Source organism: Brasilonema octagenarum UFV-OR1 (genome assembly GCF_963888615.1).
GTDB lineage: Bacteria > Cyanobacteriota > Cyanobacteriia > Cyanobacteriales > Nostocaceae > Brasilonema > Brasilonema sennae.
Genome location: NZ_CAWPKW010000218.1, coordinates 1 through 57,671, shown reverse-complemented (window position 1 = coordinate 57,671; position 57,671 = coordinate 1). Strand labels below are relative to the sequence as shown.

Here is a 57,671-nt window from a genome sequence, read left to right as displayed (position 1 = left end):
AGTGTTAATTTAATAGCGCAAAACTAGAGATTTTGCAATTGGTAAATAGGACTTAGCAAGTAACTTATGCAGATTCGTCGCAATATTTACAGGATATTAGAGAGTGGTGGCTCAGAAATTGCCGCATATCGTAGGGGTGTGGAGGTGATGAAAGCCCGTTCCAATGTCAATCCAAACGATACAACTGGATGGATATTCCAGGCAAACATTCACGGCACTTCACTGAGGAATCCTACCTTTAATCAATTTTGGAATCAATGTCAGCACCGAAGCTTCTTCTTCTTGTCTTGGCATCGGATGTATATTTACTTTTTCGAGCGAATTGTGCGATCTGCTTCAGGAGATGCTAAGTTTTCACTTCCCTACTGGAATTATTCTGAGCGAAATCAGAGTGTTTTACCAGAGCCGTTTCGCATTCCTGCAAATAGTTCAAATACGTTGTATGTGAGTCAGCGGAGAAACCAAATCAATCAAGGGCAAGCACTACCAGCAAACTCGGTTGACTATAGACGTGCATTAAGCTTTGTAAATTTCTTCTCCGATATAGGTTCTTTGGCTCCTTCCTTTGGTGGAGGCGTAGTGTCTGGACCAATACAGTTTGCTAATCCTAATGTTACAGGACAAATGGAAAACCAGCCTCACAATGTCATTCATGGGGATATAGGAGGAGGAGGTTGGATGAGCGATCCTTTGTTAGCCGCTCGTGATCCAATTTTCTGGCTACATCACTCCAACATTGATCGATTATGGGAGCAGTGGTTGAACCAAGGTCAGGGTCGTTCTAATCCAGTCAATAATTCAACATGGATGAATAGTAGGTTTATCTTCTTTAATGAAAATGGTCAAAGACAGGAAATGTCAGGTAAAGATATCTTAGATACAGCTTCACAGTTGGATTATGTTTACGACGATAAGCCGATGACTCCACCTCCTCCACCACCTACCGTGTCATTTATTGCACCACGCCCAAGTCAGCCTCAATTCCTTGGATCTACACCTGAAGGAAAAGTTATTCAGTTAACAGCAAATGCAGCTGAGTTTTCAATTTCTCCCATCCCACAAAGAGCAGCATTCACTGCCTTACCAGTGGAAAAGCAGAGAGTTATGCTTGTCTTTGAAGGTATTGAATATGACAAGCCCCCTGGCGTGAATTATGAGGTATACCTCAATCTGCCGGATGATAACTCAGCACCATTACAAGAGAATTATGTTGGAACCATAGGGTTGTTCGCAATGGAACCTCATAATCACTCACATGCTGAAGAACACTCTGAACACCAACACATGGCTCACGAACATGGTAACCATGACACTGGTGAGAAGCATCCAAAACCGACAGTTGTCTTGGAAGCAACTAACGTTGTGGAGGCGCTACAGCAACAAGGTAAATGGTCTAATCAATTCCGGATTACGTTAGTGACGACTTATCAAGACAAGCCACTTTCCGAAGTGCGCTTCCAGAAAATTTCTGTTTATACTTTCTAACTTGAGGAGTAAAGGTGAAGACAGTTTTTGTCTTCACCTTTCTTTTTAGGTGATATTTTGCACCATTACAAGTAAATTACTCAAAAGTTAGTTCCAGTGTCAAGAACTAGGGGTGTAAGGGTGTAGGGGATGTAGTTAGTGGGCAAAAGATGTGGGACTTGTACAAGCAAAATAAGCAACTTTATCAGTTCAAATATTAATTTTTGTAAAAAAACACATAATTACTGGCGCTATACGTGGAGTTACAATCACAGGATTATGATTCGAGCTTACAACGTACCTTGGTTCACCAAACCCGATAAAGGACTGGGGACAAGGAAAGTGTGTAAGACACAAGACGCACGCAGCAAAGACAGTGAAGGTTTAACGAACCCATTCTCTAACTTACTTTTCACGGTTCATCTTAAAAGCGGCTTTAGGATCAAGGGGTAAAGGCTGCCCTTTTCTCTTTAACCTTTGTCGTTTAACTATATGACGTGAAAAGTCAGATTATCTGAGCATGGGGTTGTTGAAGCAACGTTTTCTAACCTCTAAACCGCAGCAACCTCTAGTTAAAGAGTTGCAACGAGAGTGCTACTTTCAAGACTATGGATAAACGACTCGAACAACTAGTAACAGAGGTGCAACAGCACGCTCCTCACACTGAGGGGCGACAGTTAGTCTTGACACAGTTGGTTGATGAAATCCTGCGATCGCGCAAAATTTGCCGTCCACTAGGAAATCAACCTCTATTTGGCGTTTATCAAAAAATTTACGAACAAGTCCGACAGCAGCTGTTGTGTAACATTGATGAACAAATCAACCAGTACAATCTGAAACAGACAAATGTGAGGATATGGACTAATAACCTACGGAATCAAGCTTTTAGAGAAATCCTGGATGATGTTCAACTGAAACATTTAGCACTCTTCGCTCAACGTCACCCACCTCATACTGAGTTGCGTCAGTATGCTCTAGGAGAACTAGTTGAGGCAATTCGGCTTTATGGTAGGCTTTGCCATCCTCATAGAGAAAGATTTTCTCCTCAGTTTTATGAACTACTTTATGACGAAGCAGTTAATAAAACTTTGACCTATGTCTGTCAAAAAATTGACTATTATGATCCAGAAAGAGGTGAGAAAAAATTTATGAATTGGGTGAATTTTAGATTAGATAAAATTCTATTAAAAACCTCTCAGCCATTTGACCCAAAAAATATCATTACATTGCCTTCCTTTCTTGATTTAGAAGCCTTTGCTCAGCCAGAAGAAACAACGCATTTTCTGTATGAAAATCTTCGCGAGTACTTAGAAAAAGACTATGAAAATATTTTTAAAAAGGCACATATAAAAAATAGACCAGATGCAAACTTTTCTACAATAGCATTGGCAAGATTATCCGGAGATAATTGGCAAGATATTTCCAGAAAATTGGGAATTCCACTGCCAACTTTGAGTAGTTTCTTTCAACGTTGCTGCAAAAACTTTCGTCCAAACTTCAAACAATATATATAGAACAGGTAAGAAGGAGAGGCTGATGGGAAGAAAGGAAAAAAGGAGTGTGGGAGTGTGGGAGTGTGGGAAAAGAGTTATTGAGTATTAACTTTTCTCTCCCTCTCTCCCTCCCTCTCTCCCTCTCTCCCTCTCTCCCTCTCTCCCTCTCTCCCTCCCTTCCTCAAGAGTGTTTCTTCAGAGTTAAGCGTTCCCTGTTAAGCGTTCCCTGTATTTCTTGAAAGTTCAATCCATTAGAGACAATTAGTATGAACGTTCCTCAATCAACCATGAACCCTAAAATTGAGTCCTGGACTTTCGCTGTTCCGCTTGCTTTATCAGCTCATTCACGAGCAGAACAGTTTCGACGTTACCAAGTCAATCCTCAAAAAGCCAAACAAGTTTATCTGAATACTCTGGCAGTGTATGCAGTGAATTTTTATCTACAGTGCCGAGGATTTGAAACGGACTGGGAGACAAGCGACAGTTGCAACCCTGGAATGCAGATGCTGATGGATGTTGCCGATTTAGTGGTGAAAAATCGTGGTAAATTGGAGTGTAGACCAGTGTTACCTAATACAGAAGTTGTCTGTATTCCCGCAGAAGTCTGGTCAGAACGGATTGGCTACGTTGCAGTGCAGCTTTCTGAATCATTGCGAGAAGCAACATTGCTGGGATTTGTGGAAAAGGTGACATCCTTTGAGTTACCTTTGAGCCAGTTGCGATCGCTCGAAGAATTGCCCAGACACTTGAATCAAATTAGACCCGCAATCAACCTAAGCAAATGGTTTGAGAATATTTTTGAAGTTAGTTGGCAAGCCTTAGATGCCATTTTAGATCCAAAAGCAACTCAGCTCTCCTTCAGCTTTAGAAAAGCTGTGGAAGTTAAGCGGTGCAAGCTGATTTCATTGGGAACGCCGAATCAAGCAGTCGCTATGATTGTAGCAATTAGCCAAGCATCTGAGGTGGAAATAGACATCAGCGTGGAAGTGCAACCCCCACAAGGTTATACATATCTACCCTCGAATTTGCAACTCATAGTGCTTGATGAAAATGGAGAAGCAGTCATCAATACCCATGCAGGAAGTGACAATCAAAGTATTCAATTAGAGTTTAGTGGGGAGCCAGGAGACAGTTTTAGTGTTAAAGTTGCTCTTGGTGATGTCAGCGTCACAGAAAATTTTGTCATTTAGTTGTGCTTTGTCTTTTGTAAAAAACGACTAATGACCAATGACTAAATTAATTGTCCTCAAATTAGATGGTGATTTCCAACAGGGCTTTCGAGTCACGCTAGAAATTGGCGCGGAAGGTGAACGTCCTGAAACAGAAATTACTGGGAAGTTGCCAAGCGCACCCGAACTTGTCAAACAGTATAGTGGTTGGCAAGCAACTTATCGCAGCTTGGGAAAGGTGACTCGTGAGCTAAAAACTAAACGAGTCAGAATTGATGGTTCTTTAAGAAAGCTTAGGGATGAGTGTCGCACTCAAGCCAAAGAGTTAAGCGATCGCCTCAATAGTTGGCTCAAAACAGAGTCCTTTTTCTCCATTCGCGAGAAGTGGCTAGAAAGAGTCAGCACATCCGAACCTGTACGGGTGCTAATTTGTACCGAACACCAGCAGGTATGGCAGTTACCTTGGCATCATTGGGATTTGTTAGAGCGCTATAAATTTGCGGAAATTGGACTCGCTACTCTGGAGTACGCACCACAGGAGCAGAAGTCTATCCATGAAAATAAAGTGAGAATTCTAGGGATTCTGGGCAATAGCGAAGGCATTAAAGTTGAGGAAGACAAACAACAACTAGAGAATTTACCTGGTGCACAAACCACCTTTTTGGTGGAACCACAACGTCAAGAGTTAAACGATCAGCTTTGGGAGCAACACTGGGATATATTATTTTTCGCAGGGCATAGTCAGACTGAGGGTGAAAGGGGGCGGATTTATCTCAACCAAAGTGATAGCTTTTCCCTTGACGAACTCAGATATGCCTTACAAACAGCAGTGAGAGGTGGGTTGCAGTTCGCAATTTTCAACTCTTGTGATGGTTTGGGATTAGCCTGGGAGTTACTACATCTGCACATCCCACAAATGATAGTCATGCGGGAGCCAGTACCAGACAAGGTAGCACAAACATTTTTGAAGTATTTTCTGCAAGCATTTGCCAGTGGGAAGCCTGTGTACGAGGCGGTACAAGAAGCGCGACAACGACTGCAAGGTTTAGAAGATGAATTTCCCTGTGCTAGTTGGTTACCAGTGATTTGCCAACATCGGTCAGCTGTACCTTTCACATGGGAAGAGTTACGCGCATCTAAAACACCAGTTCCCCTGACACAACTTTCTCGCCCAAGAGTGTCCTTGTGGCGTCGTGCTCAAACAATTTTGGCAGCAAGTTTAGTTGTCACCAGCTTAGTTATAGGAGCGCGATTGCAGGGGATACTGCAAAATTCGGAGTTAAAGGCTTATGACACAGTTATGCGACTGCAACCACATCCAGGAATACAGGACAAGCGCATTCTTGTTGTTACCGTTAATGATGACGACGTGAAACAATTTGGCAAGCCACTGAGTGACCGAACGGTAGAGCAGCTGTTGACGAAACTAGAGAAATATCAACCAAAAGTCATCGGTCTGGATATTTATCGAGATACTCCTCAGAAAGAAGGTTGGGATAAGTTAATTGAACGTTTACGAAAGAGCGATCGCACTCTTGCAATATGTCAAGTTGGTGAGTCCAACGGTGCGCCTGCAATTGACCCTCCTCCTCAAGTTCCCCCAGAACGTTTGGGCTTCAGTGATGGTTTTATACACGATCCACCAAATGACACTATACGTCGCTATACTTTGGTTATGGATCGATCAGCGGAATCACCTTGCACAACACCCTACGCTTTCAGCTTTCAGCTCATACGCCATTACCTTCCCGCCACTACGCGCTATGAGTTTAACCCAGGTAAAAACCTATCCATTAATTCTATTGTCTTTGATGTATTGAAACCTTATTCTGGGGGATACCAACTACCCCACACTGATATGCTAGGTTATCAATTACTAATCGATTACCGTTCGCCTGATCGATTTTCCCAAGTCTCGCTGACACAAGTTCTGAACGAGCAAGATTCTGATTTGCTCAAATTGATTAAGGATCGCATTGTCCTAATTGGTTATGTCGGTGCAAGTACTAAAGACAAGCACCTGACACCTTTAGGGAAAATGCCAGGAGTGATTGTTCACACTCAAATGGTCAGTCAAATTCTCAATGTTGTCTTGGATCGTAGACCTTTGTTGTCGCCTTGGTCATCATTAAGCAACACAGTATGGGTTTGGGGCTGGTCGATGGTTGGAGGTATTCTAACTCTTACATTCTGTTCACCACGAAATCAGGGAATCTCAATTGGAGTAGCACTTTTGGCTAATGGTTGCATTTGCTTTGGCTTTTTTACCCAAGCTGTTTGGGTTCCTTTGATTCCATCCGCACTAGCTTTGGTAATGACAGGTGGCTCGGTGGCTTATATTGTCAGGACTTATGCACGAGCAACGTAAATAAGTCCGCAGCCTACCATTGGGAAGCGATCACTGTTTTTAATAGCGTGTGTATCAGTCCTAATTGTGTCAAAAAATCAGAAAAACTATTAAAATTTGCGACTTTATACTATGTTTCAACGCACATTTATTTGTTTAACTTGGATACTGATAACTTTTGCAACTGGCTTTTTACCAATCCAAGCTCAAACTCAAAGAAACTCCGATCCGCCCAGAAGCGGCAGACCACCAAATCGTATAGATGGAGGCGATCGCGGTAGGTGTTCAGCAACAAAAACATCTGCAAACAAAAATTTAATCGCTTTAGTACCTGCTACTGGCGAAGCCTTGAGTACTGCTGAATCTCCGACAATCTTGTTTTATGTACCCTATGCATCTAATTCATCCCTCGCTGCGAGATTGTCGTTACAGGACGAAAACGGCTATGGCGTCATTAAGCCAGTTCAGATAACACTGTCAGAAATTCCGGGGATTGTCAGCTTGCGCTTGCCAAAACAATTGGAGAAAAACAAGTTGTATCACTGGTTTTTTACAATTATTTGTGACACAAAAAACGGAACTAATAATGCTGGTGTTGACGGATGGATACGACGAATAGAACCAAGTCCTACTCTTGTACGTCAATTAGAGAAAAAATCACAACAGGAACGTGCAGAGTTATATATCAAAGAAGGGTTTTGGGTTGATGCTTTGGCGCTGCAGTTGGAGATGCGCCATACCAATTTGCAAGCTGATACTGGCTGGACTAATTTGTTACAAAATCTTGACTTGAGAGCGATCGCTCCTGAGAAAATTGTTCCATGCTGCACTCTCAAACAATAAACTTGATGTTTTAGTTGGCAATTGGCTGTGAAGTTTTGTTACTCAATGCATAAAAGTGTAGAACCTGCGATGAGTGATTGATGCAAGTTGCTAAATAGACCAAAACTAAAACTCTTGTTGAGGCGAAAAGTAGTGAAAATAACACATCCAAAGTATCAAAAAAATCAGTTTCAAAAATATCTTGTAACTACAGCATCCTGTTTATTAATAGTTCTTAGTACTTCTGTCAATTTAGTTAAAGCTCAATCGACAGATCGAGATAAGCCAACGCCACTAACCTCAAATGAAGTCACAGGTCCTATAAATAAGGATAGTTTAAACGAACACTTCTACACTTTCATGGCAGGAGCGGGAGAAGTTGTAGTTACTGTAGATGCTTTTTGCCAAGAAGGAGGAGTGGTAGAAGCCTATGTTGACTTATTTGACACTAATGCTCAAGAAATTGCAAGCCTAAGCCCTAGTGGTAGTTGTGTTATTGGTTCGCCACAGAGTGAGCGAAAAGTTAAACGTCTGCAATTCAGACGCCAAATACCTGTAATAATGCGAATCAAACCGCAAATAGTTAGTGTTAGTAGACAGGAAATAGGTTCTTACAAAGTACAAGTTCGTGGTGCTGTTAATTTATCAGGCGCTCAATCATCTCCTGCTGGAAGCAGTGCTTCTGTGCTGACAGTACCAAAGAAAGGAACACTTCGCATAGAAATGAATGATGGCACTGTCCAACAAGTTGACTTAGGACGGGTAAGAAGAGTACAAGTGCAAGAATGATAGAGGTATTTGGCGTTGGGCAATGTCTACTAAATCTAAGTTAGATCTGGGTTTTGGTGAGCATTACCCACCCTACAGATACTTTCATTCACTTGGTAGATTATCAGGGTCAATACCAAGCGATCGCAAATACTGCGCCAATTGTTCTGCTCGTTGTTGTTCCTGTTCTGCCCGTTGACGTTCTGTCTGTGCGATTTCTTCTGCTGTTAAGTAGCGGTTTCCTTGTTCGTCATACCAAGACAGTAGCTCCTGTTGAATCCCTCCAACTACAGCTTGGTATCTTCCAATACCTAAGCCGACTTCTGCCATCCAATAGGGTTCGCGGATTTGCAATTGATAGTTTTGATCTACCAACTTATAAACTTCAAATGGTTGATGTTGGTCGCGTCGCCAATACTCAGGATTGTAAATGACATAGTACAGCACACCGAGTTTGGCGTAAATATCTAGTTTCTCGTCGTATTCTCCTCCTGGGCTATGGGAAACCATTTCTAATGTCATGATGGGAACGACTTCGTTTTCTTCCCAAACAGCATAGCTCTTACGAGATTTTCCACCTTTTTTCCGTTCTACTCCCAAACTTAAAAAGCCATCCGGTACTATGGGTACTCTCGGATTCACTCCTGTGGTGTGATACACTGCCATATCTACCCCAAAGAACCAATCCATCCGCGCAGCCCAAATTGTGTTCAACAAGAATAGTAAAAAGTTGGGCACAAAGTTCTGGTCTTCGTTATCCACAGGTATATCGTCTGAACAAGGTAGTTCGTCGGTAGTTGGTAACGCGATTTTGAGATGGTCTGTTGGCATAGCCGTTATCTCGGTGGCGTTTGGTTTTTCAATTATAGGTGGGAAATTGCGTTTAAACATCAAAGCCAATCACCCACCAGCACAAAAGGTGACCAATAAAATGGATGTCTATACTCACCTTGTCTATTCTGCAATAAGTCAAGTTGAGTGTGCCTGAGTGCTGCGGCTTTTGTCATCTGTTGTTTTACAAGATGCTGGTAGAATTGACCCATAAACAAAGCAGTGGACTTATCGTTAACTGACCACAGTGATGCGAGTGTACTGAGTGCGCCTGCTTTTACTGCTACACCAGCCAGCCCCAAAGCAGCGCGTTTATCTCCTGTGGCTGTCTGACAAGCACTCAGGACAAGTAATTGAATCGCGTCAGGTCTACTTTGTTTCCTAGTTTGAAGTAATTCTTGTAACTTATTTAAATTGATAGGAACATTTGGCGCACTTAGAATAAATGTCTCTTGTGGATTAGAACTGAAATGACCATGAGTTGCAAAGTGAACTATGGGGTAAGAAGATGAATAAAGCTTACTTTGTAAATTCTTGGTTTGAAACTGCTCGTCGAGCATTTCTTCAGAGGTAGGCAAAATTTGTTTTATTGTCTCTACTTCATTTTTGACATTTGATAGTGGCTGAAAATTAAAGATGCTTCCCTCAATAGAAAATGTGCTACCTTTGGTCAAACCTGCAATGAGAGCTTTGAACTGTTTTTTTTCTGAAGGCTTGGGACTTAACAGTTGCAGTGCTGGAGCGATCGCGACAGCGTACTTCTGCACAAGATACTGTTTACCATCCCACAAAGCAACCATCGGAATATCTCGTAAGGAACCATCCAATATAAACACTAAGGTTTTAATTTGGTTTGAGTTCAAGTATTTCTCAGCTGGTCGAATCAGCCAATCATAGAGTTGACGAGATAAAGGCTCATATTCATCGCGACCAGAATCATTTCGTGTCAGATATCCCCGCAATTCATTGAGCTTAGATTCTAACGTATTCCTGCTTATAGAAGTTGTGTATTTAATCCACTTTTGCTTGGGTAACGAGAGTATGATTTCTAATCTATCTTCTAGAATGATTGGATAAATAAATGCTGTATTCGGATCTAACTTGTCCAATTTTGCTTTCAAATCTAACTTGTCATCATCCAGGTTCAGCCGCACTATTTGGCTCAGGTTACAATTGAGGAAATTTTCCAGTTCAGCTAATTGGAGAGAGTCGATCGCATAAATGGCATCTTTGAAAATTTCTTGGTTTAGTTTTGGGTTTAGTTGAGAGTTATCCTCAGTCTGTAATAGCAAATCAACTAGCTGGCGGTGAATAGGTTCGACATTTTCCCGAAAAGAGAACTGTACATCAGTATCGATGGTGAGTAAATCATTGCGAACGAACTTGAGGGAGTTAAACGCATTTTTATAAAAAGCGATCGCTCTTTGTCTATTCCCTTGTTTTTCCCATAAACGTCCCAACTGCCATTCCCAACGGTAGCGAACATCAGGTGCTTGAATCTCCTCCGCTAACAAAAGAGCTTGCTGAGTCAAATCTTGAGCTTTTGAAAACTTTCCAGTTAACTCGTAAAGTTCACCCAATTGTCCTAAAGCATAGGATTCAGCTTTGCGATCTTTCAAACTACGACTCACATGAATCCCAGTGGTTATCATCTGTTCGATTTCCTGCGATGAGGGAGGAGATGTGATTTCTTCGCTTGGCTTTGAGGGCTGTTCTCTGAGCTGCTTTAAGCTAGTGCAGCTTAACCATAAAACTGATTTTTTGTCAATACTTGGTAGAAAACAAGTCAGATTCCGGGCAAAGTTGAGTCTGGCGTAGACATTTGTTGTACTGGCAGGTAAGCTAGCTAACGACTGCTGAATTTGAGGTTGCAGTTTGGCAGCTTCCAACCATTCCCCAGTTTCCACCCAGAGGCTAAATAGATTTAGTTGAGCCTGGAGTCGGAAACTAGGAGATGCAGCAGCCTGTTGATAATTATTGATAGCATCACGAATATTATTTTTAGCGTTTTCTTGGTTATTAATGACTATAGCTCTGTTAGCTAAAGCGCGTTTGGTATTACCCAACTCCAACCGTGCAGAGTTAGCAGCTTTATTCAGTTGAAATTCTTGAGCCACTTGCAAACTCTTCTGTAAGGACTTCTCAGACATTGAAAGATTGCCAATACGTCTGAGAACTTCACCAAGACTCTGCCATTGGGAGGCTTTGAGGTTGGGATCTGATTCCTGTTGTATAATTTGCTCTATCCGCTTTATCACTTGCTCAACGTCTGGAAAGTCCACTAATGGCTGATGGCTCAATCCTGCAAGTGCTTGACGGCTTAAACCTAACCATTGTAATGCTGTTATTTCGTTAATTAAGCTACCAACGACACCCGCACGATTACCAGCTTGTTGGTAGCTAGCTTCTGCTTGCTTCCAGCTTTCTAGAGCAACAGACCAATGTCCCCTTGCCCATTGCAGACGACCTTGAGTGTTCCAAATTTTCGCCAGAACGTCTAAGTAAGCCTGGGTGTTAGTTGTGTTTTTCTGATTTTCCAGCAACTGACGACTTTGCAAGATTGCCTTTTCTGCTTCCTCCCACAGCCCCAAGTGTTGATAAGCTAAGGAAAGATAACGCAGTACCAGCGCTTGATTGAGGTTATCTTTTTGGCTGTTGGCAAATGCCTGCTGAAAGACTCCTATTGCTTCGGAAAATCGTTCTGTATTGTAAAGTTCTATACCTTGTTGTAGTAATGTTTGGGTGTTGGAAGTTGGGGCGATCGCTTGCATATGAGCGATAAGCCGGGGGCTTGACGCTACGCGTATCGCATAATTATTTCCTGCAACCCCTTGAGCTAGCAGAAGTGGGACAGATAAAGTTGTAATTAATCCCAAAATTGTTAAAAAGATGAATCTCAGTATTCGGCGGTACACCTCAAGTAGATGATGCTGTGGGAGCATGTCACCGCAGACTACAGCGACTATCTTCAGCCACGAGAAAAACTTCCCCTTTTTCATTTATCACCCACCCTTGCGCCTCTACAATTTTGTCCGGCACAGTTGCTACGCTTTCCCTTTGTCTACTTGTCCCCGTCTGTGTTGACACTGGTACATCTTCCCAAATATTACTGCTACTCAGCGGTTCGTAAGGGTTAATAGCTAATCCCCCTTTGCCAGTGGAAGCCAACGATGATTGTTTTCCAGCCGTTTGTGTTCCAGTTGTTTGGCAACCCTGTGCCACTTGCACGTTGACTGGTTCTACGGGCAACTGGACTAACCCCCGAGTGGGGTCAATATCTGGTGTGTTTATGAAAACACTACCATCTAAGCCAAATTCTGAACTAGCATCGATGTCATTGGTGCTATTCTGTGGGTTTGAGTTTCTTTCCTCTAGTCCAAAGATTGCCTGAGTAGTGATTTTAATATTGCCGCCGTCTCCTCTTTCTGCCTTGGCAATAATATCGTTATTTTGATTGGGAAATGCAATAACAAACCCAGCATCAATGTTGATATTGCCACCATTGGCATTATTACTAGCTTGAGCAGATATTAAACTATTGTCCTGCATGAGTAGTATATTTTTGACTTGCAGGTTGATATTGCCGCCTTCACCATTGGCAGTGGCTGCATTGATAGTTCCGTGATTGAGGCGAACAGAATTTGCCTCTACTTGCAAATTACCTGCTTCTCCTAAACCTGTAGCACTGAGGTTAATTTCAGCACCATCTTTCACTGTGAAATTAGGAGTGAAAATATTTAAGTCGCCAGCATTTCCCGTTCCTTCAGCTTGAGTCAACAAGCTACTGGGAACCTGTTGTGAGCTAGAACCAATTGTGCCAGTACCAACAACCTTTACAGATTCGGAAGCATTTACAGTTAAAGTTCCTCCTGATCCTCTTTGATTATTAACAGCATCTTTTTCTAAAAGAGAACCTGCTCCTATCTGTCCCCCAGCCTGAATAATTAACCGATTAACATTCAAAGTAACATTAGCCCCTTTACCTATGCCAAAATTATCAGCAGAGATAATGGCTCCCTTCTCGACAGTCAATTCTCCTGTAGTAATCTTCAAATCTCCTGCATTAGCAGTAGTAATGATCGAGTTTCCTAATTCATCTTTCAATGCTGGTTCAGCTGAAACAAAAATGCCACTTCTACCCTTACCTCTGAATTCTGCTAATGGTGAATTTCCACTTAAGAGAATAAAGTCTGAGGCTTTGATAGTCAAAATTCCTCCTTGACCTTGATTCTGAGCAGTAGTTGCTATCTGTGCCCCATCCTTGATAATTAGCTGTCCAGTGTTAATAGTTAAATTTCCGCCATTGCCTGTAGCTGTCGCTTTATCCTTAACACCAGCAAACAAAGCACTAGGATCATTAATTCCTGGTATTGTCCCTATCAGTTCTATTGACTCGGAGGCATTAACTTCTAAATTTCCACTATGACCCGATCCAAGAGTTTCAGTTGATACCTGCGCCCCATTTTTTACTGTTAGCTTTTTAGTTTCAATTGTTAGTGTTCCACCATTGCCTGTAGCATTCTCTTGAACTCTAGCAAACAGACCACTAGGAATCTTCTTATCTGCATCAATGAACGCACCCTCTAGTTGTACTTCCGAAGCACTTATCTTCAAATTCACTCCTCTACCTGCGCCATAATTGCCAGCTGATATTTGTGCCCCATTCTTGACAATTAATCGTTCAGTTTCAAGTGTTAGTTTGCTTTGTTCCCCTGTAGCTTTCCCATAAACGTCATTGAACAGAAGAGTCGGAACGCTAAAGTCAAATCCCGCATCTACTGAGTTACCTTCCAGTTTTAATAATTCAGAACCTTTTACTGTCAAATTTCCTGCTTGACCTTCAGTTCGAGCAATAACAGCAACCTGACTACCTTCCGTAAGTGTGACACGCCTTCCCTGAATCTGGATATCACCACTACTATCACCGTCACTAACGACAAAAGCTGCCTGAGATAAGTTAATGTCTTGGAAGTTTTGGATTCCTTCATAGCCTAATACCCAGCCTTGGTCTATGGGAGTCAGGCTGACTACATTATTACCTGCAACACTTCCTAACTCAATTCGTCCTCCTTTTGTGGACAGATACCCCCCTTCTATTAGTACATCACCACCGACAAGCGCTAGGGTTTGATTGGGTGCCACTCTGAGTCCGATTAAATCGTCATCACTGTTGACAATTGAACGATTAACAATGCTTTTTGGCATTTCTCCAAAACCCAGACCTATAGGAGCACTGATAGTTAATAAAGGCTTAGTCTGAGTAGCTGAGGTGTTGAACTTAAAGCCATCAGCGAAGATAATGCTACTTGCTGTACTGGCTAGAAAAGAGCCACCAATATCTAATTGGGCATTAGAACCAAAGATAATGCCATTGGGGTTGATTAGAAATAGATTAGCAGCGTTATTCGCTTTAATAATGCCATTTATCTCAGAAATGGAGTTACCGGTGATACGGGAGAGGATGTTACGGATTTCTTTGATATTGTTAAAAAAAGCGGTATCTCCAGTAGGGACAGAAAACTTTTCAAAGCTATGGAAGAGATTATTTCCTACCCTGGTTCCTCCATCAATCTGAATGGTCTTGTCCTGAATTGTGACAACAGAATTTTCAGGCAGAGTTGTATCTGGAACAATTTGTGCTTGAGTGGAATGGGAAGCTAACAAATTGATAAAGATACTTCCATTGATTAACAAAATAATAGGAAATAGTTTCATGGGTGACTCCTGTTGAGTTTATTTCGTTTTGTACTTAGGAAAAAGCCCATACCTAAAGCGCCTAAAGCTAATAAACTATTGGTAGCACTAGATTCAGGGACTTGAACTATTCTGTCATTTGTTTTTTCAACTTTTATTACACCAGATCTTAAAATATTTTGATTTATAAGCTCTGTAGATGAAACTGTTTTAGAACTAACACGAATTTCATTGATTTTACCTAATAATTGGTTATTGATTATATACTCTAGAGAATTAACAGCCTGTATAGGATCATCTATGTCTTCAAAGTCGTATATTCCACTATAATTGTCAATGTCATTTAAACTACGTATTATTAAAGCTAATTCTGTTATTCCTCTGCTATCTAGAGCTTCACCGCTCAAAATATATTCAATTCTCCTATCATCAGGAATTAAAATCGCCTTCAAATTTAATGTGGAAGGTTCTGTTATCTTCTCTTCTACAAATTCTGGAAAGTATCCTCCCGGCTTCACATCTTCATTTGCATCAGCTATTCTACCTGTGAAATTCTCAATAGCACCAGGAAAGAGACCTAGGTTGTTAGTTAAATTATCATCTTGATCTCTTCTAGGATTACCTGCTAAATCTATTGTATAAATTTGAAATTTATACCTTACCTCTGCAATGTTTATCTTACTCCCTGAAGGTTCATTTCCAGTACCTCTAGAACTTGCTGCTTCCACTGATTCTATACAAGTTCCAACAATGGTAGTTGTAGCAAAGGCTGTAGCCATCAATAATTTCATTGTCTTCATCATTTCAAAACCTCTCGTCATAAAAGTTATTCAAATATCTTGAAAATTTGGTTAACCAAAAGATGCTTCGCTCAACTTCGTTACGCGCTTTGCAGAGCGAGGAGCTGCGCTAACATAATGACAGGGGTATTTTGGCAAAGTTGGGATGCTTCCCATAATGCTGTACCTTCAATCTCCCTCAACACACTGTTTAGGAGAAAATATTTCTTAACATATCCCTGCTTGTCCAGTAGGTAGAGGAGTTATTGCCAACGGAAGCACTCATAGCCAAACCGGATTGTCGGCGTAACTTATTCCCGACCTTAATTTTCTGGTGTATTTGGGAATAATACATATCATCCAAACACGAATAGCTGTAATTTCACTGTTGTCTGGATTGTTTTCATGAAAACAATAATATTTTCTCACAAAAGCTTTACATATTTTCCGTACTCCTGGTGTAAAAACGCAGAGCAACTTAACCAAAGGCTATGTTGAATGCTAAGAAGGTGCCAAGCCATAATACTCGCTCTTGAAGTCTCAGTTTTATTAAACAGATAGTTCATTTGCACTATTCTCGAAACTGAGAGCGAAATTTATTACAACAACGCTGATAAAAAACACTTAGAGTTGATATTGAAATTTGAAATTCTGCTGAAATCTCGTCCCAGCTTTTTCCAGAAAATCTCGCCAAAGCTATAGCTTTAAAATTAGCATCTGGTCGATTTTTGATATGAGCTTGCTTAAAAAGATTTTCACTATCTTCTTCTATTTTTTCACGAATTATCTCAAATAATGAAGGTGGTTCTTCTTGCTGTGGTATCATCTCTAAATCAGAGAGTGAAGGTAATTCTCGGAGCCTGGGATCTCTGAGTTCATGATAGGACTCTATAATAGAGCGATCCAATCGAAAATTTACCCAGTTCATGAACTTTCTGTTACCTCTATCAGGGTCATAAGTATTAATTTTTCGGCAAATATAAGCTAGTGTTTTGTTAACAGCTTCTTCGTAAATTAGGTCATAAAACTGAGGCGAGAATCTTTGTCGATGCGGGTGAGCAAGCTTGCCCGATAGACGAATTGCCTCAACCAGTTCCCCTAAAGCATACTGCCGTAACTCAGTTAGTGGTGGGTGTTGTTGGGCTTCTAGTGCCAGTTTTTTGAGTTGTTCATCGTTCAGGACTTCTTGATAAGTCCGATTCCGCAAATCGTTTATCCATGCCCTCACAGGAAGAAATCTTGGGTTGTAATTATTAAGTTTCTCATCAATGTTATGAAAAAGTTTTTTTCGTAATTGTTCGTAAATTTCCTTAGAAATACTAAATAGAGGTTGAGCGATAGGTGGACGATCAACTTTGCGCGATGCTCCCTCTGGGAGCCGCCCCTTAGGCGATCGCAATATTTCATCAACGAGCCGAGTTAACGCCAACTCTCGTTCTTCAGACTCAGGAGCATATCGTTGCGCCTGTTGGACAAGTTGTTTGAGTCGCTCATCCATAGTCATGAAAGTGCTACTGGGAGTGCAACTCTTTACTAAAGTGTTCATGATTGTTTTTCATTCTCTAAACAACCAGGTGGAGCATCAGATTAGGTGCTCCAATATGATGAACCGATGGTGTTGCGCTGAGTGAGTGTTCACTGCGCTTTGCATTAGTCATATCTCAATTGTTACTTTGGCTAAACAGCCAGAAATTATTGCTTTTGTTACAGAAATTAATATTTGAGATTTTGCAGAAAATGATCGCTTTTTCGTTGAGTTATAGACAGAAGGAGGGAAAGGAAACTTAACTGTAGCGACCAAAATAAGTACACTAAGTAAGGAAAGACGATAATGAGTAGTATCTACGCCACCAGAAAAGCTTGGATGAAAAAAATCACCCGTCTAGTACCACTTTTCTTAGGGCTGAGTGTAATAAATGTAGCAAGTCTTTGTTTATCAACCACTCAAAAAGCGGAAGCACTAACAGCCTCAGATTGGGTAGGAACATGGATCTGTAATAACGACGGTCAACCTCCAGTACAGGTAAGGTTCTGGCTGCATTATGATTCGGTCATAGGGCAAATAGGTGATAATTCTTGGGCTGTTATACAAAGACCTTACGATCCTTCAATCGATCCTCCTACTGATCGCAAAGATCATGTACTGCCTCTATCTGTTCAGAGCAATCAAACGCAGTGGTTTTTAGCAATACATACATGGGATCAGCGCTATGCTAGTGGCTTTTCAAAATGGAATGGTAGTGTTTATGGGATGTCCTGCACTCGTCAATAGAAATTAGTCAACCTGGTCAACTTTTGCCTCCCACCCGGTTAGGGGAATGGGTAGTTATTGTGCGACTAGAAAAACTGATCCCAGTTCAACTCAACCAAGCCATGCGCCAGCAACTGCTCAATGAACTTTTTAAAAGCTGGCTGCTCTCGCAGCTCGCTAAATTGGTTAGTGATGGGTTGATCTCGTTGAATTGAGCAATAAGGAGCAAGAACTATCTGTACCAGAATTTACTACTTTTCTACATAAATTAATATTTGGAATTTTGCAGAAAACTATCGCTTTTTCAGTTGAGTTATAGACAGAAGGGAGGAAAAGGTTTAACCCTCTGTTCAAATACTAACCTACAACAGCTGTTTTGAAATTACGCAATCGAGGCACGTCACAACTACAGATGAATAGGGTTTTGACTGAACTGCTCATTCACTACTAGCTGTGATGTATCAGTAATTGAGTTGCGTCAGTGCTGAATTAAACCAGTTAATTGATACCTAAACATTTTCAGGAAGGAATGAAATGGCAATCCAAAATATTAACCTTGGTACACTTAGTGAAACACCAACACCTGTCGAGCATCACTCCGTCAACAGCAGTGAACCCTACGACACCTACCGTTTTAGGCTGGATAGTCCCGGTAACATCAACCTGTCTCTTACTGGGACGAGCGCTGATGCTGATGTTGTACTATATCGGGACGTTAACAACAATGGTGTGATTGATGACGGGGTAGACACGTGGATTCAAAATTCAACTTTTGGGTATAATGAGGCTCATGATGAAGCGATTAATGTCGTAGCGGAAGCAGGTAACTACATTGCTAAAGTCTATTCATTTAATGACAATAGTACCGATTACGATCTGAGACTATCGACCACTCGCTCTTACTCAACTACACCTAGTAACCTTCTCTCTAAGGAATTTACAGCAGGTGACTGGACTGGAATATTTCAGGATCAGACCTTTAATGGATCTTTAGGTGATAGCAACACTAGTGATCTTTATTACTTCCATCTCCTTCGCATTGGTGGTTCTGTTGGTTCTGATACAATTAGTAGTATTACTCTCTCTGGATTAAGCAACGATGCTGACATCCGACTCATTAGAGACTCCAATAACAATCGCATCGTTGACGCAGGTGAGGAAATTGATAAGTCGCAGAATCTTGGTACTGCAAATGACACTATTTTCAACATCAATCAAGGAGGTTCTTACTACCTGCAGGTCTATCAATACAGTGGCAGTACCGACTATACGCTTAACTTTGACTACACCTATGTTCCTCCAGCTTGAACATTGGTTGAGACCTTCAGGGGTAAGAAGGCTAACAAATAACTAAGGCATCTGGTAGCATTGTCAGACAATACTGTCAAACCAGATCGACAGGGTAATTGATGCTAAACGGTGCTGGCGCATGATGTATCGCCAGCACAGCACATATCTATCTGTCTTCCCCTTGCTTACAGAATCTTGCTTACGAAATTGAGAAGCTAAGCAGATATGACAACAGTTTTACAACTTGGAAAACGAACAATTACGGCTGAGGAAGTCATTCCACTACTGAGTAGTTACCAAATGCTGCCCCAATTGTTGCGTGAGAGTATTATTGACCAAGCGATCGCATCTATCGAATGCACCTCTGAGGAAACTGCTTTTGCTTACCAGCAGTTTTATCAACAAAACCAGCTAACCTCAGACATTCAACAACAAGCTTGGTTAGAGCGTTATTGCAACAGCCAAAATGACTTAGGAGAAGCCTTGATTGTGCGGATGCTGAAAATTGAAAAATTTAAGCGTGCAACTTGGGGTAACAAACTAGAGTCTTACTTTTTAAAACGCAAAAGCCAGCTCGATCAAGTCATCTATTCTTTGATTCGGACTAAAGATAAAGGTATTGCTGAAGAACTTTACTTTCGCCTTCAAGAACGAGAGCAGACGTTTGCCGAACTGGCTTACGAATACTCACAAGGTTCAGAAGCTCAAACTGGTGGAATTATTGGTCCAGTTGAACTAGGCACTATTCACCCAAAACTGGCTCAATTGCTTTCAATTAGTCAACCTGGTCAACTTTGGTCTCCCATGCCCTTGGAAGAATGGCTGTTGATTGTACGCCTCGAAAAATTGATTCCAGCACAGTTGAATGATTCTATGCGTCGAAGATTACTTCGTGAACTTTTTGAGGGCTGGTTACAACAGCAGTTGAGTTAATGTCGTAAATAAAACAATAGAAATACTCATACTCATGACAGTGCGATCGCTATACGTGCTCACATTTTTTTTACATAAATTAATATTTAGAATTTTGTTTGAAAATTGCAGAAAACTATAGCTTTTTCAGTTGAGTTATAGACAGAAGGAGGGGAAGAAAACTTCACCTTCTGTTCAAATACCAACTTAAAAAAATAAGGAGAAACTAAAATGCCTGCTATTTACGGCACCATCTACAATGACAACGATACCTACGGTCCAGATGGTAACTTCCACTCATCAATAAATGGCACTGACCAAGCCGACATTTCCATCTTTGGCAAAGAAGGCGACGACATAATCTACGGTCGAGGAGGTGGCGACATAATCGATGCCGGATCTGGCAACGACACTGTGTATGGCGGTGACGGTAATGACACGATCTTGGGTCGTACAGGTAATGACGTTCTATACGGTGATAATGGCGACGATGTTCTGTTTGGAGAGGCAGACAACGATAAACTATATGGCGGGGCTGGCAACGACATCCTGTGGGGCGGAGATGGAGATGATCGTCTTGATGGTTATGCAACCACCGGCACGGAATATGACACCTTAAAAGGTGAAGCAGGGTCTGACGTTTTCGTTCTTGGTGGCTGGTGGGGAGTCTCCTACCAAGGATATGGCTACGCTACCATTACGGACTTCAATGGCGCATATGATTGGATAGAAGTCCCTGGCAATGCTAATACACAATCATACAATGGTATCTCCTACTCACTTGGCACGGGCAACTGGGAAGGTAGTTCCGCTACAGATACCCTTATTTACTATGGGGCTCAGACGCCTGAAAATGTGATTGCTGTTGTGCAAGACACGACCGACGTGAACTTTTCACGGGACTTCAGATTCGTCTAGACAGAACTGTTGTGGAGGATTGAATTTGTATGCATCTTACGAGTTCTAGCTGCAACTAAGGATGACTCTGTAGATGTAGATTGGGGCTTCCCAATCTACATCTATGAAATCTACATCTTTGACCCACCATGCAAAATAATTACTGTACAACTGCTCTTAAACTGAGTTGCATAAGTGCTGAATTAAACCAGTCACCTCCTTCGCTTAATTCATAAGGTACGGCATTCGCACAGTGAGAAATTAAGAACCCCACGTATAAATCCGGGGGCTTAAATCCGGATCTTGCTTACAAAATTGAGAAGCTAAGCAGATATGACAACAGTTTTACAACTTGGGAAACGAACAATTACAGCTGAGGAAGTCATTCCACTGCTAACCAGCTACCAAATGCTGCCCCAATTGTTGCGTGAGAGTATTATTGACCAAGCCATTGCTCGTATCGAATGCACTCCTGAAGAAACGGCTGTTGGTTACCACCAATTTTATCAGCAAAATCAACTAACCTCAGACATTCAACAACAAGCTTGGTTAGAGCGTTATTGCAACAGCCAAAATGACTTAGGAGAAGCCTTGATTGTGCGGATGCTGAAAATTGAAAAATTTAAGCGTGCAACTTGGGGTAACAAACTAGAGTCTTACTTTTTAAAACGCAAAAGCCAGCTCGATCAAGTCATCTATTCTTTGATTCGGACTAAAGATAAAGGTATTGCTGAAGAACTTTACTTTCGCCTTCAAGAACGAGAGCAGACGTTTGCCGAACTGGCTTACGAATACTCACAAGGTTCAGAAGCTCAAACTGGTGGAATTATTGGTCCAGTTGAACTAGGCACTATTCACCCAAAACTGGCTCAATTGCTTTCAATTAGTCAACCTGGTCAACTTTGGTCTCCCATGCCCTTGGAAGAATGGCTGTTGATTGTACGCCTCGAAAAATTGATTCCAGCACAGTTGAATGATTCTATGCGTCGAAGATTACTTCGTGAACTTTTTGAGGGCTGGTTACAACAGCAGTTATGAAGCAGCTATTTGATGTTTGAGTTGAGTGAAATATAAAGTATTGCGCAGCGCGAATATTCACTGCGCTTTGCATTAGTAATCTCTCAATTATTACTTTGAGTAAACAACCAGAATTGACAGCTTTTTTTACAAAAATTTATTCCTGTAATTTGATTGAAATTTTGCAGAAAACCATAGCTTTTTCAGATGAGTTATAGACAGAAGCAGGGAAAAAACTTCACTCTCTGTTCAAATACCAACCAGAATCATCACTTTAATAAATAAGGAGAAACTAAAATGGCAGACATCAATGGCACTAATGGTTCTGAAACTCTATATGGCAGTGGGCATTCTGACCGTATTCTCGCCTACGACGGTAACGATACTGTTTTCGCTGACTGGGGTAACGACTATGTGGATGGCGGCGACGGCAACGACTACTTATACGGAGAGGGCGGTAACGATACCTTGTATGGCGGCTATGGAACTGACACGCTGCGTGGCGGAGATGGTGACGATTATCTTGATGGCGGCACCCCGTCTGCATATGACACCAGTAATGATTACCTCTATGGCGACAAAGGCAATGACTACTTGCTAGGAGGTTACGGTAATGACAGCCTCCACGGTGGAGATGATAACGATACTCTGGTGGGCTACGATGGAAACGATTTTTTGTATGGAGATACAGGTAACGACACCTTATATGGTGGAAATGGAGATGATTATATTAGGGGTACCAGTGGATTTGCAAGTAGTCCTGAATATGACACTTTAACAGGTGGAGCTGGATCTGATACTTTCAGTCTTGCTAATGCATTTCGCGATGTATTGTACCAAGATGATGGCTATGCCACCATTACAGACTGGGAGTCGCAATACGATTACATCGAAGCTGGTGGCACTTCTAGCCAGTACTCACTCCGACAAGAAAACTTAGCTGGCGGTTCCGCCCTAGATACTGGGATTTACTACAACAATAACTTACTTGCTATCGTGCAAGACTCAACCGACGTGTACATTGGAAGGGATTTCAGATTTGTCTAGATGGCGCTGTTTTGCTCGATTGCATTTGCAAATTCGTATGAATCATAGCCGTAACTTAAGATGATTTTATTGATGTAGGTTGGGAGTTCCCAATCTACATCAATAGTTGTGTGGGGAGTTTCAGCAGTGTAATTACTCCCACTCAATGACAAGACAAACACATTTCAAAATATTGAAGAAGAAGTCAGAATTCAGAATCCAGGAGTCAGAATCACCTTCGTTGGGGATTCAAACCCCAACCAACTGCAGACAACGCCAGATAGCTACGGAGGGAAACCCTCCTGCAGTACTGGCTCCCGTGTAGACGGTGGGGATTTAGATCACATCACGAATCCGCCAGTCGTACAGGAGCCATTCTGACTCCTGACTCCTGACTCCTGAGTTCTTTTGTTAAAAATGTGTTTCTCTTGATCAACGCGCTCCCCAGTTGTCAATCCTAGGAAAATCATCTTATAGACTTCATATTATCAACTTCCTTCGCAAACAAATCCGTAAAAATGCTAATAACAGTGCGATTCCTTACTTTAATATTCGCACTAACTGACATTCCTGATTGCAGAGGTAATTCCCGATTCTTCATCATCAAAGATTGACGCTCTAAGCGAATTTTAGCAGGAAAAGTGTAAACTTTACGGATTTCATCTGGTGGTAGTGCATCAGAACCAATCGAAACTAATTCACCTTTGATATCACCAAATTCACTAAAAGGAAAAGAGTCAATTCTCACATCCACTTTCATTCCCTCTTTCACAAAACCGATATCTTTATTAGTAATAAAGACCTTTGCCATCAAACCATCGTTAGGCACAATTTTGAGAACTGGTTGAGTAGAATTAGCTACAAAACCCGGAAAACGAGCTTGTAAATCAAAAACAATTCCATCGGCAGAAGAGCGGATTTCTTGATATTGTAAAGTGACTTGTGATTGACTGATTTGACTGTCGATTTCAGCAATCTTCTTTTCATTTTCGAGAATTGCCTTATTCAACTCGCTATCTATTTGAGCAATTTGTTTTTCATTGTCAGCAATTTTAGTTAACAAATCCTTTTTAGCAGCGACAATTGTATTTTGCAGCTTTTCTTTTGATTGAGCGATCGCAAACCGTAAACGCGCTTGTTCTTCCATCAGCCGTTCCACATCTGCTTGATGTGTACGTACTTCCTGTTGTTGCTTAAGCAGTTGCACACGAGCAATTGCCCCTTCTTTGACAACAGATTCAAGATTATTAAGAATAGTTTGATTCACAGATCGAATATCTTGAGCAGAAGATAGCTGAGCTTGATTTTCGCCGAGTTGTTTTTCTGATTGTTCAATTGCTAACTTGTCAGCTGCAATCCGAGATTTTAGTTCCGCTTGACTAAATTGCAAGCGAGCTTGTTCCTCCGGCGTGAGGTTTATGCTTTGAGATATCCCACTCAGTTGAAGTCGGTAAAGTCGATTTTCTGCACTAAGTGCGGCTCGGCTTTTGGCGAGAGATTCTAATCCTGGAGGTAGTTTGAGTTGAGTGATTGATTGCTCGTTGACAGATGGAGCATTCTGCCCATTGATTTGGGTACGGTAAAATTGATTTTCCTGGATCAATGTAGTCCGAATTTTTTTGAAAGATTTCAGTTGAGCTTGCGCCGCTGTTGAATCTAGCCTCAAAAGCAAATCGCCACGGCTGACTTTTTGCCCATCCTTAACATAGACTGTTTTAACTACCCCATTTACAGGAGCTTGTACTTCCTTAACAGTTTCTTGTGGTTCCAGTTTGCCTTGGGTAGGAATTGCTTCCTCTATTTTCGCGACATTTGCCCAAATGACAGCAGAGGTTGTCACCGCCATCAATCCCCAGACGACAGCTCGTGACCAAAAAGGTGATTGTTGTAAGACAACAGATGGAGTAAACTTGCTACTATCAACAGGGAATTTTATCGGTACTTTCACTTCATTTGGAAGTGCTCTCGGTGTAGAGATAGTTGCTTGTTGAAGATTGCGCCCATTGTATTCACTCATGGCTATCCTCTTGTTTGAATTTTGTTAGTGCAGCGTGCCCGGAGGGCATATTTTGAATTTTGAATTGGGATTTCGTGGGGGACTTAAACCAGTGAACAGTGAACAGTGAACAGTGAAACTGATAACTGATAACTGTTAAAGTTGTGTTTCTTGCTGCTGATAAAGGCAGTAATAACGACCTCTTTGAGCCATCAGTTGTGCGTGAGTTCCTTGTTCCACAGCTGCTCCTTTATCGAGCAGCAAAATGACATCAGCATGTTTGACAGTGCTTAAACGATGGGTAATGAAAAAGACCGTACGCCCCTGGAACGCTTTTGCTAAATTGAGGCATACCTGCCGTTCAGAATGGTAATCTAGGGCACTGGTGGCTTCGTCGAGAACGAGTAAATGGGGGTTTTGTAAAACTGTACGAGCGATCGCAATTCGCTGTCGTTGTCCTCCAGATAAAGCTGAACCTCTCTCCCCGACTCTGGTGTTATAGCCATTCGGCAAAGACATAATAAAATCATGGGCAGCAGCAATTTTAGCAGCCTCAATAATTTCTTCTGTTGTGGCATCTGGATTTGTCAGGGCAATATTTTCCTGTACAGTACCATCAAACAAGAGTGAGTCCTGAAGCACCATCCCTATCTGACGGCGCAGGGAATAAAGTTCTACCTTGGCAATGTCATAGTCATCAATGAGAATTCTGCCGGACTCAATGTCATAAAGTCGAGGTAAAAGCTTCATCAAGGTGCTTTTACCAGAACCACTCTGTCCGACAATGCCAACAAACTGTCCAGGTGTAAAATCGAGGTTAATATTCACAAGCTGAAGGGGACCACTGGGGTTAAAGCGAAACGAGACATTTTCATACGTGACAGCGCCTTTGATGGCAGGCATAGGAATGTTATTGCGATCTGTTTCGTCAGCTTCAATGGGAGTATCCACAATATCGGCGAGGCGTTCTAGAGAGAGAGCCGTTTCTTGGAAGTTTTGCCACAGTTGGGTTAATCGTAGTAAAGGAGCAGTGACATAGCTGGCAATGATGCGGAAGGCGATGAGTTGTCCTAGGCTTAGTTGTCCCTGAAGTACTAAGTAAGATCCCATCCACAGGATTAATAAACCAGAAACTTGGTTGAGAAAATGGCTAGTGGCACTGGCAGTCGTGGAAGTGATCACAGTTTGAAAACCAGCAGTCACATACTGACTGTAGTGTTCTTGCCATTGCCAGCGCGATCGCAACTCAATATTTTGTGCTTTCACGGTTTGGATACCTGACAGCACCTCCACCAAATAGGACTGAGTTTGGGCATTACGCACAGCTTTCTCTCGCAGTTGTCGTCGCACAATCGGGGAAACCAACGCCGTGAGCAGTGCAAACAAGGGAACAGTTGCCAAAGCCACAAGAGTCATCAGCCAACTGTAAACCATCATCACCAAAATGTAGATGAGGGAAAAAACCGCATCTAACACCACAGTTAAAGCAGTTCCTGTTAGGAATGAACGAATATTTTCGAGTTCATTCGCTCTTGTTGCGAGTTCTCCTACAGGTCGTCTTTCAAAATAGCGCAAGGGTAGACGCAACAGATGGTCAATAATTTCTGATCCTAAAGTCAGGTCAATCCGGTTAGTCGTATCGACAAATAAATAAGTACGGAGACTCGTTAAAAGCCCTTCAAAAACAGCTAGAATTAACAGCAAAATTCCCATAACATGCAAAGTATCAAAGCTGTTTTGAATAATGACTTTATCAATAATCACCTGGATAATTAAAGGATTCGCTAAAGTAAAGATTTGGACAAAAAATGAAGCAAGCAGGACTTCAAAAAGAACTTTGCGGTATTTAAAAAGAGAAGGGATAAACCAACGTAAACTAAACCGCTGCTTAGGAGTAGATTTGGTAGGTTTAAGCAGCAATACTTGACCTTCATCACCCCAGTTTTCGATAAACTTGGCTGGCTTTTGCTGCACAATGCCACTTTCCGGTATTGCAAGTATCAGCTTTTGTTCGCTGATTTCGTAAAGGATTGCGAAACTATCCTGCCAGCGAATGATGGCTGGAGCTTGCAATCTTGTCACAGCTGATGCTGGAATATGGATTAATTGAGCATTTAACCCCATTAATTCAGCCACAGCACCGCATAGTTGTAACGAAAGGCTTTGAGTGCGCTGAATCTGATTGTTGACGACTTTGCGAATCACATCTTGGCGAAAGGGAATGTGCCAATATTGACTCAGCATCTGGAAGCAAGCTAAAGTTGCCTCTACTGAACCTCTGCCGTGGATATAAGGATATTTGTGCGATGGCGATCGCCGAAGGCGGCGGCTTCCGCATCGCTCATCATCAGAATCTATTTTTGCTACCAGCTTAGGAGGACGCTTCGGTCCTAATGGTATATCTTCCAGCGATAAATTTTTTTCTAAATTTCTCTGTGTTGATTCTTCTGTGCTTCTAGAAGCTTTTGGAGAAAGAGTTGCTTTTGGGATACCCACCAAGCGAACCGCACTCTTCTTATCAGAGACGTTTAATTGGGTTGGTCCATCCTTTAGTTGTAAGCGACTTCCCACAGGAAGATTCTTCAGCTTTCCACCACTGACAAACCAGACTAGATTGGAGTCTAGTTGTTTTAGAAGAGTTTTGCCCTGTGGAAGGGTGAAAACAACTGCTTCCTTTAAGACTTTGAAAGTCAGTTCTTTAATATCGGATGCACCAGAGGAAAGCAGTATAACTTTGCTATCAGCTTGCTGCGCCAGTTCAGCACCCAATAGCTCAAAAACTTCGCTCACACTACAGCGATTCTCAAAGCCTTTTGCAAAAGTAGGGTTATGTTTTAGCAGGTCTAAAAACTCTGTCGCTTCTAAAGTTAAACAGATTGTTTCAGTAGAGGCAATGACCGTCTCACAAGGAATCCCTCGTAGCAAGCTAGTCCAACCTAGGATGTCTCCTTTTTTAAGTAATTGTAGTGTCACAGGCGTCTGGGTGTGAGGAGCGTAACTTAATAGGCGTGCTTGTCCTTCGTAGAGAATGGATATTTGAGCTGGTATGTGTTCGGGCAGGAGAATTGTCTGACCCATGCTGTAGCGCAAAAGCTGTACTTTTTCGCCTAATTTTGTTAGGGTTGCTGTTGGCAATTGATCGAATGGGAATAATTCAGCCAAAAAATCGTGAATAGTAGTTTTGGTGTAAGTCATAAATGCTGAAGTTAGAGCAAGCTGATAAAAGACGATGCACTTCTGTTACTAACAGATAGCAAATCTTCTATAACTCACTTCTCAGCTACAGATTTTATGCAGAACCACGCTTTTTATTACAAATATTTACAGTTATTCTGCTCAAGCTAGAAGACAGATTCTTCGTTTCTCCAAGTGTGTAACAGGTGTCTTACTTGAGCTAAATCCAATCCGCTACTACGCTCAAGAAGATGATAAATCTTTATAATCTGCAAGACTTATCCCTTGCTTTTACCCTGAACTTAAAGTCGAGAAATCATGCAAAATGACAAAACTTGACACAAAACAGGTGTATTGAGAGATGGTGCGCTGACAGTGTATAAAACTTATCTGCAATTTGTGAGTGAATGAACTGTAGCAATTTTACACAAAAGTAATAAGCTCATTGCTTATGGTTTTAGAAACCACAGATGTATGACTCTTAAAATTTACCATTTTAATCAAGAAGGAATACAATAGAAAGAACAGATTGCATTCAGCATACCGTTGCCTATTGCTGAACATACAGCACATTGCAAGTAATTGAAATACAATACTGAGGTCTAAAAGCCAGACTATAAGCCTTTTTTACTTCTGACTTTCGACTTCTGATTTCTGTTCGCATAGCGTGTCCGCAAGACATATTCTGCTGTAGTTCGTCGGACATATAGCATGTGAAAGCATTCAGGAACTATTTTATAATATTTGCGTCATATATATCTTTCGTTACTTTTCATTAAAGCAGATAAACGATATAAGAATTAAAGAGGAACAATTGCACCTTCTTACCGTCGTACAAGTCACTTTCCACTCGGAATATGCCTACTGATAGGTTTAAAAAGAGCTAGAAACAATCTCAGTAACAGCACGTCTCATACATTAAGAACTCATACATTAAGAAAAAGAACAAAAGGACTTTACAATGAGTCAATTTCATCGTTGGAAAACAGGAAGCGCTGCACTCATGGCAATGGCAATAACAACAGGCTCCATTGCACCCATGTTTATGTTTGCTCCTGCTTCTGCACAAGTAATCTTTAATGGTCAAAGAACACAAACACCATCAGGAAGAGTTTCAATTCCTGCTGGATTTACAGTGCCAATGACATATGACAAAGATAAAATTGTTGTCACTCCTGATGAAACGACACGTATAAAACTGAAAGTCGCAAGAAACCTTGTAGACAGTTCACGAAATGTGTTAATTCCTGAAGGAAGTGAAATTGAAGGACAATTGCAACCAGTCACCAGAAATGGTCAAAAAGGTACTTATTTTGTCGCTCAAGAGTTAATACTTCCTAATGGTGAACGACAGTCTATTAATGCAACTTCTCGGGCTATTACCAGAAAGGAAGAAATTAGTAAAGGAGGTAGAACAGATAAAATCATCCAAGATGCTGCTATTGGTGCAGGTGCGGCTAGTGTGATTTCACTGATAACAGGTGACCGCAAAATTCAACCGCTCGAACCTATACTTGGTGCTGGTGCAGGTGCTGCAGCAAGTGTTCTACTCAGACGCAAAAAGACTGAAGTTATCGTTATTGAACCCCAAAGAGGAGATTTAGATCTGACTCTGCGCTCTAGTTTGTTTGTACCCCGTGGTTACTACTAGGCTTATCCTAATTTAGGTCGTGAGTTCTATCTGTTTGCAATACAACTGCTCCAAAGGGGCAGGGTGCTTTACCCAATTGCCCTCACACTACCAAGGGGCTGCCACAAGAGCAACCCCTCCTCTTCTTGGAAACGAAGACGAAGTAAGTCAGCAATTTTAAAGTTGAATCCGGAAGAAAACAACCTGTTAGTAAATGGTCTGGCTTCTAGCTGTATATAATTTAAATGCGTCACAGATGAGGATATTGCGCGTGATTGGGCAAAGCCGCGATATCGCTTATTCTAATTTATGTAAAATTTATCATTTTTCTGCAACTATTTTATTGATCGCACGTCTTACGATTACATAGAAATCAGGAGCATCCCAATTTTCCAAAAGTCTTCGTCCGCCACGTTCAAAGCAGGGTGTCCAGAGGGCATAAGTAACGTAGTGAGTGTAAGCCTCAGGAGAGATTTTCCTCCTGGTGGTGAAGAGCGTGAGTGCAAAGTGCAGGCTAAGGAAATACCCTAAGGGGGAACCCAAAGGGTAGAACAAAGCAATCATCCTTTCTGTGAATTTACACATTTGGGATGCTTCGGATAAATCGTTTTTCTTGGCGAAACATTTAGGAAAATAAATAAGCTAATGCGCATCTACCGTTGCGTATTTATTTGTTAAGGCAGTCATGAGTCATTTGTTATTACAAATGACATAGACGGGGCTGGTTATGAACTGAATAAAATTCCAAGGGTGAAAGAAGAAAGAAGTTATTTACACTTCATTCCTTATCCTTTCATGACTCTTTTAGCTGAACAAAAGTATTAACCGAAACACTTTTTTTGGGAATAATTTCAGCCAAAAGTAGTCCATTTTACTAACAGAAAATAGCAGGTTGTGTGGGGAGTAAAAATATAATGTTTGGTCGCTTTCGTTGGCAATCTGGATGTGCTGCATTCATGATTTTGGGCATAACAACAGGAACTATCGCACCTCTAGTGATACCCACAGCATCTTTTGCCCAAACAAGTTTTACTGACGTTCAATCTAACTATTGGGCAGCAGAATTTATTGGACAACTGGCACAGCGAGGTATTATTGCTGGCTTTCCAGATGGCAGTTTCCGCCCAGAGGAAGCAGTCACACGTGCTCAATTTGCTGCGATGATTGGCAAAGCTTTCCGAAAAGCACCAGAACGGCAGGCAGTCGGATTTTACGATGTGCCAAGCAATTATTGGGCATCGAGTGCGATTGCGAATGCATACACCACTGGTTTTTTATCTGGATATCCTGGCAATCGTTTCGAGCCTAACCAAAATATTCTCCGCGAACAGGTTTTAGTTTCTCTCTCTAACGGTTTAAATTACAACGTTAGCGGTAACACCGACAGCATCTTACAAAATTACAACGACGCTTCTAACATTTCTGGCTATGCCCGTACCCCTATTGCTGCAGCTACAGAGAAGCAAATTGTTGTCAACTATCCTAATGCTAAATTCCTAAGTCCCAATACAACTGCAACTCGGGCACAAGTAGCAGCTTTTCTCTACCAAGCACTCGTGAGTTTCAATAAAGCCGCAACAATCAACTCAGCCTACATTGTGACTTTTGCCGAACCGACTCTATCAAAACCACTAGGCGAGCCGACTCCATCAAAACCAGTAGGCGAACCGACTCCATCAAAACCAGTCACGGTGACAATTCCTGAAGGAACTGTTATTCCTATAAGGTATGAAAAAGCAGAAAAGATTCTTGTGACTAAGGATGAAACAGCTCCTTTAACTCTGACTGTGGCGCAAAACGTTGTCACTGATAAAGGAAACTTGCTCATTCCAGCAGGTAGTCAAGTGGTTGGTGAGCTTCGTCCCGTCAAAAACAAGGGTGGTTCTCAATTCGTTGCCCAAAAACTCGTTTTAACCAACAATGGTCAAGAGTATCCAATCAATGCGACTTCTGAAGTGATTACCAAGACCCAAACTATCAAAAAAGGCACCAATACACAAACAATTCTTAGGAATAGTGCACTTGGCGCAGGCGCAGCGGCGGCGGTTTCGCTTGTAATTGGCGATAAGGCTATTAGTGCTGGAGAAGTTCTGGGGGGGGCTGCTATCGGTGGATTAGTTGGTCTGTTCTTTGGTAAAAAGAGTGTTGAGTTAATCGCCATTGATCCAAACACTGACCTACAAATGACTATTGGTGAAAACTTTCAGATTTCGTTGAAATAGTAAGTAATCAGGACTTACTATTAGCAACAGGTAACCAAATAATAAAAGTCGTTCCTGGTGCATCAGGTGATGAGCTAAGCGAAGTTAAAGCAGGGCTAAAAACTTGTATTTCGCCCTGCATTTGTTGTATGAGCTGTTTGGCAATTGATAATCCTAATCCCGTGCCAGGAATTTCGGTTTGAGCTTGAACACCTCGGTAATGACGCTCTCCAAGATGCTGTAAATCTTGTGGTGGAATACCAGGACCAGTGTCACTAATGGCGATTCCCTGAAAATGAAGTTTTTCTTGCCTAGTCTGGATCAAAATTTTGCCGCCAGTGGGAGTGTATTTTAAAGCATTGTCAATGATATTGCTGAGTACTTCTCGTAATGCTTTGGTGTTAGCGCGTACCAGAGGTAAGTTACGGGGAATTTCGGATATGAGTTGCAAATTTCTTTCTTGAGCAATAGCTCTGGCTGATACTAACAATGGTTCCAAGATATTTACTACAGAACAATTAACTTCTTTCTCTCCTGCACCGGGCAACAAGAGTGGTGCTGTGAAATCTTTTTGTACGTTTGCTTCCACAAGCACTTCTTTTTGCGGTAACCTTAATGGGTCTAAATCTTCTGCACTCAAGTCAATAACTTCATCCAACTGTTGCAACAATTCTTTGAGGCGATCGCTTTCCCGCACAATACTAGTTGCTACCTCGCGGTTAGCATCGCCTGGTCGCAGTCGCTTTAGCAACAGTTTGCCAAAGGTACGCAATGCTGTTAATGGGTTACGAAGCTGATGCAATAAATTATCTAGTAAATCTTGCTGTTTTTCTTGAAAAATTTGTTGTTGTTGCAATTGCTGGTGCAACCATGCTCGACGCTGATCCAAAATACAGGCAAGGCATAGTGTTTGGGCAACTCGTTCTATTTGACTCCTTTCTTGTTCATTCCATACTCGGTCTTCTCTGACTGTGACGAGCAAACCCATCATCACATCTTCATGAACAAGAGGTAAAACAATTTGGTCGCCTTTGAATAAATATTCTTCTCCCTCTGTTGAATGCGGTGGTGCTGTATCTCCTGTGGCACTTTCTTGCGATCGGGCGGGAAAATCCTCTGCTGCTTTCAATAACCGAAGGTTATTGCGGTTGTGTTTCTGGTTGAACACATCACCCGTACGAGAATACAGTGTTTTATCCAACGTGACAGAGGCGGAACGATACGAAGCCCAATTAGGATTTGAAATAGGTATTGAGGTGGGCAATACCAAAGCACTAGCTAAGTGCTGTTCCACTGCTGTTTCTGGATAAACTACCACAGGAATCAGCTTCGCTTCACTTGTCGAAGCCTCTATGAATTCTTGCGTTAAATAAACAACGCTCAAAGATGCTTCCAGCCCTTGAGCTAACAGTGCCAATTGCTCTCGGCATAGAGCAACAAACTCAGAACTGGTAGACATTAACATTTCTCAGTCCTTGTTTTAAATGACAGACTATACGGACGAAAAGAAACAAAAGTTGGCTTTTCCTATTTAACAAAGCTTAACTGAATCTTGCAACTAACAGTTCGTTCCAAGGAATTATATTGTTCAACGCTTTTGGTTTTTATACAAAAAAATAAATTAATCGGATTGTATCAAAAGGTTAAAAACTATTGAATTTTTGAACTAGAACTTTTATAATTACGACGGATTTTGTAGCTATCACTACAATCTATCGCTTGTTAGAGGAGGTAAGGAAGGTTGGCAAGAAGACGCAAGAGAAAGAGTCGTCGTCGCCAAGAAGGGCGGCGAATTTTAGAGCATGTGCCTCAATTTAGCATTGAAAGCGGTGAAGATAAGCCTGTGACAGCAGCTAGAAAATTCATTCAAGCTGAGGGAATCTTGCCACCCGCTTTGCTACTTGTAAAGCGAAACGAACACACAACAGACCGTTATTTCTGGGCTGAAAAGGGGCTGTTTGGAGCTCAATATGTTGAAGAAAATCACTTTTTATTTCCTAGCCTGAGGGTACTCGAAGCCCCTCCAGGTCAGGAGTCACTGGCTGTTGCTAGTCGTTAAACTAACATATGGTGATCATAGAGTTTGAATTTAGCTCCTGACAACCATTAACAACCGAAATTGCTAGTTTTTTTTTAAGTTTCATTTTTTTTTAAGAATGTAGCTGACTTGCCAGTGTTAAGCTAGCAATTTTGTCTTTAAGACTATCAACTTTAATCAAACTTTGTGTTTGTATAAGTTGAGTATTAGGTGTGAAAACGTACGTGGGAGTGAGGATACAGCGAACCTGTTCTGATCAAAGCTTTGGCACGCAGCTTCAAGCGATATAGCTTTTTTCAACAACTTGTGGAGAAAAGCTACAGATCTAGAATCGTTTTACCTCCTCTCTCTATTCCATTTCTTATTGTTAAAAGTTTTGACACTCCCTGGGCTATCCAAATTTCGCTGTCGCTCATTTGGATTCAGCCTTGGGATTCTAGGCTAAACCTCGTAGCTTGCTCATGCAGCGATCAAGGGCGGCATGAGTCGAAGTCACCAATCCTTACGCGCGTGACTTTGGGACTGCTTGTCCCTAGCTTGTTTTACAAGATTTGAGATGTTAATAGCTTCAAAGATTAAACCACTTTCTAGAGCCAGAGTGCTTCTGTTGGCAAGATTTTACAGTTTTCTGTAGCCTTATATTGAGTTTTGGACTTACGCAAAAATCGCTCAATCAGCTAAATTTCTCGTATCTCCTGCACGCCTACGCTCTTGCAACGCGTAGTGTGCGCATGCGGCACACACCGCCAAGACAAAGACGCCTTAGACGCGTTCCCGTAGCGTGTCCCCTTAGGACTCAGCGGCGTGCCGATAGCCCTCCGGGTTCGCCAGTCACCTGCTGAGGGAGACCCTCCCGCAGCGCTGGACTCACCGTAAGGCGTGGCGTCAGCCATAGGCTAGAACGCCAAGAATTGGTAGAGTATCCGTAAGTCCTAGAATTGGTATTAAAGCCAATAGTTTATCTGACGCTATACAAATAATCGTAAGACAAGAGTCTAGCATCAGGGTAGTTGCTGAGGGGGTGGCTTTCATCTGTCCCTTACTTGGGAAGAGTTTTTAGCCAGCCGTCCTCATAGCAGCTATTGCGAACTTTTTAATCCCAATGTCCTTTGTAACTCGATGATTTCATCTCGATGGGCTGTTAGTGTTATTTGAGTTGGAGAGTGTTGGTCGCTTTCGTCGGCTGTTTCTACCTTCAGCGACACCTTTTCAAGTTTGGCGGCTTTGCGCCAATAAAAAACACCACTCAAAGGTGATATCAGCACCATCCCAAGAAAAACTGTACTGAGGTTGGGAAAAACTAGAGACAAAACCAGTGATAGACACACAAGACCAATAGCTGCTAAAACTGTTAAAAACACAGCTAAAAACCAGCTTGGTCTAACAGTGCCTTCAAAAGTTACCTGGTTTTGTTTCGGATCGACCGCTGCTACTCGGTAAGACCGTGTTTGAAAATACTCCTTTAATTGAGGCATTAAAGTAGCTTCGTCTTGCTCGCAAACCAGTTGTGTGGTTTTTGTACGATCTTTGGTAGAGGCACGAATAAAGAAAAATAGCCCAACCGATAATAAAAAAGTGAGCAGCAACGTGGATGCTAGAGTAGCAGTATCCATAAACTAAATTATGAGTGTTTCACAGGTGGTGATTTATTCATTATGAATTATTCGTTAACTTGTTCTCCCGCTGATGTACTGTTGCCATAAGCGAGCTAAATCCTGTGCTTTAAATTGCCATTCTGGAGAGACTTGGTACATTCGCCTAGGACGTCCCCGTCCTTCTAGCTTTTTCCAGTACCCAGTAATTGCTTTCTGGTCTTCGAGAAATTTAATTGCACTGTAAAGCACAGTATCTGAAAGCCGATAGGTTGGATATTCAGTTTCCAGTCGTTGAATCAACTCCGTTCCATAGGATTCGCTTTGTGACAAAAGATACACTATATAACAAACAGCGAGTTCCTGACAAAGGTAAGTTGGCGGAGGATTTTCAAAGAAGTGATATATATCCTCAAGTTTCATGGTTAATCAATGATTAAAAATGCCTAAGGGTCGAGCTGACAATCAGAAAAAAACAGTATATAATACTACACTACTGAAAGGAGTACATAGCACTGCTTAGGCCGGATCACCAAAGGGTAAAAATAACATGAGACAGATTTCACACTTTATTAAAGTGGAACCGATGCACCAATTATAGGGATACAAATTTTTGTATCTCTACCCAAGCTTCTGACATTGTATTGAGGAGCGATTTTACAACGGCTATGCTGCAATCGAAGAGTGTTAAGTAATGCCAAGGGCATAAGGATTGCTTAAGCATAAAATACCGTCTAAGCAATTTTAAAGGGAAAATGCGGTATTTATGTAAAACTTAATCAAAACTTTGCTAGACAGTAATTTTCCTATAGTTTTTGCTTAAAGATTAAGCAAACTATCATATTTTTTTTCAAGCATTGTGAATAGTGGACACACTCAAAAAAGTTTAAAGTACGGAATTTGTTTACTAGAAATACTTTTATCACACTTACTAAGTATGATAGTAAATTTATCAAGCCCTCAGCACAAATGGTGATCAGTATGTCAGATTTGTCTACACTCCGGGCAATTGCCCAAGTATTTCGCCTTACAGGATGGATTAGCTTCTGGATTCAATTAGTGCTAGGTGTTGTTTCCGGGGTTATTTTGCTGTTCGCAGTCTTTAGTCAGAGAGGTGCCAATAGTAGTAGTAACCCTGGAACTGGGTTTGGCGCTATTTTTGCCGTTGCTGGGCTTGTTGCCTTAGCAATAGGTATCTATATAGCTTTCCGTTACACCAGACTTGGGCTACGCCTAGAATCCTCAAATTCTAATAACCGCCCGCGCAAAGTTGAAACTGTTCAAGTTGTACGCTTTGCAATTGTGGTGCATTTAGTAGGAATGCTGGTGACTCTGTTGGGAGCGCAAATCATTGTTGGGACTCTAGTCACAAAGTCATTGACTTTACCGCAATTGGGTGCTGGAGTAATCACCCAGATCGACCCTAGCCGGAGTATCCAACCCTTAGACATGTTTGTTGTCCAAGCAAACACGAATACGGTTACAGCCCATTTTGGGGGGCTTGTCGCGTCAATTTGGATACTCTACCGCATCTCCAAACCTCAGTCTGAGCGTAGTTCCTAGTTGATCATTCGTTGTTCACTTTGGATTGCTGGAATGACCAACTACTAATTATTTGAAGAATTTTGCAAAAATTTTATCAGAGTTTTGCGAAAGTGCAAGTGCTTAAGTTGAATCTTACTACAGAGTGACTTAGATAACCATCTTGCTTTTTAGTGATATCAAAGTACACAAAAAAACTAAATTAAAGTTTTTCTATACAAATCTTATGAAAAATCATCAAACATGGACATTTGCCGTACAAGTTTTCTTTAGTACTGTAGTGCTTGGGTTGTGTACTTTCAAACTGATTGCTAATAAACCTCAGGACAACCAAGCGCTTTACTGGGGTGGCTTAACAGGCATACTTGGCTATTGGCTACCAGCACCGACAAATTCTAAAAATGAGGAGCAATTTTCGCCGGGGAGTCCGTACAATACCAACAAGACAACCAAGAGTGTTGTAGTTGAGCACTCACAAATAAGTCAAGAGGCTGTTGCTGTAACTAAGACAGATGAATAATTCACCAGAATGAACTCAACCTCTGACGCTTCGCTTTGAAAATCGCTAGCAACGTATGAAAGAAACACCATTCACCCTGTTAAGCGCGATGCACTGAGCTTGCGTTGCCCTGAGCTTTGTCGTTTGCGTAGCGCCCCCTCTGGGGCTAGGATCGAAGTGTTAAGCGTTCCCTGTTCCCTGTTCCCTGTTCCCTGTTGCCTATTCCCTGTTCCTTGTGTTCTTTCAAGAAAGTATGAAGTAGAGAGGTATTGCTAAGTTCACTTTATCTTTACAGATCATTGACTTTTCCCGCTATTTAGTTTTTGCAGTTGTCACCAGTCGGAAGTACTATATTTTGAAGTGTTAACTCTAAAGAAAATACTAGGCTAAAAACTAGGATAGATCTGTGCTGGACATTAAATTAATAAGGGACAATCCACAATTGGTTCAGGAACGGTTGAAGACTCGTGGTGGTGACTACGATATTCAGCCGCTTTTGGAGTTGGATAAACAACAACGCGAATTGGAAGCGAAGCGAAATCAACTGCAAGCACGTAGTAACGAAATTGCGAAATTAATTCCGGAAAAGATAAAAGGTGGTTGCAACCCCAAAGGACCAGAAATTCAAGAGTTGCGTGAGAATGGTAGTTCTGTCAAAGCTGAGATTGGCACACTGGAACCTCAAGAAAAAGAGCTATCAGCCAAAATCGAAGAACTTTTACTCACACTTCCTAACTTACCAAGCGACTCTACACCTGTTGGTAAGAGTGAGGAAGATAACCCAGAAGTGCGTCGTTGGGGTGATGAGTATCTTCCCCAAAACCCAAACATTCTTCCTCACTGGGAACTTGGTGAGAAGTTGGGTATTCTTAATGTTGAGCGAGCGGTAAAAGTCGCACAAAGTCGCTTTATCACCCTGATAGGTGCTGGTGCCAAACTGGAGAGAGCATTAATCCAATTTATGCTTGATCGCCAGATAGCTGCAGGGTATGTGGAAGTTATTCCCCCATTTTTGATTAATACCGAGTCTATGACAGCTACGGGTCAATTGCCCAAGTTCGCTGAAGAAAGCTTTAAATGTGCGGCGGATGATTTGTGGCTTACGCCGACGGCGGAGGTTCCTGTAACCAACCTCTATCGTGGTGAAACTCTCAATTCTGAAGATTTGCCTATTTACCACTGTGCTTATACTCCCTGTTTTCGCCGGGAGGCTGGGAGTTATGGACGGGATATGCGGGGACTGATTCGACTGCATCAATTCAACAAAGTTGAACTCGTGAAGTTTGTACATCCCAGCACTTCTAGTGAGGAACTCGAAAAATTGCTAGGCAATGCAGAATCAATTTTACAGGCGTTGCAACTGCCTTACCGAGTCATAGAATTATGTACTGGGGATATAGGATTTCACTCGGCGAAAACTTACGATATAGAGGTTTGGCTTCCTTCTTCTGGAAAGTACCGAGAAATTTCTAGTTGTTCCAATTTTTTGGACTATCAAGCGCGACGCGGGCAAATTCGCTTCAAAGAAAGTGGAAAGAAAGGAACCCAACTGGTGCACACTCTCAATGGTTCAGGACAGGCTGTGGGACGTACAATGGCAGCGATTTTAGAAAACTATCAACAAGAGGATAGAACGGTAAGGATACCAGAAGCGCTGCAACCTTACATGGGACGCGAAGTACTTTAAGAAGAACACAGAATATCCCACGGATGGAATCCGGGGGATTTAACAAAATACGAAAGTGTCGATTGACTCGTAATTCGTAATCACTAGAGATTACGAATTATTTATTAATTTCACTATTCTTCAATTTGACCAACACGACGAATGTTGATAATATCGCTTAGTTTTTTGATTTGAGTAAAGATCTGTTCGAGTTGTGGTCGATCGCGTATCTCAATTCCCAAGTCAATCAATGCTGGTTGACTAGTAGCTGTTTTTACCTGAGCATGACGTACGTTGATCCCGTGGTCACTTAAGCGTGAAAGAATATCTTTTAGGATTCCTACGCGATCAAGAGCCTCAATCTGAATATTCACAGGATAAGTCGTAGGACGAGAGTAGATTTCGCCTGGTGAGTTCCAATGGACTGGTACGAGGCGATCGCACTCTACACTCTCTAGATTCTGACATCCCTGGCGATGAATCGAAATGCCTCTACCTCGTGTGACAACACCAATAATCGGTTCTCCAGGAAGAGGAGTACAACACTTAGCTAGATAATGAACTAATCCTTCTACCCCAACTATTGGTGAGTCAGTTGTGCGTGAGGTTCCTGGAGTTGTGTCTCGTAAACCTTTGGTTGTTGAGGCTGATTCTTTCGTAGGAACTGGAGGTGCATCTGTCGCAGGTTGTTGCGCCTTGACAATTTCTCGCCAACGGTTGAGGACTAAATTTAGCGTCACCTCACCATAACCCAAAGCCGCGAGTAAATCTTCCATAGAATGATAGTTACATCGCTCTGCTACTATCTGCATGGGTTGCGACTTAATCAGGTTTTCAACACCTGATCTCCCCAATTCTTTTTCCAACAATTCCCGTCCACGGGCAATATTTTCTTCCCGGCGTGATCGCTTGTACCACTGCCTAATCCGATTTTTCGCCGCCGAAGTTCTGACAAAATTTAACCAATCCAAACTGGGATGACCGTTCTTTTGCGTCAGAATCTCTACAATATCACCATTTTGCAGTCGCGTTGAAAGTGGCACCATCCGCCCATTTACCTTTGCACCAGCACAGTGGTTCCCAACTTCTGTGTGAATGCGATAGGCAAAATCTACGGTTGTGGAACCAGGATTTAAAGCAACCAAATCTCCCTTAGGTGTGAAAACATAAACATCATCTTCAAATAAGTTATCCTTGATGCTTTCCAAATATTCTTGAGCATCCTTGAGGTCATTCTGCCATTCCAGCAGCTGCCGCAACCAGGTAAACTTCTCATCTGATGGAGTCCAGTGGATAATGTTGGACCCTCCTGTTTCTTTATACTTCCAGTGAGCTGCAATTCCATACTCGGCGACGTGGTGCATTTCTATTGTCCTGATTTGCACTTCCAGAGGACGACCCCACGGACCTATAACCCCAGTATGCAATGATTGGTAGCGGTTAGGTTTAGGTAAGCCTATGTAATCCTTGAATCTACCAGGAATTGGACGGCAAACATCATGAACAATCGCTAAAGCACGGTAACATTCCTCATTGCTCTTGACAATGATCCGTAGTGCTGCTAAGTCATAAATTTCGTGAAACTCTTTGTTTTGCCTGTGCATCTTCAGGTAGATGCTGTAGAGGTGCTTCGGACGTCCACTCATGTCGAGACACTTGATCCCCGCTTCCTCTACCCGAGTCCGTAAAGTTTCGGCAATGTTTGTCAATCTCTCTTGCCGCGCCGTTCGTTTTTCAGCGACATACTCCTGAATTTGCCGGTAAGCTTCTGGTTCTAAGTACTTAAAAGCCAGATCTTCGAGTTCCCATTTTATGTGCCAGATCCCCAAGCGATTAGCCAGGGGAGCAAAAATTTCTCGTGTTTCCAAAGCAATTGCGCGGCGTTTTTCATCACGAAGGAATTCCAAAGTCCGCATATTGTGGAGACGATCTGCTAACTTCACCACAATCACTCGGATATCTTGCGCCATAGCCAGAAACATTCTGCGAAAGTTCTCTGCTTGGCTTTCGGTCTTACTTTTAAAATTAATTTTAGAAAGCTTTGTCACACCTTCTACTAAGAGCTGCACTTCTTTTCCAAAGCGCTGTCCAATCTCTTCAATTGTGACATCGGTATCTTCCACTATATCATGGAGAAAGCCTGCTGCTATCATGTCAGCACTGCCGCCTAAGTCTCTCAAAATTCCAGCAACAGCTACAGGATGACAAATGTATGGTTCTCCTGACTTACGGTACTGACCTTCATGTAACTGATAAGCAAATTCAAATGCTTGACGAATTAAAGCCATGTCGCTTTGCCTTCGGCCATCTTCAGTTTCTGTGCCTACTACTGTATATGACCCATTTAGGCAACTTTGTAACCATTCTGGAAGCGTAACATCAATTTTGGAACTAAGTACAGTGCTGCTCATAGAATAAGGGGTGGCTAGGTGATTGATAGTAAAGTCAGAAATTGGATGAACAAACTCTTACTGAGACTTGCACTTTCGTCCTTGTGTGCCGAATACATTCCCCAAGGCTAAGAGTGCAAATTATCCAGTACGAGTGTCTCAAAATCATAAAATCGATAAAATGCCAAATCCAGCCCCAATTTTCATATGAGACAACAGATTCGGTAATAAAATTTAACAAATTTTGGTCTATTTGAAAAGTTTCTTGACATTACCTTGACTTTAATAGTATCTCAAGAAGAACTTAGATGTCTCTAACTCGCGATAAATATCACGCATTGAAGGTTTTGCTGAAACAATTGCATTCGGATGTCATGACTACCAAAGTAGATACATCCGAAATAGCGCAGCGTGTGAAATCCTTGCAACAATTTTTTCAGCAACAGATTGTCCCTTTAGTTAATCTGGACACAAACAGTAACGATGAGGGTCAGTTACAGTCAAATCAGACAGAAATGAGTAAGCAGCTGCGGCTGTTGGAAATAGATGTCATGTTTTTCCAAGGAGCGCGGCAAGCTTCCACTGCCAAAAGTAGGCTTGATGCCATAGGCGATCGCCTGACTACTCTCATCAAATACTGTAATGCCATATTGCAATAAATAGTACCAGAAGTACGAGCCGTAACCTATGAAAAAATGACAAATTAAAATTAAAAATTGAAACTTAAAAATATTGAACTTTTTTTAAACTCTTCTCATGGAAATTTATTGAGATTTTGTAGTCCATTTTACATATTTACTTGGCACAACTTGTTGTAAATTGCGTCATAAGTCAAGAATCCTTGAAATTGGAACTTTTGACTGGTAAAAAACTTCCCACTCACCTAAGCAAAAATAAGTATAAAATATTTATCTAAAAACACAAAAGAAAAGTGAGAAGTGATTTCTCCGTATACTGATTGGAATTCTTGGTGCGTTCTCAGTTATATTGTTGTTCTTAAAAGATACTCTGGTAATAATCCTGACATATGTCATGTCATAACAAAAGCTAATAGCTGATATCTGATAGCGTAATTATGAGTGAAGCCTTATTTTGTATTGAAAATTTGCGAGTCGCTTACCCTCATCGCAGCGACGAAAAAACCCAATGGGCAGTAGATGATGTGTCTTTCATCCTGCAACCAGGGGAAAGAATGGGATTGGTTGGAGAATCAGGCTGCGGTAAGTCAACTCTAGGACGCGCAGCAATGCGGTTACTACCAGCCTCAAGCCAAATTGAGGGACGAGTGACATTTCAAGGGCGTTCCGTGTTTGAGATGACGCCAGAACAGTTGCGTCAATTCCGAGGAGAAGCAGTCGCGCTGATATTTCAAGATCCGATGACGCGCCTTGATCCATTAATGACGATTGGCAATCACTGTTTAGAGACATTAAAAGCTCACTCACCGCAATTGTCCAGCAAACAAGCCAAAGAAAAAGCAATTGCGACTTTAGAAAAGGTTAAAATTCCCGCCAGTCGTTGGAGTCAGTATCCTCACGAGTTTAGCGGTGGAATGCGACAAAGGGTGGCGATCGCCCTAGCCTTGCTTCTCTCCCCCAAGTTAATTGTCGCCGATGAACCCACTACAAGTTTAGATGTCACAGTCTCGGCGCAAATTTTGCAGGAACTCACACGGCTGTGCGGGGAAGAAAACATGGCACTGCTGTTAATTTCTCACGATTTGGCTCTTGTTGCTGAGTATTGCGATCGCATTGGCGTCATGTACAACGGCAAAATGGTTGAAACGGGTTCTTCCCAAACTGTCTTCCAGAATCCCCAACACGAATATACACAGTCTCTCCTCAAAGCAGCTTTGCATATTCAGACAGTTGATGAGAATGAAGTATGGGAGGAGGGAGCAGGGAGCAGAGAGCAGGGAACAAGATTTTCCTCGTCACAAGCTCAATCACCGATTTTGCGCGTCCTAGAATTACAACAACATTACACCTTAGAACCCAACTTTGTAGAGCGATTATTAAAACGGCAAAATCAGACGATTAAAGCGGTGGATGGAATCAACCTAGAACTCTATCCAGGAGAAATTCTGGGATTAGTTGGGGAATCAGGTTGCGGAAAAAGCACACTATCACGAACAATATTGCAACTTATTCGTCCTACAGCAGGTAAAGTCGAGTTTTTGGGACAGGATTTAACAAATTTATCGCGCCAACAAGTTCGTGCGTCTAGGCGGCAAATGCAAATGGTCTTTCAAGATCCCCATGCTTGCTTAAATCCAGCGATGACCGTAGGACAAAGTATAGCTGACCCCTTGCTAATTCACAAGCTAGCCGATGCAGCGAACGCAAAACAACAGGTGCTGTCGATGCTGGAAAAAGTAGGGTTAAAACCACCAGGAGTTTATTATGAACGTTATCCGTCGGATTTATCTGGTGGACAGCAGCAAAGAGTGGCGATCGCGCGTGCTTTAATTACTCGTCCTAAACTGCTCATTTGTGATGAACCAGTGAGTATGTTAGATGCTAGCGTGCAGTCGCAAGTTTTAGATTTGATGCTGGAGTTGAAAGAAGAATTTGAGTTAACGTATTTATTTATCACTCATGACTTGTGGTTAGCGCGTTTTTTGTGCGATCGGATTGCAGTCATGAATAGTGGAAAAATAGTAGAAATTGGTCCCACGAAACAGATTTTTGCCAATCCCCAACATCCTTACACAAAAACACTGCTTGCTGCAGCTCCTCTGTTAGGGCGAGCATAATCCACTACTGATTTATAAGTAACGACTGCTGAGTGTGAATGACTCAGCAGTCAAGAACACCAAAATTTCAATTTTGGTGGTTTCTATCAGGTTCGGTTAATTAGTTATAATTTTCGCTCTAGGAAGAACCCCACACGCCAGTCGCCTCAACGGGGGGGAACCCCCGCACGGCGCTGGCTCCCCTTAATCCCCTCCCCGCGAGTTCGGGGAGGGGAGATTTTGGCGTCAGACAAAACCGGGGTGGGGTTCTTCACTATTTATAAGCAATTAAGCGAACTTGATATTACATCACGCCTTTGAATCCCCCACTAATTGTCCAAGCTGTATTCTGAGTTTTTCAATTTGGGCATTTCTACACTCGAACCATGTAGCTCAGCAAATCTATTAAAAAGCCACATTGTTTCGTGATTAGACTGCCTATGTTTGTTGATTAAACTGCCTATGTTTCTCTGAGCTAATTTTTGTAAATAAGGCAAATCTTCAATCAATGTCAAACAAGAAGCAATATGCAATATAATCTGCAATATGGGTTTTGGCCACTCTAAATCGCTGTAGATATCAATCAAGAAATGATGAGCATTCTCTGTTGATGGGTAGGCATAAAACATAACAGTTATTCTTTTGTTTCTGTAAACTGGAATACTCAGTTCTACAGTATATGGAGTGTGCAGTATTAAATCCACCTCAACGATTGGCTGTCTCCAAATTCTTAAAAGATTAACTGGAGACTCTAAGAGAGTTTGAAATGTGATAATTCCACCAAGAGATGTGGATTGGATATTGCTAACTTGAAGGATTCTCAAGTTATTCAGACTGAATTTATGAATAGTTTCCAAATGTTTTAAATTTAACAGATGGTAAATTTGGCAGACATAGGGAAACGGTAAAATATATTCCTGGCTAATGATATGTCGCTTTCTTAAGTCAAAATTGTTGACTCTCGTCGGACGTAGATAAAATTGCTCTAAATAATTTTGAACACTATCTACATCATTAAGATCAAAGCTCTGCTCTGGTTTTAAAAACAGCCAACTCAAGAAAAAGAATGAAGCTGTGAATATTTGTATGATTTCTACTACAGACAAATATCCATCAGCCAAGGCAGTGATACTTCTATCACTAATCCCAAAAAGAAAAGAAGGTATCCCAAAGAACCAGATTCCATTTTTTAGCCTTAATATAAAGAAGGCAACATCTATTTGTATGGAATGATGGTTTTGATTGGTATTACTACCGTTATCTTGAACAAGATTAACAGACATAGGATTTCTAAAACTGACGATTCACTATATAGGGAGAGATAATACCAGTTAAAAAAAGAATGTAACAAATCAAGCAAAAACCCCTCCCTAACCCTATCCAATAGTTGCGAAGAGTGCGCTTTCTTCGCGGGTGGGGCATCTGTCGCAAACATTTTTTAAAATGGTATAACTCTGGTGTTCTTTATAGGCTATTAAACGCTAATATAACTTACATCATTCTTAAGTTGCAAATCTTAACACTGATATTTTGTCTCAATTTAAGGAAGATTGAATTTTTGTTTCCAGGGATACAATAAAAGTCATCTTTAATCGATTTATACTTTCGTTTTTAATCAGATAAGTCTATTCAAGCTACATCATAATTTAACTGCAATAACTCGAATACGTTTATAATCTGCGCTCCAGGTATTGTTTTTGTAAAAACTTGGACGCAACTGATTTTCAATATCGATAATGGTATTTATATGAGCATCAGTAGATAATCCATTAAAGAAGCTATTTGCAAACATTTTGAGCCAGTTTTGCAAACCCTGTTCGCCATCCTCCAAAGGTGTGAGACGTTCAAAAAGAGTTGCATAAGTTAACTCAAAACCATGTTTTTCTAACAAGCTTCCATATTCACCAATGCTAGGAAAGTACCAAGGATTTAATGCTGTATCAGTGGAATAACCAGCTTTTTGTAAGGCGTTATAAATAGCACTAACAATAGCGTTTACATTCCCCTTACCACCAAATTCAGCTACAAATCGCCCACCAGGTTTCAATGCCTTATTTATACCAACAACGACTTCTTCTGCTTCTTTAATCCAATGAAGTGCGGCATTAGAGAAAATACTATCAAATTTTTCTGTATATGGTAAATTTATGGCATCTACCACATCAAAATCTAGCTGAGGATAGTTCTTACGAGCTTGTTCTATCATTGTAGGAGCGCTATCGATACCCATCACTTCTGCTCCACTACTCGCAATTTTATGAGTTAAATGACCTGTTCCACAACCTAAGTCGAGAATACATTCTCCTGGTTTTGGAGATAGTAATTCTACTAAATTCGCAACAAGTTCAGAGATAAAAGAATGCTTACTATCGTAGAGTTCTGCATTCCACTGATTTTTAAAATCAGCTGCTGTGCTGTCCATAAAAATACACTGCCATGAAAATTTGAGTAGGATGTATATATTTGCAAAGGCTTAGATACGAGAACGCACCCATGATCTGAATTCTTTCATTCTAGCGTTTTCTCCTTTTTGAGAATCTAGCTGTATAAATTGCACTAATTCTTTGACAGGAAATGAGCCAAAGGCCAAACTTGTTTCAGATTCGATGTAACCAACCTCTGTCAAAATATGAATTGTTAGTTGACCATTAGCGAAACGCCAAACTTCCGGCACTTTCAGTTCAGCATAAACAGCCATCTTATCAATTGCTGAATGAGTTATATCAATCTCAAGCGCCAAGTCAGGCGGTGGATCAACTGTGAGGTCAATTTTTATTCTTCCTCGCATCACAGCTTCATTTTGAATATAAAAACATTCATCTGCTTCTTTACCAGCAGCCTTTGGTTTGGAACGCCAAGTTGTCGATTTCAACCCCAAAATTTCTAGTCCAAGTTCTTCACACAGAATAATGATTAGCCGTCCGAAAGTCCAACCATACCTTTCATGTTCTGGTAAAGGCGTCATCAGTTCTAGAGTTCCTTGATAGTAAGTCATGCGGGGTATTGGACGTTGGGCAAAAATTTCCAACAGCTGCTCGTACATCTCCCAATTGACGTTATATAGAACCAGATGAGAACCTTCAATTGGTGGTTTGCTTGGGGTTAAGGTTTGAGTCATGTTTCACGCTTTGCGCTCATCTAAAGACAAATATAGTACAAATGCACGCTTCTCGCTTCTGCTTCACGATATATTACAGCTATATAGCAGTATACCCACCATCTACAAAAAGTACAGTGCCTGTTAAGTATGACGATGCATCTGATGCTAAAAACACAACCGGACCAATCAGTTCTTCTGGTTTACCACGACGAGCCATTGGTGTAAATGTAACAATCTGCTGCTGTTTTTCTGGTTGGGTGTGTTCTACATTAGCCCCACTCATGATATTTTCAAAATAACCAGGAGCGATTGCATTAACACGAATATTCTTCGATGCCCATTCTACTGCCATGACACGAGTGAGTTGATTGATTCCTGCTTTTGCTGCACTGTAGGCAACAAGTCCTTTAATACCAATAACAGATGCTATTGATGAAATGTTGATAATTGAACCACCATTACCTTGTTCCATCATTTGGATTGCAGCAAGCCCAGAACAATTGAAACATCCTTTAAGATTGATATCTATAATTTGATCCCACTCATGTTCTTGCAAAGCTTCGGCTGGTTTAATAATGTCAATGCCTGCATTATTTACGAGGACATCAACCCGTCCAAATTCTTTGACTGTGAATTTGATTAAGTCAATGCAGCTTTGACGTACAGAGATATCAACATAAGTCGCAGCAGCAGTACCAGTAGTATTGATTTCCTCAGCAGTTTGTTGGGCTTGTTCTATGTTGCAATCGCCTACAACGACTTTTGCACCGAATTCAGCTAAACCTTTAGCCATACATTTTCCTAAACCTCTCCCTGAACCCGTGACAATGACAACTTTCTCTTTGAGGTTAAATAGATTGGTATTCATAAGTCTTAGCTTTAAACGCTGACAAGATTGTTGTACCTCTGTTTTGTCACTTTCAACAGAAAATCATTCAAAACCCTTATTTTTACGTACTTTTGCAACAATAGTGGTTAAATGACATACAACAGAGTTCAGGCTACCCCTGCTTTGATTTTGCTCAGAGTGACAAAACAAAAGTAGCTAGTACCTTAGAGTAGAAGAAATAACGCTACCCTTCGGGTGCTTCTAACAGAAGAGTAGGTTGGTGTCTTTACTAATTAATTCCCCTTACCCCTTTACACCCTTACCCCCTTACACTCCTTTTTGTTGACAGTCATGAAATTGAACAAAAATTCCAATGTTGCAGTTAAAGTCGAACAACTGCATAAATCCTTTGGAAACCTCAAGATTTTGAAAGGAATCTCTACTGAGATAAGACAAGGACAAGTTGTAGCTATTGTTGGTCCTTCTGGCTCGGGTAAATCAACTTTTTTGCGTTGCATGAACTTACTTGAAGTTCCGACTGCTGGGAAGATTTACATTAATGGAGTTGATATTACTGCTCCAAAAACTAACATCATGAAGATTCGTGAGAATATCGGCATGGTGTTTCAACACTTCCATCTGTTTCCTCACATGACGACGCTAAAAAATGTTACGTATGCGCCAAAAAAAGTAAAGCAAGTTCCTGGAGTAAAGGCGGAAGAAGAAGGGTTAAAACTGTTAGAAAAGGTTGGTTTAAAGGAAAAGGCGGATGTTTATCCCTCTAAGTTATCGGGAGGGCAAAAACAGCGGGTGGCGATCGCACGAGCCTTAGCAATGAAGCCAGAAATAATGTTGTTTGATGAACCCACCTCCGCTCTTGATCCAGAAATGGTGAAAGAGGTGTTGGAAGTCATCAAAGCTCTTACCCAAACAGGGATTACGATGGCTATTGTCACCCATGAAATGGGTTTCGCGCGGGAAGTTGCTGACAGAATTTTATTTTTAAATGAGGGATACTTGGTCGAAGATGCCCCACCTAAAGAGTTCTTTTCCCACCCTAAGAACGAGCGTGCCCAGCAGTTTTTGGAAAAGATGCTGTGATAATAGCAGGGAACACTTCGACAAGCTCCCTGTTCCCTGCCCTGACTTTGTCAATTCACCAAATCAAACCGGATTTTTATAGTACTCAAACCGATCGCGCAGTTGTTCAACTGTCAAATTCCTCGTCCAATACTCTACCAAAGCGTGGCCAAAAGCCCAAGCGTTGCGATCTGGTGTAGCGGAGTTTTCTAGCAACAGTGGCCAGAGGGAGACCAGGTCAAACTTGAGTGTGTTAGAATTACCAGGATTCAAGAGCGAAAAAAGGTCATATGCCATCTGTAGCTTACCAATGACAATGGGCGTTTGTTCCACTGGAATTTTATCTCCAAGCACATATGCCAAACTAGGCGCTCCGGTTGATAAAGTGGAAAGAAACAGAAGCACAGGACTTTTGAGCAGTGCAGCCAGTCCTTGAGTTGTTGTCATTTGGAAGGTGTAATGTTCGATGATTTTGGCTGCTGCGACGCTACGGCTTTCTTGATCGCGCAAAAAACGGGCAAGACGCAGTTGCTTGGCTGGTGCGATCGCCTCCATCAATCCCAACGATAGCGCCTCTACTCCCCAAGCCGTTCGATTCGCTTTAATATCACTTGTCACCACAGGTAAAACTAGATTGCAAAACTCTCTGAGAGTTTCAGCACGATACTCGATCGCTTGGCGAATCGCAATTTCCTTGGGGCGATCGCCCGATTCCCAATCATAGGGAGGATTCCACTCACGTATAGGACGCAGACGATCCACTTGAGTCACAATCGAAATTGTCGGTAAGTCTGTAATCTCCGCCTTCATATCTGTGAGGAAGTCCACATCCATTTGTAGGGCAGGATCAAGAGCAGGGGTAACTAACAGTAGCAAGTCGGCATTTTTAGCATAATCCAGCACTTGCTGACGGAAATCTCCACGGTTGACTTGTTCAAAACCTGGTGTATCCCAAAGCGTCAGCGCTTCTCCGGTTTGGCTTTGCCAGTGATAATTCTGGATCTTATCAGTACTGGGTAACACATCAACGGCTGCTCGCTCTGCCTGAAATAAGGTGTTAATCAGGCTGCTTTTCCCGGAACCTGTTCGCCCCACCAACAGGATATTAACAGGTTTTTGCTGAACTGCAACGGCGGGTTGTGCTTGGGCAAGGATGTCTCGGAGTGTTTGGGTTTTCGCCTGAGGTGGAGTTGGTGTGGAAACGGGGGATTCTGAAATTGGGAGTTTGGTGCCACTGTAGAGGGCGATCGCCTGCCCTGATAAGTTCCTCAAAGCAGCTTGCCGTAGTAACTGGCTAAAATTCACCAGCAGTTGTTCAGTTGCCCGGTTACTAGAACGCTTACTCGCAAGTTTCGCCACCGCCGCCACAGGATTCAATAGCCACTGTGCCCAGTTCAAAGCTTGCAAAAGTTTACGAGCAGATGGCTCCAGTTTCTGGTATACTTCGTATGCTTCGTATGCTTGCCCAACACTCACCTGATTGAGCACGGGTGATAACTTTTGCATCCATTGGTCGAGGTCATCCACTGTTCCCCGAATCAACGCGTAAGCTTGGGGAATGTAAATGTTGAGCAGGGGATACTTGACTTCAGGATAGTAGATCTGGGCGATCGCAGTCACAAGTTCCTGACACCGCTGCCAAAAAGTTAGCCAGTCTTCCCAAATTGGGCGATCGTCCTGTGATTTTTTGAGGATGTCTTGCAGTAGAACTTCTGCTCGATTCGCGGCGTCACTTCCCGCTGGTAATACTGTTGTCTCGTCTGATGTATTGTCTGAAAAGTTCAGTTCTTTGGTGACTTGTGCGACAACGGCTTCCATTTGCCCTACGGCAGGTTGAGTCCATCGAACCAGTAGCCAACGCCAGCCAACGAAGACGAGGATAAACACGCCCCAGATCCAATTAATGCGCCACTCGTGGATTTGCAACCCTGCGGATATTAGCAAAAAACTGATGATTGTTACCAGCGGTAGTGCTAAGACGATCCACTGCCATACTTTTAACCGTATCATTGCCCCCTGCCTGTTTTGATGCAACTGCTTTTATCACTAAGGTAGCGGATACAGCTCGCACTCAGCTGAATAGAATATGAGAGAGGCAATCAGCCTGACTAAAAATAAAAGTACCAGCATTTTGCTGGACTTGTTATGAGTCGTCAGTTCTCCAGCTGATGTCAGTTGTTGTAATAGTTAGATCTCTCAAAGCAGTGGCTAATCCGCGAGCAGTTTCTACACCCGCACATATACCTTTTATAGAGGAAAAATGATTGATTCGCAAGAACAAAAGCCATCTTATCCAAAACCTTACAAGCCAAAAATACAAGAACCAAGACCACAATCGTGTCAGCACATCAAAATCTTGGATTGCAACAAGCCAATCAGCCGCGTCTTCTTTGAATGCTACCACTGTCGTCAGGGTTTGTTAACTGAATGCAAGGGAGAGTCTGCGGTACAAGAGTTTAAGGTGCCTTGTCCGACTTGCGGCAAAACTGCTATCTATCTGATGACGGGTGAAATAGTTTCAACAACGGCAATTCCCTCACCCTGGGATAGATAACGGAGCCACTCGCTAGCCCCGGAGGGGGCGCTGCGCAAACGCTTCTATTCAAAATTCAAAATTCAAAAACAAGATTTTGAATTTTGAATTCCCCAAGCATTTTTACTTATTCAAACCTGAGTTCGACTTAACTCGTCCCCCAGCTATAAAACTGTCACTGCCAAAGTTTTTGAGATAAATACTTAACCATTTCCGTAAACCCTCTAGCCAAGATTGTAGTACTAGTCTGGGACAAGACGGATACTCTAATGGTTTTCAATATAACAGCATTTACCTTCTTCAACGCCTACGCAAACACTAAGCATCGAATTCGTATTTATTCAGTAGAAAGAAGCAGCAAGATAGTCCTAGAAGATATAGTTATTGCTTTACTGACTCAGCCAGACGGTGATAGCAGCGCAGAACTTGATGAAGCAAAGCGCACTACCAAAGATTTGATAGAACTAGCCGGAATAGAACCTATCAAGGTTAATGATGGGATTCACTTGGCAACCGTTGACCAGATGGAAGATTTTTATGATTACTGCGACAGCCTTGGGAACTATGGTGTCCCTACCGTCTATGAAAGTCTTGGACACTGGTGGGTTGGAATTCGGGAGTTAATGGAGAATAAGCAAGCTCACATGGGAACCGTGGTAGCCCGTCTTCCTATGTGGGGAAAAGAGCAGGAGAGGGCACGGCAGTTATTTGGAGAAAACTATCGGACAGAGCAACCTGTAAAAGTCTTGATAGCACAGTATTGCAACTTAAGCGTTAACTGGATAATTGAAGCTATTAGAGACAAGATAAAAACGAGAGTGTCTCACGTTTACCGCGACACAACTGGCGAAGTTCCTGGGAAGATTACGCGCGTTGCTAACTCAGTTGAAACTGCCCCCGCTGCCAAATCTTCTCCCAATGCTTACACGCCTGAGTTTTTTGTTACACAGATGCCTGCGATAGCTGAAAAATTAAATTCACTCAGCGAATTTATTGAAAAATGCAGGGATAACAGTAACATCAAAGATCAGATCGCGAAGGACGAGCGAAGAGTCCAACAAATGAGGTTAGAAGGCAAGACAGATGATGAAATTATTGAAGCCATCTGGCAAGTCACGCCATCATCCCATTTAATAGAGTTAGAGTCAGAAGGTGAACGTCGCAACTATCAGTACGACATACTAAAAGCATTTGTTGCGACCTGTGGAGGACGCAATGTTGCCTAAGGGGGATGTCGATAAGATAGTTGAAATGCTGGAATCTAAAGGGTTTGTGCCGAAAACGCGATCCTGGGGAGGCGAAACCAATATAGTAGGAAAGGGAGCAGGTTGCTACACTTTCACCGTTCGACAGAGTAAAGATAATCCAAGTCTTTTTTATGCCAACCTCAAGAAAGATGATTTGGTATTCAGCAGGGAGAATGCGGACTGGAATGAGTTATCTGGAGCCATCAATTACGCTGTTAGCATAATTCAAGAAAACCTTGGAATTCAAACAGTAACTCAAGAAGTTAAACCTGAGGTCGTTCCTAAAGTTCTTCCCATCGCCAAAACTGAGTATAAGGCCAGCGGTTTTAAGCAGAGTTGGGTACTTGTTCTTACTAGTGGCGTAGCGATCGCCTCAATAGCCTTTGGTGTAGTAGCTCAGAGCAAGCAGTGCTTACTGCAACCAGTCAATGGGTTGCAACAGCAACGGTAACAACTGAATACAAGAAGAATCAAAAGTGAATTTGAGATCGCTTCTCAAATTTACCTTTGAGAGTCTTAAATTGTTTGGAAATCAATTTACAGCCATTTTCAGGTAAATAGACCACAGTGATTGAACCAACAATCATGCATCATCTTCAATAATGTAATTTACCGCAAGAGCTATAAATTCCCCTTATTTTTTGACTTTTGACTTGTGTTGACTTTAAGCTAGTACAGAAGAACTATCCAAAGGATGGAATGTCTGACTTAATTTTATTTTGGCATCGCCGCGATTTACGTATTTCTGACAATACAGGGCTTGCTACTGCGAGAAAGCAAAGTCCAAAGGTGGTGGGTGTGTTTTGCCTCGATCCAAATATTTTGGAACGAGATGATATTGCCCCGGCAAGAGTGACTTACATGATTGGTAGTTTACAGTCACTACAGAAGCGATATGCTCAAGCAGGTAGCCAGTTATTGATTCTTCACGCTGAACCGACTCAAGCGATTCCAAAACTGGCGATCGCTCTGAAGGCAAAGGCTGTATTTTGGAATTGGGATGTAGAACCGTATTCTCAAGAACGCGATCGCACGATTATCGAAGCACTCAAAGAAAAAGGTATCCAGTTTCTGGAAAAAAACTGGGATCAAATCTTACACTCACCAGATGATATTCGTACTGGTTCCCAGCAACCTTACACCGTTTACACTCCCTTTTGGAAGAATTGGAGTAGCAAACCGAAAGCTAAGCCTGTAGAAACTTTGGAAAATGCCGAAGGATTGACAAAAGCCGAAAAAGAAATTGCCGAAGCTTCAGGAGTTATAGAATTACCCTCAGCCAAAGATTTAGGTTTTCATTGGGATGGAGAATTAGTTATAACGCCAGGGGAGGCGGCGGCGCAAGAACGATTAGAGGAGTTTTGCGCCAGTGCGGTTAATGAATATCAAGAACAGCGCAATTTTCCAGCAGTTGAAGGTACATCTAAATTGAGTGCTGCTTTGAAATTTGGTGTCATTGGTATTCGCACTGTTTGGCAAGCCACTTTAGAAGCGCTAGAAAATAGTCGCAGTGACGAAACAGCAACCAACATCCGTACATGGCAACAGGAACTAGCATGGCGGGAGTTTTATCAACACGCAATGTATAACTTCCCGCAATTAGCAGAGGGTGCTTTCCGCGATCCTTTCAAAAACTTTCCCTGGGAAAATAACGAAGAATATTTTCAAGCTTGGTGCGAGGGTAGAACTGGCTATCCCATCGTTGATGCAGCAATGCGCCAGCTAAATGAACTGGGTTGGATGCATAACCGCTGTCGGATGATTGTCGCGAGTTTCTTAACCAAAGACTTGCTGATTAATTTCCAGTGGGGAGAAAAATACTTTATGCAGAAGCTGATTGATGGTGATTTATCTGCTAATAATGGGGGTTGGCAATGGAGTGCTTCTAGTGGTATGGATCCCAAACCTTTGCGAATTTTTAATCCTGCGAGTCAGTCGCAAAAGTTTGACTTTGAGGGTGAGTACATTAGGCAATGGGTTCCCGAATTGCGATCTATGGATGCAGAGTATTTGGTAACTGGAAAAATTTCTCCTTTGGAACGTCATGCTGTTGGTTATCCAGATCCAATTGTGGATCATAATAAACAGCAACGACTGTTTAAAGAGCGTTATCAACAGCAAAAAAGTCAGACATAAGTTTGACATATATTGATGAAGTACCATTCCGCCTTCTTCACAGATTAAGATAGCGCTGCTTTATGAATATATGGTCTAATTTCTGTCATTCGCGCTTTCTGCGCCAAGCTGTACGAGCAGGATTAGCGCTATGCATAGTATGGTTGAGTTTGTCAACCCCTGTGCAAGCTGCCACAAATACTAGTCAAGTCAACAGCAATAATCTTATTAATCCAAAATTGGAAGCCGAAGTTTTGCAGATTATCCACAATCACCCAGAGGTGGTTGTAGAAGCTTTGCAAGCGTTCCAGCAACAACAACAAAAGCAGCAACAACAAGCCAAGCAGTCAGTTTTGCAGGAGATAAAGACAAATCCCAACAAAATCATTGGTGAATCTCCGACTACTGGCGCAACTGAACCAAAGATTCTGCTGATAGAGTTCTCAGATTTTCAATGTCCTTATTGTGCCAAAGCTCATAAGACGTTGAAGCAGTTTATGGCTCGTCATCAAGATGAAGTTACGTTGGTGTACAAACATTTTCCCCTAATCTCAATTCATTCTGAAGCAATGCCCGCTGCTAAAGCCGCTTGGGCGGCTCAACAGCAAGGAAAGTTTTGGCAGTACCAAGATGCTTTGTTTTCAAGCCAAGGTAAATTAGGGGAGAAATTGTATGTTGCGATCGCCAAAAAACTGAATTTGGATCTCGAACAGTTTAACCAACAGCGCAGTGGAAATGCAGCCGATGCTGTGATTCAAAAGGACATAGAGACGGCGATGAGACTGGGAATTCAGGGTACTCCTTTCTTTGTCATGAATGAGGAGACATTTGATGGTGCTGTTGAGCTATCTGATATTGAGAGGATACTAGCAAAGAACAGTAAAAAAAATCTTAGTAACTTAGATCTTGCACCTCGACCTGAGTACGCCTTGAACTGAAGTTCAAGGCTTATAGCCAAAGTCCGTTAAAACGGACTCAAACGCATATCCAGTAAGCTTTAGCTTACAGTAGCTCTGAGGCAAGAAATTTATTTCTTGGCGAACAAGAATTATGGTGCAAGATCTAAGGTAAGAGGTGTTCAACAGTTTTTACCCATGCTGGAGGACGCCCTCCTTCCAGTCGGGCTGAGCCTTCGGCACGCTACGTTGACGAGCTTGAACTACATATAACTACATAGTACTACGTTGACGGTGTAGACGCTAAGCATTTTTGCTTAATGCTGCCGGACAACATCAAAAGTCCGCTTTTGTATTAAAAACGTACTACTCGGTCTTTTCTGATCTGATTGCGAATTTTGGGAGCTTGTTGCACCTTACCCCCCCCGAATATATATAAAATACTTAAAAATGAAGGAAAAATACCGTAACAAAAAGTACTTATTAGCTTTCTTCGTACGGGTATAGGAATTGCCGCGCTGAAACAGTGTAGTATGTGCTTCTATTCACCACAATCTTTATCGGTTAATGGGTAATTGCTTGAGTTTTTGAAACACCCTCTAAAATCGCCAGCAAGGCTCTTTAAAATCTGTATATTTGGATCCATTTCGCGACTTTCCTGAAAAATGTCATGATATTCTAACTTTAGCAAAGCACTCATTTCATGAAATCGCAAAGGTCATTGGGTAGTTTATGCTCGACTATAAGAAAGCTCGGTTGAAATGGAAAAGTTACTGGTTTAAAACACTTGGCAGATGGCGCTCCTGTCCTTTAACCTGTTCGGTCGATCGCCCGCATCATCGGCACGTTTTCTGGAGCTGGTTTGGTAGTTTTATCGCGATCACCGTAACCTCTTACCTTACCGTGAAAACGAACTCTCCGCTGCTGATGGCCCCGTTTGGTGCGACAAGCGTCTTGATCTTTGGTGTCCCTGATAGCCCATTGGCTCAACCGCGTAATGTCATCGGTGGCAATCTTTTAGCGGCTCTCGTAAGTCTGATAATTCTGCATTTTCTCGGTTCTTCTCCCTTGTCAATGGGACTGGCTGTTTCGACTGCGATCGGGGTCATGCAACTTACCGGAACGGTACATCCCCCATCGGGAGCCGTTGCATTAGTAGTCATGATGACCCAACCCAATTGGCAATTCCTGCTGACACCTGCCTTAGAAGGCTCGATGATTTTAGTGCTGTGCGCTGTGATTTTCAATAACTTAGCTGAAGAAAGAACGTATCCAAAACATTGGCTGTAGTGTTATCTTTAACAAAGTAAAAACTTCAAAATCGCTACTACAAAATTGAAGCTATCGCTGCCAAAGATAAACGTTCGAGCAAGAGCTTATCGATTAACTCACGTTTCGAGTTGTCAACTGGTTGTCGGGTTGGATTTTCAACAAATTGTCGTCCACAATTTTGGCATTTGAACCGTTGTTTCTCATAGTGAGTGCGTCCATTTTGAACATTGCTGATGCCGCGCCTGTTTCATCCCGTTACAATTTACTGTAACGAGTTTTTGTCTATCGTAAACAGTGAACAGTCAACAGTGAACAGCGGAGTCAGTGAACAGTGAGTCCAGTGCTTGATGAGGGTTTCCCGACAGAGGCATCTGGCG

45 protein-coding genes are annotated in these 57,671 nt (G+C 41.9%); 27 read left to right on the top strand and 18 right to left on the bottom strand.

Features of this window, described 5'->3' with window-relative positions; all coding sequences use genetic code 11:
* Positions 1-66: 66 nt before the first annotated feature.
* From AC5590_RS16575 to AC5590_RS16550, 6 genes are all read left to right on the top strand, one after another.
* Entirely contained in the window at positions 67-1,485 is a 1,419-nt protein-coding gene (locus AC5590_RS16575) for a tyrosinase family protein (protein WP_169264638.1), read from the top strand.
* 587 nt (positions 1,486-2,072) lie between these two features.
* Positions 2,073-2,978: a hypothetical protein gene (locus AC5590_RS16570; protein WP_169264637.1), complete on the top strand. Its 906-nt coding sequence runs from the start codon at positions 2,073-2,075 to the stop codon at positions 2,976-2,978.
* A 245-nt stretch (positions 2,979-3,223) separates the two neighbouring features.
* Entirely contained in the window at positions 3,224-4,147 is a 924-nt protein-coding gene (locus tag AC5590_RS16565) for a DUF1822 family protein (RefSeq protein ID WP_246162737.1), read from the top strand.
* Between the two features lie 37 nt (positions 4,148-4,184).
* Entirely contained in the window at positions 4,185-6,494 is a 2,310-nt protein-coding gene (locus AC5590_RS16560; RefSeq protein WP_169264636.1) for a CHASE2 domain-containing protein, read from the top strand.
* Between the two features lie 111 nt (positions 6,495-6,605).
* Positions 6,606-7,316, top strand: a complete 711-nt coding sequence (locus tag AC5590_RS16555; RefSeq protein ID WP_169264635.1) for a DUF928 domain-containing protein — start codon at positions 6,606-6,608, stop codon at positions 7,314-7,316.
* Between the two features lie 132 nt (positions 7,317-7,448).
* Positions 7,449-8,084: a hypothetical protein gene (locus AC5590_RS16550; RefSeq protein WP_169264634.1), complete on the top strand. Its 636-nt coding sequence runs from the start codon at positions 7,449-7,451 to the stop codon at positions 8,082-8,084.
* Positions 8,085-8,168: 84 nt separating this feature from the next.
* Here AC5590_RS16550 and AC5590_RS16545 read toward each other — a convergent pair whose 3' ends face one another.
* The 5 genes from AC5590_RS16545 to AC5590_RS16525 form a co-directional block, all read right to left on the bottom strand.
* Entirely contained in the window at positions 8,169-8,894 is a 726-nt protein-coding gene (locus tag AC5590_RS16545; protein ID WP_169264642.1) for a Uma2 family endonuclease, read from the bottom strand.
* A 59-nt stretch (positions 8,895-8,953) separates the two neighbouring features.
* Positions 8,954-11,893: a CHAT domain-containing protein gene (locus tag AC5590_RS16540; protein ID WP_246162739.1), complete on the bottom strand. Its 2,940-nt coding sequence runs from the start codon at positions 11,891-11,893 to the stop codon at positions 8,954-8,956.
* Positions 11,838-14,609 (bottom strand): beta strand repeat-containing protein, encoded by a 2,772-nt coding sequence (locus AC5590_RS16535; protein ID WP_169264633.1) that lies wholly within the window; start codon positions 14,607-14,609, stop codon positions 11,838-11,840. Before AC5590_RS16535 ends, AC5590_RS16540 begins: the two co-directional genes overlap by 56 nt.
* The gene (locus AC5590_RS16530) at positions 14,606-15,391 is read right to left on the bottom strand and encodes a hypothetical protein (protein WP_169264632.1); all 786 of its coding nucleotides are present in this window, start codon (positions 15,389-15,391) and stop codon (positions 14,606-14,608) included. Before AC5590_RS16530 ends, AC5590_RS16535 begins: the two co-directional genes overlap by 4 nt.
* A 547-nt stretch (positions 15,392-15,938) precedes the next feature.
* Entirely contained in the window at positions 15,939-16,913 is a 975-nt protein-coding gene (locus AC5590_RS16525) for a hypothetical protein (RefSeq protein WP_246162741.1), read from the bottom strand.
* Positions 16,914-17,198: 285 nt separating this feature from the next.
* On the opposite strand from AC5590_RS16525, the gene AC5590_RS16520 reads away from it, so the two are divergent.
* The 6 genes from AC5590_RS16520 to AC5590_RS16495 all read left to right on the top strand — a co-directional run bounded on the left by AC5590_RS16520 (position 17,199) and on the right by AC5590_RS16495 (position 22,781).
* On the top strand, positions 17,199-17,639 hold the full coding sequence (locus tag AC5590_RS16520; RefSeq protein WP_169264631.1) for a hypothetical protein: 441 nt from the start codon (positions 17,199-17,201) through the stop codon (positions 17,637-17,639).
* A 513-nt stretch (positions 17,640-18,152) separates the two neighbouring features.
* Positions 18,153-18,926, top strand: a complete 774-nt coding sequence (locus AC5590_RS16515; RefSeq protein WP_169264630.1) for a pre-peptidase C-terminal domain-containing protein — start codon at positions 18,153-18,155, stop codon at positions 18,924-18,926.
* 207 nt (positions 18,927-19,133) lie between these two features.
* Positions 19,134-19,841: a peptidylprolyl isomerase gene (locus tag AC5590_RS16510; protein WP_169264629.1), complete on the top strand. Its 708-nt coding sequence runs from the start codon at positions 19,134-19,136 to the stop codon at positions 19,839-19,841.
* Positions 19,842-20,051: 210 nt separating this feature from the next.
* Complete coding sequence (locus tag AC5590_RS16505; RefSeq protein WP_169264628.1) at positions 20,052-20,738, top strand: calcium-binding protein; 687 nt, start codon at positions 20,052-20,054, stop codon at positions 20,736-20,738.
* Between the two features lie 312 nt (positions 20,739-21,050).
* Positions 21,051-21,755: a peptidylprolyl isomerase gene (locus AC5590_RS16500; protein ID WP_169264627.1), complete on the top strand. Its 705-nt coding sequence runs from the start codon at positions 21,051-21,053 to the stop codon at positions 21,753-21,755.
* A 276-nt stretch (positions 21,756-22,031) separates the two neighbouring features.
* On the top strand, positions 22,032-22,781 hold the full coding sequence (locus AC5590_RS16495) for a calcium-binding protein (protein WP_169264626.1): 750 nt from the start codon (positions 22,032-22,034) through the stop codon (positions 22,779-22,781).
* Between the two features lie 445 nt (positions 22,782-23,226).
* Here the strand turns inward: AC5590_RS16495 and AC5590_RS16490 are convergent, their stop codons facing one another.
* Both AC5590_RS16490 and AC5590_RS16485 read right to left on the bottom strand, forming a co-directional pair.
* The gene (locus AC5590_RS16490) at positions 23,227-24,777 is read right to left on the bottom strand and encodes a beta-barrel domain-containing protein (protein WP_169264625.1); all 1,551 of its coding nucleotides are present in this window, start codon (positions 24,775-24,777) and stop codon (positions 23,227-23,229) included.
* Positions 24,778-24,912: 135 nt separating this feature from the next.
* Positions 24,913-27,951: a peptidase domain-containing ABC transporter gene (locus tag AC5590_RS16485; RefSeq protein WP_169264624.1), complete on the bottom strand. Its 3,039-nt coding sequence runs from the start codon at positions 27,949-27,951 to the stop codon at positions 24,913-24,915.
* A 940-nt stretch (positions 27,952-28,891) separates the two neighbouring features.
* Between AC5590_RS16485 and AC5590_RS16480 the strand changes: the two genes are divergently transcribed.
* Positions 28,892-29,581 (top strand): TraB/TrbI/VirB10 family type IV secretion system protein, encoded by a 690-nt coding sequence (locus tag AC5590_RS16480; RefSeq protein WP_169264623.1) that lies wholly within the window; start codon positions 28,892-28,894, stop codon positions 29,579-29,581.
* 300 nt (positions 29,582-29,881) lie between these two features.
* On the opposite strand, the gene AC5590_RS16475 is transcribed toward AC5590_RS16480, so the two are convergent.
* On the bottom strand, positions 29,882-30,145 hold the full coding sequence (locus tag AC5590_RS16475; RefSeq protein WP_169264622.1) for a hypothetical protein: 264 nt from the start codon (positions 30,143-30,145) through the stop codon (positions 29,882-29,884).
* A 329-nt stretch (positions 30,146-30,474) separates the two neighbouring features.
* Here AC5590_RS16475 and AC5590_RS16470 point away from each other — a divergent pair, with 329 nt between their 5' ends.
* Positions 30,475-31,782: an S-layer homology domain-containing protein gene (locus AC5590_RS16470; protein WP_169264621.1), complete on the top strand. Its 1,308-nt coding sequence runs from the start codon at positions 30,475-30,477 to the stop codon at positions 31,780-31,782.
* 7 nt (positions 31,783-31,789) lie between these two features.
* Here the strand turns inward: AC5590_RS16470 and AC5590_RS16465 are convergent, their stop codons facing one another.
* A complete protein-coding gene (locus AC5590_RS16465; protein WP_169264620.1) occupies positions 31,790-33,226 on the bottom strand; it encodes a sensor histidine kinase in 1,437 nt (478 codons plus the stop codon).
* Positions 33,227-33,502: 276 nt separating this feature from the next.
* Between AC5590_RS16465 and AC5590_RS16460 the strand changes: the two genes are divergently transcribed.
* A complete protein-coding gene (locus tag AC5590_RS16460; RefSeq protein ID WP_048872001.1) occupies positions 33,503-33,820 on the top strand; it encodes a DUF3155 domain-containing protein in 318 nt (105 codons plus the stop codon).
* Positions 33,821-34,878: 1,058 nt separating this feature from the next.
* On the opposite strand, the gene AC5590_RS16455 is transcribed toward AC5590_RS16460, so the two are convergent.
* Both AC5590_RS16455 and AC5590_RS16450 read right to left on the bottom strand, forming a co-directional pair.
* Positions 34,879-35,412: a cofactor assembly of complex C subunit B gene (locus AC5590_RS16455; RefSeq protein WP_169264619.1), complete on the bottom strand. Its 534-nt coding sequence runs from the start codon at positions 35,410-35,412 to the stop codon at positions 34,879-34,881.
* Positions 35,413-35,466: 54 nt separating this feature from the next.
* On the bottom strand, positions 35,467-35,814 hold the full coding sequence (locus AC5590_RS16450) for a PadR family transcriptional regulator (protein ID WP_169264618.1): 348 nt from the start codon (positions 35,812-35,814) through the stop codon (positions 35,467-35,469).
* Between the two features lie 558 nt (positions 35,815-36,372).
* Between AC5590_RS16450 and AC5590_RS16445 the strand changes: the two genes are divergently transcribed.
* The 3 genes from AC5590_RS16445 to serS all read left to right on the top strand — a co-directional run bounded on the left by AC5590_RS16445 (position 36,373) and on the right by serS (position 39,119).
* A complete protein-coding gene (locus tag AC5590_RS16445) occupies positions 36,373-36,954 on the top strand; it encodes a DUF3611 family protein (protein WP_169264617.1) in 582 nt (193 codons plus the stop codon).
* 205 nt (positions 36,955-37,159) lie between these two features.
* On the top strand, positions 37,160-37,453 hold the full coding sequence (locus AC5590_RS16440; protein ID WP_169264616.1) for a hypothetical protein: 294 nt from the start codon (positions 37,160-37,162) through the stop codon (positions 37,451-37,453).
* Between the two features lie 385 nt (positions 37,454-37,838).
* Positions 37,839-39,119 carry a serine--tRNA ligase gene (gene serS, locus AC5590_RS16435; RefSeq protein WP_169264615.1) on the top strand — a complete coding sequence of 427 codons (1,281 nt, stop codon included), beginning with the start codon at positions 37,839-37,841 and terminating at the stop codon, positions 39,117-39,119.
* A gap of 113 nt (positions 39,120-39,232) precedes the next feature.
* Here serS and AC5590_RS16430 read toward each other — a convergent pair whose 3' ends face one another.
* Positions 39,233-41,509 (bottom strand): RelA/SpoT family protein, encoded by a 2,277-nt coding sequence (locus tag AC5590_RS16430; protein ID WP_169264614.1) that lies wholly within the window; start codon positions 41,507-41,509, stop codon positions 39,233-39,235.
* Between the two features lie 287 nt (positions 41,510-41,796).
* Here AC5590_RS16430 and patD point away from each other — a divergent pair, with 287 nt between their 5' ends.
* Together patD and AC5590_RS16420 are read left to right on the top strand one after the other, a co-directional pair.
* A complete protein-coding gene (gene patD / locus AC5590_RS16425; RefSeq protein ID WP_169264613.1) occupies positions 41,797-42,147 on the top strand; it encodes a heterocyst frequency control protein PatD in 351 nt (116 codons plus the stop codon).
* Positions 42,148-42,563: 416 nt separating this feature from the next.
* Positions 42,564-44,243: a dipeptide ABC transporter ATP-binding protein gene (locus tag AC5590_RS16420; RefSeq protein WP_169264612.1), complete on the top strand. Its 1,680-nt coding sequence runs from the start codon at positions 42,564-42,566 to the stop codon at positions 44,241-44,243.
* Positions 44,244-44,551: 308 nt separating this feature from the next.
* Here the strand turns inward: AC5590_RS16420 and AC5590_RS16415 are convergent, their stop codons facing one another.
* From AC5590_RS16415 to AC5590_RS16400, 4 genes are all read right to left on the bottom strand, one after another.
* Positions 44,552-45,505: a hypothetical protein gene (locus tag AC5590_RS16415; protein WP_169264611.1), complete on the bottom strand. Its 954-nt coding sequence runs from the start codon at positions 45,503-45,505 to the stop codon at positions 44,552-44,554.
* Positions 45,506-45,861: 356 nt separating this feature from the next.
* The gene (locus tag AC5590_RS16410; RefSeq protein ID WP_169264610.1) at positions 45,862-46,644 is read right to left on the bottom strand and encodes a class I SAM-dependent methyltransferase; all 783 of its coding nucleotides are present in this window, start codon (positions 46,642-46,644) and stop codon (positions 45,862-45,864) included.
* A gap of 51 nt (positions 46,645-46,695) precedes the next feature.
* Entirely contained in the window at positions 46,696-47,340 is a 645-nt protein-coding gene (locus AC5590_RS16405) for a Uma2 family endonuclease (RefSeq protein ID WP_169264609.1), read from the bottom strand.
* Between the two features lie 79 nt (positions 47,341-47,419).
* Positions 47,420-48,190 (bottom strand): SDR family NAD(P)-dependent oxidoreductase, encoded by a 771-nt coding sequence (locus AC5590_RS16400; RefSeq protein ID WP_169264608.1) that lies wholly within the window; start codon positions 48,188-48,190, stop codon positions 47,420-47,422.
* Positions 48,191-48,502: 312 nt separating this feature from the next.
* Between AC5590_RS16400 and AC5590_RS16395 the strand changes: the two genes are divergently transcribed.
* Positions 48,503-49,252, top strand: a complete 750-nt coding sequence (locus tag AC5590_RS16395) for an amino acid ABC transporter ATP-binding protein (protein ID WP_169264607.1) — start codon at positions 48,503-48,505, stop codon at positions 49,250-49,252.
* Positions 49,253-49,315: 63 nt separating this feature from the next.
* Here the strand turns inward: AC5590_RS16395 and AC5590_RS16390 are convergent, their stop codons facing one another.
* Positions 49,316-51,241: a GTPase family protein gene (locus tag AC5590_RS16390; RefSeq protein WP_169264606.1), complete on the bottom strand. Its 1,926-nt coding sequence runs from the start codon at positions 51,239-51,241 to the stop codon at positions 49,316-49,318.
* 250 nt (positions 51,242-51,491) lie between these two features.
* Here AC5590_RS16390 and AC5590_RS16385 point away from each other — a divergent pair, with 250 nt between their 5' ends.
* The 6 genes from AC5590_RS16385 to AC5590_RS16360 all read left to right on the top strand — a co-directional run bounded on the left by AC5590_RS16385 (position 51,492) and on the right by AC5590_RS16360 (position 57,312).
* On the top strand, positions 51,492-51,785 hold the full coding sequence (locus AC5590_RS16385) for a hypothetical protein (RefSeq protein ID WP_169264605.1): 294 nt from the start codon (positions 51,492-51,494) through the stop codon (positions 51,783-51,785).
* A gap of 248 nt (positions 51,786-52,033) precedes the next feature.
* On the top strand, positions 52,034-52,990 hold the full coding sequence (locus AC5590_RS16380) for a hypothetical protein (RefSeq protein ID WP_169264604.1): 957 nt from the start codon (positions 52,034-52,036) through the stop codon (positions 52,988-52,990).
* Positions 52,980-53,462: a hypothetical protein gene (locus tag AC5590_RS16375; protein ID WP_169264603.1), complete on the top strand. Its 483-nt coding sequence runs from the start codon at positions 52,980-52,982 to the stop codon at positions 53,460-53,462. Before AC5590_RS16380 ends, AC5590_RS16375 begins: the two co-directional genes overlap by 11 nt.
* Before the next feature lie 248 nt (positions 53,463-53,710).
* Positions 53,711-55,147, top strand: coding sequence for a deoxyribodipyrimidine photo-lyase, 8-HDF type (locus tag AC5590_RS16370; RefSeq protein WP_169264602.1), 1,437 nt, complete (start codon positions 53,711-53,713; stop codon positions 55,145-55,147).
* Positions 55,148-55,209: 62 nt separating this feature from the next.
* Positions 55,210-56,064 (top strand): DsbA family protein, encoded by an 855-nt coding sequence (locus AC5590_RS16365; RefSeq protein WP_169264601.1) that lies wholly within the window; start codon positions 55,210-55,212, stop codon positions 56,062-56,064.
* Between the two features lie 690 nt (positions 56,065-56,754).
* Positions 56,755-57,312 (top strand): HPP family protein, encoded by a 558-nt coding sequence (locus tag AC5590_RS16360; protein ID WP_169264600.1) that lies wholly within the window; start codon positions 56,755-56,757, stop codon positions 57,310-57,312.
* A gap of 37 nt (positions 57,313-57,349) precedes the next feature.
* Here the strand turns inward: AC5590_RS16360 and AC5590_RS16355 are convergent, their stop codons facing one another.
* Positions 57,350-57,529 carry an IS1/IS1595 family N-terminal zinc-binding domain-containing protein gene (locus tag AC5590_RS16355; RefSeq protein WP_417281514.1) on the bottom strand — a complete coding sequence of 60 codons (180 nt, stop codon included), beginning with the start codon at positions 57,527-57,529 and terminating at the stop codon, positions 57,350-57,352.
* Positions 57,530-57,671 lie beyond the last annotated feature (142 nt).

Bases quoted from the DNA above. Each gene is read 5' to 3' on its own strand.
- AC5590_RS16575 (WP_169264638.1), top strand. From the start codon at position 67: ATGCAGATTCGTCGCAATATTTACAGGATATTAGAGAGTGGTGGCTCA.
- AC5590_RS16570 (WP_169264637.1), top strand. From the start codon at position 2,073: ATGGATAAACGACTCGAACAACTAGTAACAGAGGTGCAACAGCACGCT.
- AC5590_RS16565 (WP_246162737.1), top strand. From the start codon at position 3,224: ATGAACGTTCCTCAATCAACCATGAACCCTAAAATTGAGTCCTGGACT.
- AC5590_RS16560 (WP_169264636.1), top strand. From the start codon at position 4,185: ATGACTAAATTAATTGTCCTCAAATTAGATGGTGATTTCCAACAGGGC.
- AC5590_RS16555 (WP_169264635.1), top strand. From the start codon at position 6,606: ATGTTTCAACGCACATTTATTTGTTTAACTTGGATACTGATAACTTTT.
- AC5590_RS16545 (WP_169264642.1), bottom strand. From the start codon at position 8,894: ATGCCAACAGACCATCTCAAAATCGCGTTACCAACTACCGACGAACTA.
- AC5590_RS16540 (WP_246162739.1), bottom strand. From the start codon at position 11,893: ATGAAAAAGGGGAAGTTTTTCTCGTGGCTGAAGATAGTCGCTGTAGTC.
- AC5590_RS16535 (WP_169264633.1), bottom strand. From the start codon at position 14,609: ATGAAACTATTTCCTATTATTTTGTTAATCAATGGAAGTATCTTTATC.
- AC5590_RS16530 (WP_169264632.1), bottom strand. From the start codon at position 15,391: ATGATGAAGACAATGAAATTATTGATGGCTACAGCCTTTGCTACAACT.
- AC5590_RS16525 (WP_246162741.1), bottom strand. From the start codon at position 16,913: ATGAACACTTTAGTAAAGAGTTGCACTCCCAGTAGCACTTTCATGACT.
- AC5590_RS16520 (WP_169264631.1), top strand. From the start codon at position 17,199: ATGAGTAGTATCTACGCCACCAGAAAAGCTTGGATGAAAAAAATCACC.
- AC5590_RS16515 (WP_169264630.1), top strand. From the start codon at position 18,153: ATGGCAATCCAAAATATTAACCTTGGTACACTTAGTGAAACACCAACA.
- AC5590_RS16510 (WP_169264629.1), top strand. From the start codon at position 19,134: ATGACAACAGTTTTACAACTTGGAAAACGAACAATTACGGCTGAGGAA.
- AC5590_RS16505 (WP_169264628.1), top strand. From the start codon at position 20,052: ATGCCTGCTATTTACGGCACCATCTACAATGACAACGATACCTACGGT.
- AC5590_RS16500 (WP_169264627.1), top strand. From the start codon at position 21,051: ATGACAACAGTTTTACAACTTGGGAAACGAACAATTACAGCTGAGGAA.
- AC5590_RS16495 (WP_169264626.1), top strand. From the start codon at position 22,032: ATGGCAGACATCAATGGCACTAATGGTTCTGAAACTCTATATGGCAGT.
- AC5590_RS16490 (WP_169264625.1), bottom strand. From the start codon at position 24,777: ATGAGTGAATACAATGGGCGCAATCTTCAACAAGCAACTATCTCTACA.
- AC5590_RS16485 (WP_169264624.1), bottom strand. From the start codon at position 27,951: ATGACTTACACCAAAACTACTATTCACGATTTTTTGGCTGAATTATTC.
- AC5590_RS16480 (WP_169264623.1), top strand. From the start codon at position 28,892: ATGAGTCAATTTCATCGTTGGAAAACAGGAAGCGCTGCACTCATGGCA.
- AC5590_RS16475 (WP_169264622.1), bottom strand. From the start codon at position 30,145: ATGTGTAAATTCACAGAAAGGATGATTGCTTTGTTCTACCCTTTGGGT.
- AC5590_RS16470 (WP_169264621.1), top strand. From the start codon at position 30,475: ATGTTTGGTCGCTTTCGTTGGCAATCTGGATGTGCTGCATTCATGATT.
- AC5590_RS16465 (WP_169264620.1), bottom strand. From the start codon at position 33,226: ATGTTAATGTCTACCAGTTCTGAGTTTGTTGCTCTATGCCGAGAGCAA.
- AC5590_RS16455 (WP_169264619.1), bottom strand. From the start codon at position 35,412: ATGGATACTGCTACTCTAGCATCCACGTTGCTGCTCACTTTTTTATTA.
- AC5590_RS16450 (WP_169264618.1), bottom strand. From the start codon at position 35,814: ATGAAACTTGAGGATATATATCACTTCTTTGAAAATCCTCCGCCAACT.
- AC5590_RS16445 (WP_169264617.1), top strand. From the start codon at position 36,373: ATGTCAGATTTGTCTACACTCCGGGCAATTGCCCAAGTATTTCGCCTT.
- AC5590_RS16440 (WP_169264616.1), top strand. From the start codon at position 37,160: ATGAAAAATCATCAAACATGGACATTTGCCGTACAAGTTTTCTTTAGT.
- AC5590_RS16430 (WP_169264614.1), bottom strand. From the start codon at position 41,509: ATGAGCAGCACTGTACTTAGTTCCAAAATTGATGTTACGCTTCCAGAA.
- patD (WP_169264613.1), top strand. From the start codon at position 41,797: ATGTCTCTAACTCGCGATAAATATCACGCATTGAAGGTTTTGCTGAAA.
- AC5590_RS16420 (WP_169264612.1), top strand. From the start codon at position 42,564: ATGAGTGAAGCCTTATTTTGTATTGAAAATTTGCGAGTCGCTTACCCT.
- AC5590_RS16415 (WP_169264611.1), bottom strand. From the start codon at position 45,505: ATGTCTGTTAATCTTGTTCAAGATAACGGTAGTAATACCAATCAAAAC.
- AC5590_RS16410 (WP_169264610.1), bottom strand. From the start codon at position 46,644: ATGGACAGCACAGCAGCTGATTTTAAAAATCAGTGGAATGCAGAACTC.
- AC5590_RS16405 (WP_169264609.1), bottom strand. From the start codon at position 47,340: ATGACTCAAACCTTAACCCCAAGCAAACCACCAATTGAAGGTTCTCAT.
- AC5590_RS16400 (WP_169264608.1), bottom strand. From the start codon at position 48,190: ATGAATACCAATCTATTTAACCTCAAAGAGAAAGTTGTCATTGTCACG.
- AC5590_RS16395 (WP_169264607.1), top strand. From the start codon at position 48,503: ATGAAATTGAACAAAAATTCCAATGTTGCAGTTAAAGTCGAACAACTG.
- AC5590_RS16390 (WP_169264606.1), bottom strand. From the start codon at position 51,241: ATGATACGGTTAAAAGTATGGCAGTGGATCGTCTTAGCACTACCGCTG.
- AC5590_RS16385 (WP_169264605.1), top strand. From the start codon at position 51,492: ATGATTGATTCGCAAGAACAAAAGCCATCTTATCCAAAACCTTACAAG.
- AC5590_RS16380 (WP_169264604.1), top strand. From the start codon at position 52,034: ATGGTTTTCAATATAACAGCATTTACCTTCTTCAACGCCTACGCAAAC.
- AC5590_RS16375 (WP_169264603.1), top strand. From the start codon at position 52,980: ATGTTGCCTAAGGGGGATGTCGATAAGATAGTTGAAATGCTGGAATCT.
- AC5590_RS16370 (WP_169264602.1), top strand. From the start codon at position 53,711: ATGTCTGACTTAATTTTATTTTGGCATCGCCGCGATTTACGTATTTCT.
- AC5590_RS16365 (WP_169264601.1), top strand. From the start codon at position 55,210: ATGAATATATGGTCTAATTTCTGTCATTCGCGCTTTCTGCGCCAAGCT.
- AC5590_RS16360 (WP_169264600.1), top strand. From the start codon at position 56,755: ATGCTCGACTATAAGAAAGCTCGGTTGAAATGGAAAAGTTACTGGTTT.